At 47.6% G+C, this 56,617-nt stretch carries 58 protein-coding genes, 2 tRNA genes and 4 pseudogenes (1 of these 64 cut by a window edge); 32 read left to right on the top strand and 32 right to left on the bottom strand.

Going from position 1 to position 56,617, the window contains the following annotated elements; translation table 11 throughout:
- Positions 1–287: the end of a glycoside hydrolase family 30 protein gene (locus DWZ60_RS02695; protein WP_119221203.1), read on the top strand. Its footprint begins 1,183 nt before the window's first position; 287 of the gene's 1,470 nt are visible here — the last part of the coding sequence; the start codon falls outside the window, past its left edge; the stop codon is at positions 285–287.
- 75 nt (positions 288–362) lie between these two features.
- Here DWZ60_RS02695 and DWZ60_RS02690 read toward each other — a convergent pair whose 3' ends face one another.
- On the bottom strand, positions 363–1,772 hold the full coding sequence (locus DWZ60_RS02690) for an AI-2E family transporter (RefSeq protein WP_158576274.1): 1,410 nt from the start codon (positions 1,770–1,772) through the stop codon (positions 363–365).
- A gap of 141 nt (positions 1,773–1,913) precedes the next feature.
- Between DWZ60_RS02690 and DWZ60_RS02685 the strand changes: the two genes are divergently transcribed.
- Entirely contained in the window at positions 1,914–3,242 is a 1,329-nt protein-coding gene (locus tag DWZ60_RS02685; RefSeq protein WP_117509468.1) for a CCA tRNA nucleotidyltransferase, read from the top strand.
- A gap of 72 nt (positions 3,243–3,314) precedes the next feature.
- Here the strand turns inward: DWZ60_RS02685 and DWZ60_RS02680 are convergent, their stop codons facing one another.
- Together DWZ60_RS02680 and DWZ60_RS02675 are read right to left on the bottom strand one after the other, a co-directional pair.
- Entirely contained in the window at positions 3,315–4,256 is a 942-nt protein-coding gene (locus DWZ60_RS02680; protein WP_119221201.1) for a hypothetical protein, read from the bottom strand.
- Positions 4,253–5,179, bottom strand: a complete 927-nt coding sequence (locus DWZ60_RS02675; RefSeq protein ID WP_119206803.1) for a beta-N-acetylhexosaminidase — start codon at positions 5,177–5,179, stop codon at positions 4,253–4,255. Before DWZ60_RS02675 ends, DWZ60_RS02680 begins: the two co-directional genes overlap by 4 nt.
- A 248-nt stretch (positions 5,180–5,427) precedes the next feature.
- Between DWZ60_RS02675 and DWZ60_RS02670 the strand changes: the two genes are divergently transcribed.
- The 11 genes and pseudogenes from DWZ60_RS02670 to DWZ60_RS02620 all read left to right on the top strand — a co-directional run bounded on the left by DWZ60_RS02670 (position 5,428) and on the right by DWZ60_RS02620 (position 16,280).
- The gene (locus tag DWZ60_RS02670) at positions 5,428–6,405 is read left to right on the top strand and encodes a phosphotransferase (protein WP_117509466.1); all 978 of its coding nucleotides are present in this window, start codon (positions 5,428–5,430) and stop codon (positions 6,403–6,405) included.
- A 241-nt stretch (positions 6,406–6,646) separates the two neighbouring features.
- Positions 6,647–6,919 carry an HU family DNA-binding protein gene (locus DWZ60_RS02665; protein WP_022462103.1) on the top strand — a complete coding sequence of 91 codons (273 nt, stop codon included), beginning with the start codon at positions 6,647–6,649 and terminating at the stop codon, positions 6,917–6,919.
- Between the two features lie 10 nt (positions 6,920–6,929).
- Entirely contained in the window at positions 6,930–7,169 is a 240-nt protein-coding gene (locus DWZ60_RS02660; RefSeq protein ID WP_022462104.1) for an RNA-binding S4 domain-containing protein, read from the top strand.
- A gap of 87 nt (positions 7,170–7,256) precedes the next feature.
- Complete coding sequence (yabP, locus tag DWZ60_RS02655) at positions 7,257–7,535, top strand: sporulation protein YabP (RefSeq protein WP_330410109.1); 279 nt, start codon at positions 7,257–7,259, stop codon at positions 7,533–7,535.
- Between the two features lie 2 nt (positions 7,536–7,537).
- The gene (gene yabQ, locus DWZ60_RS02650; RefSeq protein WP_118697472.1) at positions 7,538–7,945 is read left to right on the top strand and encodes a spore cortex biosynthesis protein YabQ; all 408 of its coding nucleotides are present in this window, start codon (positions 7,538–7,540) and stop codon (positions 7,943–7,945) included.
- A 100-nt stretch (positions 7,946–8,045) separates the two neighbouring features.
- Complete coding sequence (locus DWZ60_RS02645; protein WP_022462107.1) at positions 8,046–8,375, top strand: FtsB family cell division protein; 330 nt, start codon at positions 8,046–8,048, stop codon at positions 8,373–8,375.
- 74 nt (positions 8,376–8,449) lie between these two features.
- A complete protein-coding gene (locus tag DWZ60_RS02640) occupies positions 8,450–9,898 on the top strand; it encodes a SpoIIE family protein phosphatase (RefSeq protein ID WP_117813687.1) in 1,449 nt (482 codons plus the stop codon).
- A 47-nt stretch (positions 9,899–9,945) separates the two neighbouring features.
- Complete coding sequence (tilS, locus tag DWZ60_RS02635) at positions 9,946–11,367, top strand: tRNA lysidine(34) synthetase TilS (RefSeq protein WP_055227252.1); 1,422 nt, start codon at positions 9,946–9,948, stop codon at positions 11,365–11,367.
- On the top strand, positions 11,364–11,900 hold the full coding sequence (gene hpt, locus DWZ60_RS02630; protein WP_022462110.1) for a hypoxanthine phosphoribosyltransferase: 537 nt from the start codon (positions 11,364–11,366) through the stop codon (positions 11,898–11,900). The genes tilS and hpt overlap by 4 nt, the downstream gene beginning before the upstream one ends.
- A 9-nt stretch (positions 11,901–11,909) precedes the next feature.
- Complete coding sequence (gene ftsH, locus DWZ60_RS02625) at positions 11,910–13,772, top strand: ATP-dependent zinc metalloprotease FtsH (RefSeq protein WP_055227250.1); 1,863 nt, start codon at positions 11,910–11,912, stop codon at positions 13,770–13,772.
- Between the two features lie 418 nt (positions 13,773–14,190).
- Positions 14,191–16,280 (top strand): annotated as a pseudogene (locus tag DWZ60_RS02620) (glycoside hydrolase family 13 protein).
- A gap of 399 nt (positions 16,281–16,679) precedes the next feature.
- On the opposite strand, the gene DWZ60_RS02615 reads toward DWZ60_RS02620, so the two are convergent.
- Positions 16,680–16,765 (bottom strand) — tRNA-Leu (locus DWZ60_RS02615).
- Between the two features lie 3 nt (positions 16,766–16,768).
- Positions 16,769–16,850 (bottom strand) — tRNA-Tyr (locus DWZ60_RS02610).
- A 180-nt stretch (positions 16,851–17,030) separates the two neighbouring features.
- Here DWZ60_RS02610 and DWZ60_RS02605 point away from each other — a divergent pair.
- The 17 genes and pseudogenes from DWZ60_RS02605 to guaA all read left to right on the top strand — a co-directional run bounded on the left by DWZ60_RS02605 (position 17,031) and on the right by guaA (position 31,925).
- Entirely contained in the window at positions 17,031–17,840 is an 810-nt protein-coding gene (locus tag DWZ60_RS02605; RefSeq protein WP_119221200.1) for an FAD binding domain-containing protein, read from the top strand.
- Positions 17,840–18,310 (top strand): (2Fe-2S)-binding protein, encoded by a 471-nt coding sequence (locus DWZ60_RS02600; RefSeq protein WP_022462114.1) that lies wholly within the window; start codon positions 17,840–17,842, stop codon positions 18,308–18,310. The genes DWZ60_RS02605 and DWZ60_RS02600 overlap by 1 nt, the downstream gene beginning before the upstream one ends.
- The gene (locus DWZ60_RS02595) at positions 18,307–20,646 is read left to right on the top strand and encodes a xanthine dehydrogenase family protein molybdopterin-binding subunit (RefSeq protein ID WP_118659191.1); all 2,340 of its coding nucleotides are present in this window, start codon (positions 18,307–18,309) and stop codon (positions 20,644–20,646) included. Before DWZ60_RS02600 ends, DWZ60_RS02595 begins: the two co-directional genes overlap by 4 nt.
- Complete coding sequence (locus DWZ60_RS02590) at positions 20,637–21,224, top strand: nucleotidyltransferase family protein (protein ID WP_118595112.1); 588 nt, start codon at positions 20,637–20,639, stop codon at positions 21,222–21,224. Before DWZ60_RS02595 ends, DWZ60_RS02590 begins: the two co-directional genes overlap by 10 nt.
- Before the next feature lie 127 nt (positions 21,225–21,351).
- Positions 21,352–21,933 carry a xanthine phosphoribosyltransferase gene (locus DWZ60_RS02585; protein WP_055218716.1) on the top strand — a complete coding sequence of 194 codons (582 nt, stop codon included), beginning with the start codon at positions 21,352–21,354 and terminating at the stop codon, positions 21,931–21,933.
- A gap of 12 nt (positions 21,934–21,945) precedes the next feature.
- Positions 21,946–22,197: a hypothetical protein gene (locus DWZ60_RS02580; protein ID WP_022462118.1), complete on the top strand. Its 252-nt coding sequence runs from the start codon at positions 21,946–21,948 to the stop codon at positions 22,195–22,197.
- A gap of 185 nt (positions 22,198–22,382) precedes the next feature.
- On the top strand, positions 22,383–22,679 hold the full coding sequence (locus DWZ60_RS19095) for a response regulator (RefSeq protein ID WP_118640087.1): 297 nt from the start codon (positions 22,383–22,385) through the stop codon (positions 22,677–22,679).
- Positions 22,649–23,062 (top strand): ATP-binding protein, encoded by a 414-nt coding sequence (locus DWZ60_RS02570; protein WP_118640003.1) that lies wholly within the window; start codon positions 22,649–22,651, stop codon positions 23,060–23,062. The genes DWZ60_RS19095 and DWZ60_RS02570 overlap by 31 nt, the downstream gene beginning before the upstream one ends.
- A 225-nt stretch (positions 23,063–23,287) precedes the next feature.
- Positions 23,288–24,385: a glycoside hydrolase family 172 protein gene (locus tag DWZ60_RS02565; RefSeq protein WP_055227238.1), complete on the top strand. Its 1,098-nt coding sequence runs from the start codon at positions 23,288–23,290 to the stop codon at positions 24,383–24,385.
- Between the two features lie 278 nt (positions 24,386–24,663).
- Positions 24,664–25,437 (top strand): annotated as a pseudogene (locus tag DWZ60_RS19090) (polyphosphate polymerase domain-containing protein).
- A 225-nt stretch (positions 25,438–25,662) separates the two neighbouring features.
- A complete protein-coding gene (locus DWZ60_RS21050) occupies positions 25,663–25,896 on the top strand; it encodes a hypothetical protein (protein ID WP_330410108.1) in 234 nt (77 codons plus the stop codon).
- On the top strand, positions 25,868–26,116 hold the full coding sequence (locus DWZ60_RS21045; RefSeq protein WP_330410107.1) for a hypothetical protein: 249 nt from the start codon (positions 25,868–25,870) through the stop codon (positions 26,114–26,116). The genes DWZ60_RS21050 and DWZ60_RS21045 overlap by 29 nt, the downstream gene beginning before the upstream one ends.
- Positions 26,116–28,149: a carbohydrate-binding domain-containing protein gene (locus DWZ60_RS02550; RefSeq protein WP_119221199.1), complete on the top strand. Its 2,034-nt coding sequence runs from the start codon at positions 26,116–26,118 to the stop codon at positions 28,147–28,149. The genes DWZ60_RS21045 and DWZ60_RS02550 overlap by 1 nt, the downstream gene beginning before the upstream one ends.
- Before the next feature lie 150 nt (positions 28,150–28,299).
- On the top strand, positions 28,300–28,800 hold the full coding sequence (locus DWZ60_RS02545; protein ID WP_022462124.1) for a GreA/GreB family elongation factor: 501 nt from the start codon (positions 28,300–28,302) through the stop codon (positions 28,798–28,800).
- A gap of 28 nt (positions 28,801–28,828) precedes the next feature.
- Positions 28,829–29,307 (top strand): annotated as a pseudogene (locus DWZ60_RS02540) (S-ribosylhomocysteine lyase).
- Between the two features lie 33 nt (positions 29,308–29,340).
- Positions 29,341–30,219: an aldose 1-epimerase family protein gene (locus tag DWZ60_RS02535; RefSeq protein ID WP_055218725.1), complete on the top strand. Its 879-nt coding sequence runs from the start codon at positions 29,341–29,343 to the stop codon at positions 30,217–30,219.
- Between the two features lie 161 nt (positions 30,220–30,380).
- A complete protein-coding gene (gene guaA, locus DWZ60_RS02530; RefSeq protein WP_055218727.1) occupies positions 30,381–31,925 on the top strand; it encodes a glutamine-hydrolyzing GMP synthase in 1,545 nt (514 codons plus the stop codon).
- 80 nt (positions 31,926–32,005) lie between these two features.
- On the opposite strand, the gene DWZ60_RS02525 is transcribed toward guaA, so the two are convergent.
- The 4 genes from DWZ60_RS02525 to DWZ60_RS02505 form a co-directional block, all read right to left on the bottom strand.
- Positions 32,006–33,190 (bottom strand): site-specific integrase, encoded by a 1,185-nt coding sequence (locus DWZ60_RS02525; RefSeq protein ID WP_118024894.1) that lies wholly within the window; start codon positions 33,188–33,190, stop codon positions 32,006–32,008.
- 36 nt (positions 33,191–33,226) lie between these two features.
- On the bottom strand, positions 33,227–33,421 hold the full coding sequence (locus DWZ60_RS02520; protein WP_011861908.1) for a DUF3173 domain-containing protein: 195 nt from the start codon (positions 33,419–33,421) through the stop codon (positions 33,227–33,229).
- A gap of 573 nt (positions 33,422–33,994) precedes the next feature.
- Entirely contained in the window at positions 33,995–34,234 is a 240-nt protein-coding gene (locus tag DWZ60_RS02510) for a helix-turn-helix domain-containing protein (protein ID WP_009009556.1), read from the bottom strand.
- Entirely contained in the window at positions 34,231–34,653 is a 423-nt protein-coding gene (locus DWZ60_RS02505) for an RNA polymerase sigma factor (RefSeq protein WP_009009557.1), read from the bottom strand. The genes DWZ60_RS02510 and DWZ60_RS02505 overlap by 4 nt, the downstream gene beginning before the upstream one ends.
- Positions 34,654–34,802: 149 nt before the next feature.
- Between DWZ60_RS02505 and DWZ60_RS17095 the strand changes: the two genes are divergently transcribed.
- Positions 34,803–35,156 (top strand): hypothetical protein, encoded by a 354-nt coding sequence (locus DWZ60_RS17095; RefSeq protein ID WP_147335461.1) that lies wholly within the window; start codon positions 34,803–34,805, stop codon positions 35,154–35,156.
- 67 nt (positions 35,157–35,223) lie between these two features.
- Here DWZ60_RS17095 and DWZ60_RS02500 read toward each other — a convergent pair whose 3' ends face one another.
- The 5 genes from DWZ60_RS02500 to DWZ60_RS17765 form a co-directional block, all read right to left on the bottom strand.
- Positions 35,224–37,566 carry an ABC transporter permease gene (locus tag DWZ60_RS02500; protein ID WP_118024892.1) on the bottom strand — a complete coding sequence of 781 codons (2,343 nt, stop codon included), beginning with the start codon at positions 37,564–37,566 and terminating at the stop codon, positions 35,224–35,226.
- Positions 37,550–38,245: an ABC transporter ATP-binding protein gene (locus DWZ60_RS02495; protein ID WP_055227219.1), complete on the bottom strand. Its 696-nt coding sequence runs from the start codon at positions 38,243–38,245 to the stop codon at positions 37,550–37,552. The genes DWZ60_RS02500 and DWZ60_RS02495 overlap by 17 nt, the downstream gene beginning before the upstream one ends.
- A gap of 62 nt (positions 38,246–38,307) precedes the next feature.
- On the bottom strand, positions 38,308–39,537 hold the full coding sequence (locus DWZ60_RS02490; protein ID WP_118024891.1) for a sensor histidine kinase: 1,230 nt from the start codon (positions 39,535–39,537) through the stop codon (positions 38,308–38,310).
- A gap of 2 nt (positions 39,538–39,539) precedes the next feature.
- A complete protein-coding gene (locus tag DWZ60_RS02485) occupies positions 39,540–40,232 on the bottom strand; it encodes a response regulator transcription factor (protein WP_055227215.1) in 693 nt (230 codons plus the stop codon).
- Positions 40,225–40,404, bottom strand: coding sequence for a helix-turn-helix domain-containing protein (locus DWZ60_RS17765; RefSeq protein ID WP_055227213.1), 180 nt, complete (start codon positions 40,402–40,404; stop codon positions 40,225–40,227). The genes DWZ60_RS02485 and DWZ60_RS17765 overlap by 8 nt, the downstream gene beginning before the upstream one ends.
- Positions 40,405–40,565: 161 nt before the next feature.
- Between DWZ60_RS17765 and DWZ60_RS02475 the strand changes: the two genes are divergently transcribed.
- On the top strand, positions 40,566–40,922 hold the full coding sequence (locus DWZ60_RS02475) for a helix-turn-helix transcriptional regulator (protein WP_118024890.1): 357 nt from the start codon (positions 40,566–40,568) through the stop codon (positions 40,920–40,922).
- An 80-nt stretch (positions 40,923–41,002) separates the two neighbouring features.
- Here DWZ60_RS02475 and DWZ60_RS02470 read toward each other — a convergent pair whose 3' ends face one another.
- From DWZ60_RS02470 to DWZ60_RS02385, 18 genes and pseudogenes are all read right to left on the bottom strand, one after another.
- Positions 41,003–41,911 carry a conjugal transfer protein gene (locus DWZ60_RS02470; RefSeq protein WP_055227209.1) on the bottom strand — a complete coding sequence of 303 codons (909 nt, stop codon included), beginning with the start codon at positions 41,909–41,911 and terminating at the stop codon, positions 41,003–41,005.
- A 16-nt stretch (positions 41,912–41,927) separates the two neighbouring features.
- Entirely contained in the window at positions 41,928–42,932 is a 1,005-nt protein-coding gene (locus tag DWZ60_RS02465) for a bifunctional lytic transglycosylase/C40 family peptidase (RefSeq protein ID WP_118024889.1), read from the bottom strand.
- Positions 42,929–45,295, bottom strand: coding sequence for a CD3337/EF1877 family mobilome membrane protein (locus DWZ60_RS02460; protein WP_118024888.1), 2,367 nt, complete (start codon positions 45,293–45,295; stop codon positions 42,929–42,931). Before DWZ60_RS02460 ends, DWZ60_RS02465 begins: the two co-directional genes overlap by 4 nt.
- Positions 45,295–47,745 (bottom strand): ATP-binding protein, encoded by a 2,451-nt coding sequence (locus DWZ60_RS02455; protein ID WP_118031586.1) that lies wholly within the window; start codon positions 47,743–47,745, stop codon positions 45,295–45,297. Before DWZ60_RS02455 ends, DWZ60_RS02460 begins: the two co-directional genes overlap by 1 nt.
- Positions 47,729–48,121, bottom strand: coding sequence for a conjugal transfer protein (locus tag DWZ60_RS02450; protein ID WP_118024886.1), 393 nt, complete (start codon positions 48,119–48,121; stop codon positions 47,729–47,731). The genes DWZ60_RS02455 and DWZ60_RS02450 overlap by 17 nt, the downstream gene beginning before the upstream one ends.
- A gap of 90 nt (positions 48,122–48,211) precedes the next feature.
- A complete protein-coding gene (locus tag DWZ60_RS02445) occupies positions 48,212–48,700 on the bottom strand; it encodes an antirestriction protein ArdA (RefSeq protein WP_181977591.1) in 489 nt (162 codons plus the stop codon).
- A gap of 25 nt (positions 48,701–48,725) precedes the next feature.
- Complete coding sequence (locus DWZ60_RS02440) at positions 48,726–49,220, bottom strand: antirestriction protein ArdA (RefSeq protein WP_118024884.1); 495 nt, start codon at positions 49,218–49,220, stop codon at positions 48,726–48,728.
- A gap of 71 nt (positions 49,221–49,291) precedes the next feature.
- A complete protein-coding gene (locus DWZ60_RS02435) occupies positions 49,292–49,717 on the bottom strand; it encodes a superinfection exclusion B family protein (protein ID WP_442857787.1) in 426 nt (141 codons plus the stop codon).
- Entirely contained in the window at positions 49,651–49,797 is a 147-nt protein-coding gene (locus tag DWZ60_RS17760) for a superinfection exclusion B family protein (protein WP_243038183.1), read from the bottom strand. Before DWZ60_RS17760 ends, DWZ60_RS02435 begins: the two co-directional genes overlap by 67 nt.
- Before the next feature lie 185 nt (positions 49,798–49,982).
- The gene (locus tag DWZ60_RS02430) at positions 49,983–50,204 is read right to left on the bottom strand and encodes a hypothetical protein (protein WP_002570387.1); all 222 of its coding nucleotides are present in this window, start codon (positions 50,202–50,204) and stop codon (positions 49,983–49,985) included.
- 51 nt (positions 50,205–50,255) lie between these two features.
- Positions 50,256–51,479, bottom strand: a complete 1,224-nt coding sequence (mobT, locus tag DWZ60_RS02425) for a MobT family relaxase (protein WP_118024982.1) — start codon at positions 51,477–51,479, stop codon at positions 50,256–50,258.
- 151 nt (positions 51,480–51,630) lie between these two features.
- Positions 51,631–53,026: pseudogene (locus DWZ60_RS02415) on the bottom strand (FtsK/SpoIIIE domain-containing protein).
- A gap of 38 nt (positions 53,027–53,064) precedes the next feature.
- Positions 53,065–53,442, bottom strand: coding sequence for a YdcP family protein (locus DWZ60_RS02410; protein WP_118024880.1), 378 nt, complete (start codon positions 53,440–53,442; stop codon positions 53,065–53,067).
- A 21-nt stretch (positions 53,443–53,463) separates the two neighbouring features.
- The gene (locus DWZ60_RS02405; protein ID WP_118024879.1) at positions 53,464–53,778 is read right to left on the bottom strand and encodes a YdcP family protein; all 315 of its coding nucleotides are present in this window, start codon (positions 53,776–53,778) and stop codon (positions 53,464–53,466) included.
- A 765-nt stretch (positions 53,779–54,543) separates the two neighbouring features.
- Positions 54,544–55,122, bottom strand: a complete 579-nt coding sequence (locus tag DWZ60_RS02400; RefSeq protein WP_117761149.1) for a helix-turn-helix domain-containing protein — start codon at positions 55,120–55,122, stop codon at positions 54,544–54,546.
- A gap of 107 nt (positions 55,123–55,229) precedes the next feature.
- Positions 55,230–55,832, bottom strand: a complete 603-nt coding sequence (locus tag DWZ60_RS02395) for a barstar family protein (RefSeq protein ID WP_117761151.1) — start codon at positions 55,830–55,832, stop codon at positions 55,230–55,232.
- Positions 55,833–55,995: 163 nt separating this feature from the next.
- Entirely contained in the window at positions 55,996–56,469 is a 474-nt protein-coding gene (locus DWZ60_RS02390; protein WP_012740003.1) for a dihydrofolate reductase, read from the bottom strand.
- A 19-nt stretch (positions 56,470–56,488) separates the two neighbouring features.
- On the bottom strand, positions 56,489–56,608 hold the full coding sequence (locus DWZ60_RS02385; protein WP_442857786.1) for a dihydrofolate reductase: 120 nt from the start codon (positions 56,606–56,608) through the stop codon (positions 56,489–56,491).
- Positions 56,609–56,617: the final 9 nt, after the last annotated feature.

Below are 56,617 nucleotides of genomic sequence, written 5' to 3'. Positions count from 1 at the left end.
CCTCAGGTCTGATTGTGGATGATGATTTCCATTACCGCAAACCGATCATGTACCACTACATCGGCCATATTTCCAAATATATTGCTCCGGGTGCAAAACGCATCGGCTGGAGCAAATACGGAGCAAACCTGGATGTAACGGCCGCAGTCAATCCAGACGGAAGCTACGTTGTGATCCTGCTGAACCGCACAAAAGAGGATTCCGGCAGCTTCCTGCGTGTCAACGGACATATCATGCGTGTCGATCTTCCGGCAGAGACACTCAGCACGGTTGTAATCGAGAAATAAAAAGCAAAAATAAAAAAATGCCTTCTGTGCAGAATGGAAACAGTCTGCACAGAAGGCATTTTTGTAAGATAAGATTTATTTTTGATCGGAATCGGAAGAATCTGAGTTTTTCTCTTCGGTCGAAGGCTTTGCCGGTGTATACGGCGCATCAACCGAAGACTCTTCCGTGGCCAGCTTTGTCAGCGCTTTGCGCAGCCGGTAGCCCGGGAAGTGGAAGACTTCGGCCTCGTCGATCTTCTTTTTCTGATATGGGATCGCCTGTCTCGTTTCCGGATCAATGTGGTCCATGTGGAAGTAAAATGCATCGTCATCCGGCAGGTGATGTTTTTCAAGACGACGGTTGGCGAAGTTGCGGCAGACCGTGCAGATAATGGCACAGACCGGAACGGCGATGATCATGCCAAAGACACCCCAGAAGCCGCCGCCGATCAGAATCGAGATGATGATAAGGAAGCTGGACACACCGGTCGTCTCGCCGAGGATTTTCGGTCCTAAGAAGTTTCCGTCAAACTGCTGCAGGAGAACGACGAAAATCAGGAAATACAGTGCCTGCAGAGGGTCGATCAGAAGGATCAGCAGAAGACACGGAACGGCGCCGAGGAACGGGCCGAAAAACGGAATGATATTCGTCACACCGATGATTACGCTGACCAGCAGTGCGTACGGGGTGCCGATCAGGCTCGTCACAAGATAGCAGATGGCACCGATGATGATCGAATCGATGACTTTTCCAACGAGGAATCCGCTGAATTCCTGGTTCACATACTGGCAGTCGCGGATCACGGCATTTCCGTGATCCAGACCGAGCAGCGCGTAGACTGCTTTTTTCAGCTTGGCAATGTAGCTTTCCTTGTTGTACAGCATGTAGATCGCAACGATCGCGCCAAGCAGAATGTTTTTGAAAAACGTAACCATGTTGACGAGCTGTCCGGAGAGGTTCAGAAGGAACGTACGGAGCATCGGCATCAGGTCATTGGTCAGCCAGTTGGAAAGCTTTGCGGAGAACATGGAGATGTACTGGTCTGCCGTCTGCTGCATCTCCGGGTAATTCGCCAGCACTTTTGTGGCAAAATCCTGAATGTTGTTTGCATAGTTGGAGAAGTTGGAGACAATGTTTGTGATACTTGAGAACAGCTCCGGGATCAGGGTCGCAATGAGTCCGTACAGCGCGAAAAGCATGGCGACGTACGTCAGAAGAATCAAAAGCGCCCGTACAAGCTTTTTGCAGCGTACCGACTGTGTTTTTCCGTGGCGGGCGAAGAGTCTGGCGATGATCCGCTGTTCTATGAAGTTAATGATCGGGCTGATCACATAGGCGAGAATCAGGGCTGCAATCAGGGGGGAGAGAATGTCGAGGACATTGTGAAAGGCGGTCCGCACAGAAGTCTGGTGGAAGAGCAGGTAGTAAAAAATCATGGACGCTGCAAGTACCAGAAAGGCAGTAACGCCGGCCCGGACATATTTTCGGTAACGATCCAGTTTCATAAAAATGTAAATCCCCTTTCGAATTTTATTAACCTCTATTATACACATGCAATCCCCAAAATACAACCGCAACCACACTTGCGGGAAAAAAAGGAAACTGCTATACTGGAAAAGCAGATTTAGAAAAAGGAGATAACAAATTTGAAGATAAAAATGCCGCCAAGCGTAAATATGGTAATCGATTCCCTGCATGCGAAAGGCTTCGAGGCGTACGCGGTCGGAGGCTGTGTGCGCGATACGATTCTTGCGCGGGAGCCGGACGACTGGGATATTACAACCTCTGCTTCCCCACAGCAGGTAAAAGAAATTTTTGACCGCACCGTGGATACGGGACTGGAGCACGGAACGGTAACAGTTCTGGCCGGAAGCGGCGCGCACGAGGTCACGACGTACCGCATCGACGGAGAGTATGAGGACGGCCGCCATCCGAAAGAAGTGGTCTTTACCTCCAGCCTCGCCGAGGATCTGCGCCGCCGTGATTTTACGATCAATGCGATGGCATACAACAACGAAGAGGGGCTTGTGGATCTGTTCGATGGAATCAGGGATTTACAGCGCAAAGTCATCCGCTGTGTCGGAAATCCGACCGAGCGGTTCAGTGAGGATGCACTGCGGATCCTGCGCGCCCTCCGCTTTTCCGCACAGCTCGGCTTCAAACTCGATCCGGTAACACTGGATGCCATCATAGCACTCGCGCCGACGCTTGAAAAAATCAGCGCCGAGCGGATCCGTGTGGAACTGAATAAACTGCTGATCTCGAAGCGGCCGGAGTACATGGAGGCCGTCTATGAGGCGGGTATTACAAAGATTGTGCTGCCGGAGTTTGATGAACTGATGAAAACGCCGCAGAACAATCCGCACCACTGCTATAATGTCGGTGAGCACACGATTGCCGCTCTGCAGCACGTTCCGGCAGATCCGATTCTGCGCTGGACGATGCTGCTCCACGACATTGCAAAACCGGCGTGCCGCACAACGGATGAGGCCGGCATCGATCATTTTAAAGGCCACGCACCGGCGGGGGAGAAAATGGCGAAAGCGATTCTGCGCCGTCTGAAATTCGACAACGAAACCATCCGCCAGGTCGCAGCATTGATCCGCTGGCATGACTGCCGCATGGCTCCGGAGAAACCGGTGATCCGCCGTATTCTGAACAAACTCGGCCCGGAGCTGTTCGAAAAACTGATGATCGTGCAGGAAGCCGATACGATGGCCAAAAGCCTGTACCAGCGGGAGAAAACCCTGGAACGGATCGAAAAGGTAAGGGAGTGCGTCAGAGAAATTCTCGATAACGGCGACTGCTTTACGTTGAAAATGCTGGCCGTTTCCGGCAAAGATCTGATGGAACTCGGTGTCCCGAAAGGCCCGAAAATCGGCGAATGCCTGAACGCGGCGCTGGAAGAAGTGATGAAAGATCCGGCGAAGAATACAAAAGAATACCTGACAGAGTACGTAAAAACACTGCTGTAAAGCCAAAACGGCAAACAAGAGAGCCGGGGACAGAACAATCCGTCCCCGGCGCTCTTTTGTTTTTTGCTGGTTTTATACGTTCAGATCGCGCAGCAGATCCGCATACCAGCAGAACACATGGGCAATGCGGTACAGTTCGCTCTCCTTGGAGACGGTGCGCCACAGCTCTTTATAGCTGTGCAGCCACCGTTCGAGATCTCCGGCGAGTGCAAAACAGTCTTCTTTCTCCGGCAGAGTGCCCTCGGAAAGAAGGGAAGCGCGCAGGAACGGCAGCAGGCGGTTCAGCACTTTCAGGCCGTCTGCGGCGAGCAGGTACGCATAGATCATCGGACGGTTCTCCGGGCGGACGGTGCCGGCTTTCTCGTACAGAACGGCGCAGAGCGCGTCGATTGAAGCATTTGCTGCATCCGCATCGCCTTCCGCGCAGGAGCGGAGCAGTTCGGCAGCCTCTTCTTTGTTCTGATGCAGTTCGAGTGCTTCCTGTACCATAACGGCAGTGCGCCACGGATACGCATCCTGATGGCAGAGAAGATCGAGCACGGAAACAAGTTTTCCGGAAGCATCACCAAATTCCAGCACGGAAATCTGGCGGTTGATTTCCTCCTCCGGCAGAATGTCTGCATTCCAGGAGAACGCCGCGCCGTAGATCATGCCGATGCGGGAGAAGTCCGGGTGATTGATGTGGCCGTAATCGCCCCAGTCAGTGTTCAGAAGTCCCATCGCATGGCATTCGTGGCCGTAGCGCGCCATTCTGGAAATGTTTTCATACGCCTCATGATACTTGTTGATGAGCTGGTTCCATCCCTGTACGCCCGGGCACACATACAGATGCTCGGCACCGGAATTGGCAAGGCGGGTCAGACGCTCCGATGAAACATTTGACGCATAATCCCAGTGGAGGCAGATCAGGTTCTTCGGCAGGAGATGATAAACTTCCGGCTCCTGGCTGATGACATCACTCCAGAACATCGGCGTGCGGCCGGATTCAGTGATATAGTTGGCAAGCTCTGTCACAAACTCGGTGTAGATGACGGTGGTTCCCTTTTCCTCGGCGAGTGCGCGGGAAGCCCTTTTCCAAGGTCAAACGTTTCATCCGCGCAGAGATTGAAATACTTCGAGGAGAAGAGCTGCATATATTCGGAAAGAATGTGTTTGGCAAGGGAGAGGCTCTCCGGGTTTGTGATATCGAGCGTATGGTGCGCCTGGCGGTCATAGAAGGAGAACGGAGCCGAAGCAGAGCCTTCCAGTTCGCACAGATGTGCATACGATTTCGTGCAGAGCAGCTTGTACAGATGGCCGAAGCTTGCAAGCGACGGAACGAGATCAATGCCAAGTCCCTTGCAGTAGCGGTCCAGCTCGAGGATGTCCTCTGCAGTGAGCGGCGTATCGTCGCGCCACATCTCGGTCAGATCGTCGAAGAGATAGCTGTGCTCGATGTAGAGCTGAAGCTGATTGATTTTATAGAAGCTCAAGGTGGCGGCAAGCTGTTTCAGATAGGAAAGCGTCGGAACACGTCCGCGGGTCGCATCGTGGTAGAAGCCGCGGTTTTCCATGGCCGGTTTGTCGGAGATCAGGACGGTTGGAAGAACAGCACCTGCCTGGCGGATCATCTGACGGAGTGTCTGCACGCCGTAGAGAACGCCGCTTTCCAGAGATCCGCAGATCGTGATGTTTTCCGGTGTGACAGCGAGGGTATAAGCCTCACGGGATAATTCCGGAGAGGCAGTCAGATAGATCAGGTGTGATCCCACCGGCTGATGACGGCGGCAGATGGCAGGACGGAATCCCGTCTGTGTCTCAATCTCCTGCTGCAGAAGCTGTGCTGCAGAAAAAAGCTCAGCCGGGCTCTCGGAATCGAGAAAAATGCGGCTGTCATAGTGAATTGTAAAGGTGCCCTCTCCGTAGGAAAGGGAAGATGGCTGTGGTAAGAAAATCATAAAAACCCTCCTTAAAATAAAATGATTTTAGAGAACCCCATAACAGGTGTTTTTCATCCTGTCAAGTTTGGAATATTTTACCATGCGGTGAAATTAAAAACAATAAAATAAGAGAAAAAGAAAACACTTTCAACATTGCTTTTGGGATGAAAGAAAAAACAGAAACCAGTATGCATGGCACAGGGCGGATACGCATACATTGAATCGTGACCCCAAAAACGATCACAACAGGGAAAGGAGTCAGGCTCTTGTATGATTATGGATTGAGTGTGCTGTCCCATTACGGTCTTACGGCTTCCGGCACAATGCGGGTGCGGGGCGCTTTATTGTGCCACACCGAACAGGGGGATAAGCTGATCAGCGAGTTCGGGACGGCGGCAGAAAAACTGGAGCAGCGGTATCTTCTACAGTGCCGCATCACGGAGTCGGGGCTCCTGCGGTGCGATCAGATTCTGCGGAACGAAGAGGGAGCGCTTGCAACGCGCGGGGACGACGGAGGAACGTACATTGTGCGGAACTGGTACCCGGGCCGGGAATGTGAGACGGGAAACAGTGAGGATCTTATCCGCGCCTCGGACGCGCTGGCGCGGCTACATACGGCAGCTCATCTGCCGGTGAAAATGGAATACCGGAGGGAATCCATCGTGGAGGAGTGCATCCGCCACAATGTGGAAATTCGAAAGATCCGAAAGTATTTGCAGACAAAAAAGAAGAAAAATGAGTTTGAAAAACTGCTGCTGGCAAGCGCCGGTCCGTATCTGGAACAGGGAGAGCGGGCGGCCGCGGAAATGAAAGCTTCTTCCTATGAAAAACTGCGGCAGCGGGCGGACGAAGAAGGCGCCGTCTGCCACGGGGAATTCAGCCAGCACAATATTCTGCTGGAAAACGGCAGAGGCGAAACGGCGGTCAATTTCGACAAGTGGAACTTCGATCTCCAGGTGGCAGATCTTGGCTATTTTATGCGGAAAATTCTGGAAAAACACGGCTGGAGCGAGCGCGCGGCAGAACGGATCTTAAACGCCTACAGCGCCAGACGGCCGCTCGATGAGGGGGAAATCGAGACACTCCGCCTCTATCTTTCCTATCCGTGGAAATACTGGAAACTGGCAAACCGCTACTACGGAAGCAGAAAATCGTGGATATCCGGGCGGAATACGGAGAAACTAAAAACACTCAATGCGCAGCAGGCAGACTGGTTGCGGTTTGTTAAGGGATCCTTCTTTTAACCGTGCGGTGGAAAAGAGTCTGTTTTGGGCAGAAATCGCCATAAAACCGCTGGTATGGGGGACTTTTTTCTTGACAAGAGAGACGCATTAGTATATAAATATATACAGCTACGCGAAAAAGCCGGTCAACGTAACAGACTGATCATCCGGAAGAAAAACAGCCGGCAGGGCAGGTCGTGTGTATCAGCGGGCCCGCGTACCATGTAAAAAACAAATGTAAGATACAGGAGGAGTAAAACTCATGAACAAAACAGAATTAGTTGCAGCTATGGCTGAGCAGACAAATTTATCCAAAAAAGATGCAGAGGCTGCTTTAAAAGCATTTATCGATGTAGTATCTGAAGAATTAAAGAAAGGTGAGAAAGTTCAGCTGGTAGGCTTTGGTACCTTCGAAGTATCCGAAAGAGCAGCAAGAGAAGGAAGAAATCCGCAGACTGGCGAGACCATGGAAATCAAAGCTTCCAAAACTCCGAAATTCAAAGCAGGAAAAGCTTTAAAGGACATGATGAACTAAGTAAAAATCTATGCGCTTAGATAAATTTTTAAAAGTATCAAGACTGATCAAGCGGCGTACCGTAGCCAATGAAGCCTGTGATGCAGGCCGTGTCCTCGTCAACGACAGACCGGCAAAAGCATCCGCACAGGTCAAGGCAGGAGATGTACTGGAAATTCAGTTCGGAAGTAAATCCGTCAGGGTAGAAGTGCTGAATGTGCAGGAAACCGTGAAAAAAGAAGAAGCACAGGAGCTTTACCGCTACTTATAAGAAGTGCGGCAGGATTCATGTGCAGCGAATAAAAAGAGAAAACCTTCATATAATGGGTGTATAGACCATTGTATGGAGGTTTTTTGTATGGGGGAGATGAACGAACAGGCGCACCGCCTTTTGCTGGAACAGCGGAAAACACTTTCTCTTGGCGGAGTGCAGGATGTGAAAAGCTTTGATGAGAACGAAGTTCTGCTCGTGACCGTCTGCGGTGTTCTTACCATCCGCGGAAAAGAGCTGCATGTGGGCCGCCTGGAGCTGGAAAAGGGAGAGGCGGATATCGAAGGCAGCATCGACAGCCTGGTCTATACGGAACATGGGCCGCTGCAGAAGAAGGGGTCTGCGCTTGCGCGGCTGTTCCGGTAAAAATGAGTGCGTATGTCACCCGGGAGCTGATTCTGTTCGCCTGTTCCATCTGGCAGGGGGCAGTCCTGGGGTTCTGGTACGATCTGATCAAGACAGTGCGGAAACTGATCCGCCACAGCCATGCGGCGGTATCTGCAGAGGACCTCTGCTACTGGATTGCGGCAGCGCTGTATCTGTTTGTACGGATTTACGGAGAGAACAGCGGCGTTCTCCGCGGGTATCTGTTTGGCGGCATCCTTGGGGGCGCTGCATTGTACCACGCATCGTTTGGACGCTTTCTTCCGGAACTTCTGGCAAAGGAAATCAAAAAAGCAGGGCGAATCCTCGCTTTTCCAGGAAAATGGCTGGTAAAAAGTATGAAAAAACGGAGAAAAAGGTTGAAATTTCATGGGAAGAACGGTAAGATGTAACTACACATGTAAGAACAAAAGAAACAAGTCTGCGGACGAAAAACAACAGATAGTTTGGCTGCAGACGGTTGGAAAATAGAAAGCAAGGGTAAAGAAAAGAATGAAAGAAAGGGAAGAAAAGAATTCTGGCCGAAAGAAAAAAGTCAGAAAGAAGAGCCGTACAACAGAGTTCTCAATTACCGTAGTCCTGTGCTGCCTGGTTGCAGTCCTTACCGTAAAGGGAATCAGCCTTCAGCAGAAGGTCAATGCAAATGCATCCCGTCTTTCCAGTCTGGACAGCCAGATTGAAGAGGAGAAGCAGCGCACCGATGATATTACCGCCTTGAAAGAATACATGCAGACCGATGAGTACATAGAAAAAACGGCAAGAGAAAAACTTGGCATGGTAAAGGATAATGAGATTTTATTTAAAGAATCCCAGTCGAAATAAACAAAACAGATAAAGAAAGGGCATGATTTCGCAGTCCCCTTTGAAGTCCAGAACAAAGAGAGGAGGAGCGGAACATGCCGGAGTGGATCATTGCCATGTTCCTGATCGGCGCATTGCTGTCAGCAGGGGACATGGCTAAAATTTTTTTGGAAGCCAGAAGAAGCCGCCGGGAAGCGGCCGTCTATGACAATCATCCGCAGAAACTGCAGATGGAGCACTACGCCGATTCGTTCCGCGTTCTGGCAGAGAGCTTTTACCAGATGCCGTCAAAAAGTGTGATGCCGGAGACGGGCCGGGTGGACAAGATTCTGGAAAAAGAACAGCAGGAAGTCTGTAGCCGCTGTGCGAAGGCGTCGTGGTGCTGGGAGCAGTACGGAAACCTGACGCGCGAGCGGTGCCAGGAACTTCTTCAGACAATCGCCGACGGGGATGAGGACGAGATCAGCCGTGCAAAAGGCGAATGGAACGCCTCCTGCCTGAACGGCTCCCGCTTTCTGGAACTGTTCTGGAACCGCTACCAGCAGGAACGCCAGACGGCGCTCTGGTCGGGGCGTGTGGCGGAGAGCCGCCGCGTGGTGGCAGAACAGTTAAGTGAAGTCGCCGGGATTATGGACCGCGCCGCGTGTGATCTGTACAGCCTCAACAGTCTGCCGGACGAGCTCTCGGAAAAAATCTGCCGCCAGATGAAGAAAAACGGGGCTTTCGTCCAGAAAATCTGGCTCCAGGAGCGGCCGAAAGAGCATTTACAGATCTATATGACGGTCAAAGCGGGCCGTCACTGCCGGATCACGCTTCGCCAGACGGCGGAACTGATCGGTTCCCTGTGCGGAATCCCGATGGTTGCGGTACGCGACGGGGCACAGGTCTTAAGCGGAGAATACCAGACGGTGCTGTTTCAGGAGGATGTGAAATTCCAGGTTCTCTACGGTGTGGGACGCATCACCAAGGAGCAGGAGAGTATCTCCGGGGACAATTACAGTGTGCTCTGCGAAAACGGCCAGTTTGTCCTCTGCCTGTCGGACGGCATGGGTTCCGGGATCGAGGCAAACAGGGAGAGCGAGACGGTGGTGGAGCTGTTTGAACAGTTCCTGCGCGCCGGATTCCCGCGGATCATGGCGGCACGGATGATCAATTCGATGCTTCTGCTGCAGCCAAAGGAAGGGATGTTTTCCACGTTTGATGTTGCTTCGATTAATCTCTACACAGGCGTCTGCAGCTTTTTGAAAGGAGGTGCATCGCCGACGTTCCTTAGGCGGGATACGTGGGTGGAGGTTGTGGAGTCGACCAGTCTTGCCGCAGGTCTCGTTTCCCAGACGGATTTTGATACCACAACGAAAAAGCTGTACGACGGTGATTACCTTGTGATGATGACGGACGGAGTGCTGGACGCGCTGCCCGGGGACAGGACGGAGCAGATGAAGCAGCTTCTTCTCGAAGTGAAAAACAGCGAGCCGCGGGAATTTGCCCGGGAGCTTTTGGAACGCGTGCTGCGCCTCGGCGGCTGCCGCGCACGGATGATATGACGGTTCTGGTCGCCAGAATCTGGAAAAAATAGGAGTAAAAACGAAGGATGCGAGAGAAAGTAAGAGCCTTTATGGAACAGTATCATATGGTAACGGCAGGCGAACGCGTGCTGCTCGGCCTTTCCGGCGGCGCGGATTCCGTCTGCCTGTTTCATCTGCTGCGGGAACTGCAGGAGCCGCTTGGCTTTTCGCTGCTGGCTGTCCACGTCAACCATAATCTGCGCGGCGCGGAAGCCGGGCGGGATGCGGCATTTGCAGAAAATCTGTGCCGGGAATATGATGTTCCGTTCTATCTCTATTCCTGTCCCGTGGAGAAGATCGCAAAAGAAAAGCATCTCTCGACGGAGGAGGCGGGACGCGCGGCGCGGCAGGAAGTTTTTGCAGCGTGCGCAAAGGAGCAGAGGGCAGTGAAAATTGCGCTCGCCCATCACCAGGATGACGTTGCGGAGACGATGCTGCATCACCTGGCACGGGGAACGTCGCTGGCCGGACTTGCCTCCTTACGCCCCGTGCGGGGGAATGTGATCCGTCCGCTTCTCTGCGTCGGACGAAAAGAGATCCGGCAGGAACTGGAAAGCCGTAAGTGTTCCTGGTGTGAGGACAGCACGAATGCAGAGGATGCTTACACGAGGAACGGAATCCGCCACCATGTGCTGCCGTATCTGACCGAAGAGGTCAATCCGCGTGCCGCCGCGCATATGGCACAGACATCGCTGGACCTGCTGGAAACGGAGGAATATCTGGAGCAGCAGACGGATCAGCTGATGGAGCGGTATGCATCCGCAGAGAAAAATGCGGTTGTGCTGCGTGATGCGGTGAGCAGCGAAGCGCCTCTTCTGCAGCGCTACGTGATCCGGCGCGTTCTGGAACAGCTGGCGGGAAAACGGAAGGATCTTACCAGGGAGCATCTGGAATCTGTGCGGGAACTTTTTGAAAAGCAGGTCGGAAAAAGTGTCTGCCTGCCGTATGGAATCACCGCCGTGCGCGGATACGAGACGCTCCGCCTGGAAAAGCAGGGAGTGCATTTAAAAGAAGAACGGAAAAGGAAAAGCGGCGAAGAAGTTCCAATTCCGGTTCCGGCCGGGTGGGAAGAGGAAAAAAGTCTCGCATTTGCAGAAAATCCAGTCACGATTGTGAAAAAAACATCGGTTTTTCCCGAAAGAATTGAAGAAAAAAAGTATACGAAATGCTTTGACTGTGATAAAATAAAAGACGGTCTTGTCCTCCGCACGAGAAGAAGCGGAGATTATCTGAGAGTAACCGCAAAAGGCGGGAAAAAGAAACTAAAAGATTATATGATTGATGCCAAGATACCGAAAGAGGAGCGGGATTCCATTCTGCTGCTCGCCGACGGACCGGAGATCTGGTGGGTCGTGGGGTATCGCAGAGGAGAGAGCGGCCGTGTCGGGGAAGACACGAAAGCAGTTCTGCAGATACAGATTGGCGTTGGTAAGGAGGAAAACAGATGAAAGAGACAATCAGAGTATTATTAAGCGAAGAAGAAGTAGACAGACGAATTAAAGAAGTAGCAGACCAGATCAACCGCGATTACGCAGGAAAAGAAGTGCACCTGATCTGCGTTTTAAAAGGCGGCGTATTCTTTATGTGCGAGCTGGCAAAACGCATCACAGTGCCGGTAAGCCTTGACTTTATGTCCGTATCAAGTTACGGCGATGACACCAAGTCCAGCGGAGTTGTCCGTATTGTAAAAGACCTGGATCAGCCGCTGGAAGGAAAAGACGTTCTGATCGTGGAGGATATCATCGATTCCGGAAGAACGCTTTACTATCTGATCGACATCCTGAAAAAGAGAAATCCGAAATCCGTACACCTGTGTACTCTGCTCGACAAGCCGGAGCGCAGAGTGCGCGATGTCAAAGTAGATTATACCTGCTTTAATATCCCGGACGAGTTCGTCGTAGGCTACGGTCTGGATTACGCACAGAAATATCGGAATCTTCCATACATCGGAGTAGTGGAGTTTCACGAAGACGAGGAGTAAAAAGAAAATATGAACAGACAGCGCAGTGGATTTGGACTCTACGCGGCGTTTATGGTGATTATCGTGCTTGCCATGTTCTATATCACCGGAAAAATCAGCGCAGGCAGCAGCCCAAGTCAGCAGAAATTTGAAACCGCCGTAAAAGACGGCAAAGTGACATCCGCGCAGATTGTCCAGAACAAAGAAGTGCCGACCGGCTCCGTCGTGGTACAGGAGCAGGGCGGTGACAGTTATACGGTCAATGTGACCGACGTAAACGCAGCTATCAGCCTTCTGGAGGATGCTGATGTAACGTACACCGTGCAGAATGTCCAGAGAGACAGCATTTTCATGACATCCGTCCTGCCGGCCCTGCTGCTCGGTATGATCCTTCTTTTCGGCATGTCGATGATGAACCGCTCCATGGGCGGCGGTGGAGGCGGCGGAAACAAAATGATGAATTTTGGAAAAAGCAACGCCCATATGTCCACCGACAAAGACAAAAAAGTCCTGTTCCGCGATGTTGCGGGCTTAAAAGAGGAAAAAGAAGACCTTGTTGAGGTGGTCGATTTCCTGAAAGCACCGGAGAAATATACACAGGTCGGCGCAAGAATCCCGAAAGGAGTTCTTCTTGTGGGCCCTCCTGGAACCGGTAAAACCCTTCTGGCGAAAGCTGTTGCAGGAGAGGCAGGCGTGCCGTTCTTCAGCATTTCCGGATCGGATTTCGTGGAAATGTTCGTCGGCGTCGGCGCTTCCCGTGTCCGCGACCTGTTTGAGGAAGGAAAAAAACATGCGCCGTGCATCATCTTCATCGATGAGATCGACGCCGTGGCAAGACGAAGAGGCACCGGCATGGGCGGCGGCCACGATGAGAGAGAGCAGACATTAAACCAGCTTCTCGTTGAGATGGATGGTTTCGGCGTCAATGAGGGCATCATCGTGATGGCAGCGACGAACCGTGTCGATATCCTGGATCCGGCGATTCTCCGTCCGGGCCGTTTTGACCGCCGCGTGGTTGTAGGACCGCCGGATGTCATGGGCCGTGAGGAAATCCTGAAAGTCCATGCAAAGAACAAACCGCTGGCCGAGGATGTGGATCTGAAACAGATCGCGCAGACGACCGCAGGCTTCACCGGCGCAGAGCTGGAGAACCTGCTGAACGAGGCAGCGATCATGGCGGCAAAGGACCGCAGAAGATTTGTGCGCCAGTCCGATATCAAGTCTGCTTTCATCAAAGTGGGCATCGGTGCGGAGAAGCGCAGTAAAGTCATTTCGGATAAAGAAAAACGGATCACCGCATACCATGAGACAGGCCATGCGATCCTGTTCCATATGCTGCCGGATATGGAGGCGGTTTACACGATCTCCATTATCCCGACAGGTCCTGGCGCAGCGGGCTACACGATGCCGCAGCCGGAGAATGACGATATGTTCCAGACGAGAGGCAAAATGATGCAGTACATCACCGTATGCCTCGGCGGCCGTGTGGCAGAGGAGTTGATCTTCGACGATATCACAACGGGCGCATCACAGGATATCAAACAGGCGACGGCTACCGCGCGTTCCATGATTACGAAGTACGGTATGTCTGAGAACCTTGGTCTTGTCGCTTACGATTCCGACTCGGATGAGGTCTTCATCGGCCGCGACTGGGGCCATACGAAGAGCTACAGCGAGAATGTAGCCGCAGCCATCGATGAGGAAGTCCGCCAGATGATCGAGAAATGCCACGATCAGGCGAAACAGATTATTCTGGAGCATTCCTATGTGCTGCATGAGTGTGCAAAGCAGCTGATGGAAAAAGAGAAGCTGAGCCGTGCTGAATTCGAAGCCATTTTTGAGCAGGAAGCACAGATGACAGGAACAGCACCGGAAGTTTCTGGAGAAATCTGATATCTTTTTATTTGCAATAGAAAACCTGCAGAGAACAAAAAAAGTTTTTTGCAGGTTTTTTTCTGTGATTTTACGGGCGTTTGTGCAAATTAAAACAGAAAATCCGAAACGCCGGAAAAATTCATCGTTATTTTGAATAAGAATCAAATGAAAAAAAATCGCGATTTGTGCAGACTTTTCGAGGGACGTATGGTACTATAATAACTGTAAAAACCCCCCAATACATTATATAGTTTTTGCTACACCCCATAAGAGAAATACCTTCTCCAAAAGAGCCAGCGTACCCCGCTGGCTCTTTTACTATATAAAAATCCAATAAACACAATCGTTACATGTGTTCAGAAAAAGGTTGTATTACATGGCGGTGTGGGGTAAAATATAAGGAATGAATGATTGAGAAAGACAGAGGCGTTAGTTCATGGATAAAACAAGAATGCAGCAGTATATGTCACAGATGCGGGCGATGTTCAACAAGCATGCGCTCTACAGCGATGAATCCCCGCAGTATCAGATTCCGTTTGAGCCGAACCCGGGCGACACGGTGAAGATCCGGTTCCGTACCCTGAAAAATAATGTAGATGCGGTTTATTTCATCAGCGGTTCCACCCGTGCACAGATGCAGGTCGGTTTGGTCCGGAACGGTTTTGATTATTACGAGATCGAGATTCCGGTCGGAAATGAGCCGATCCGCTATTTTTTTGAGATTCAGGCAGGCCGCGTGGTCTGTTATTACAACAAGCTCGGCGTGACAAGAGAGCTTCAGGAGATGTATTCGTTTGGTATTATTCCAGGTTTCCATACGCCGGACTGGGCGAAGGGCGCTGTCATGTATCAGATTTTTGTGGACCGCTTCTGCAACGGAGATCCGTCCAACGATGTGCTGACGGGAGAGTACAGCTACATCGGTGAGCAGGTCAACAAGGTGGATGACTGGAACCGCTTCCCGGAGCAGATGGATGTCCGCAATTTCTACGGCGGCGATCTGCAGGGCGTCATTGACAAGATGAATTATCTGCAGGATCTCGGTGTGCAGGTCATTTATCTGAATCCGGTGTTTGTTTCGCCGTCGAACCATAAGTATGATATTCAGGATTATGACTATATTGATCCGCATTTTGGAAAGATTGTCTCCGACGAAGGCGATCTGCTCTGGCCGGGCGACAAGGACAATACGCGGGCAACGCGGTATATTGACCGTGTGACGAACAAGGCGAACCTGGAGGCGAGCAATGAACTGTTTATCCACCTGGTGGAGGAGGCGCACAAGCGCGGCATGAAGGTGATTCTGGACGGCGTTTTCAACCACTGTGGTTCGTTTAACAAATGGCTGGACCGCGAGCGGATTTATGAGGCCGGAAAGGGCTATGAGCCGGGCGCGTATGTGGCGCAGGACAGTCCGTATCACACGTTTTTTAAGTTTTATAATGAGCATAACTGGCCGTACAATGAGTTTTATGACGGCTGGTGGGGCCATGATACGCTGCCGAAGCTGAACTACGAGGGTTCGGAGAAGCTGATGGAGGATATTATGCGCATCGGCGCGAAGTGGGTTTCTCCGCCGTTTAATGCGGACGGCTGGCGGCTGGATGTGGCCGCTGACTTAGGACACAGCCCGGAGTTTAACCACAAGTTCTGGAAGGAGTTCCGGCGCGTTGTGAAGGAGGCGAATCCGGAGGCGATTATTCTGGCGGAGCACTACGGCGATGCGATGAGCTGGCTGCAGGGCGACGAGTGGGATACAGTGATGAACTATGATGCGTTTATGGAGCCGGTTTCCTGGTTCCTCACGGGTATGGAGAAGCACAGTGATGAGTTTAACCAGGGGCTTCTCGGAAACAGTGAGAGTTTTATCGGGGCGATGACGTATCATATGCCGGCGTTTTATGCGCCTTCGCTGTATACGGCGATGAATGAGCTGGATAATCATGATCATTCGCGGTTCCTCACGAGAACGAATCATCGTGTGGGGCGTGTGGCGAATGTTGGGCCGTATGCGGCTGCGGAGAATACGAATAAGGCGGTGCTGCGCGAGGCGGTTGTGATTCAGATGACGTGGCCGGGGGCGCGACGCTGTATTATGGGGATGAGGCCGGCCAGGTCGGGTTTACGGATCCGGATAACCGGAGGACGTATCCCTGGGGACAGGCGGATCAGGAGCTGATCCGATTCTATAAAGAAATGATTGCGGTGCATCGGAGATTTCCGGTGCTGGCGATGGGATCGCTGAAATTTTTGTACCATGATTATAATGTGCTTTCTTATGGACGGTTTAATCAGGAGGAGCAGGTAATTGTGGTGATTAATAACCGGAATGAGAGGGTGCATGTGGAGATTCCGGTGTGGCTTACCGGGATTAACCGGAGTTCGGTGGCGAAGCTGACGCAGGTGTTTGCGACGGATGCGGTGGGATTTTCTTCGGAGGAGAAAGAAATCGAGGCACCGGCGGGCATACTGGAGATGGATTTGCTGCCGCTTTCGGGGGTTGTGCTGCATCGGTGTGAAGAGTAAGGATTTGGGGGACGCCTCGCCGCCGCACACCCGGTGGTCTTGCGTGATGCGCAGGGCAGCGGTGGAAAAGCGGTGGAAAAACGTAGAAAAAACGGAGGTCTTTCGACAGACACCGGCATTATTCGCCGGGAAATCTGATGATTTCCCAGCTCAGAATGCCTTGAAATCTGGTGTTGAGCACCAGATTTCAGTCTTTCGAAAGGCCTCCGTTTTTTCTGGTTTTTCCAACCCGCTTTTCCAATGTTGCCCTGCGCATCACGCAAGACCACCGGGCGCGCGGCGGCGAGGCTGGTAGTGGGAACGGGAGATGGGGCTGGATCCGCTGGGCGGATCAGTGTAAGATTGTTGGGGGAGAATGGAAAAAGAGCTCCGATTCGTATGAATCAGAGCTCTTAATCGTGCCGCAAACCGGGATCGAACCGGTACGGGTATCACTACCCACGGGATTTTAAGTCCCGGGCGTCTGCCAGTTCCGCCACTGCGGCATATGGACGGAGATGGATTCGAACCATCGAAGCAATTTGCAGCAGATTTACAGTCTGTCCCCTTTGGCCACTCGGGAATCCGTCCATGTATTTTGTTTTGTGTCAGAATGACTTCCGACATTGAATGATTATACTGGATGTGGAGGGAAAATGCAAGGGTTTTTTTGAAAAAAATAGAAAAAAGTTGAAAGGGGGGAGCAGGTCGGGTATAATATCAAATATATGGGCTTCTATATTGAGTAAAAATGGAGGATATAGGGTAAGTATGATTAAGATTAAGGATTATGTCCGGGTGGGGTCGCTGGAGGAGGCGTATGAGCTGAATCAGAAGAGAAGCGCCTGTATCCTGGGCGGGATGCTCTGGACGAAGATGGGGCAGAGGCAGGTGCAGACGGCGATTGATTTGTCCGGGCTGGGACTGGATCAGATTGAAGAGTCCGAGGAGGAGTTTTCGATTGGATGTATGGTGACGCTGCGGCAGCTGGAGGAGCATGAGGGGCTGAATGCTTATACCGACGGTGCGGCACGGGAGAGTGTGCGGAGTATTGTCGGGGTGCAGTTCCGGAATCTGGCTACGGTGGGAGGCAGTATTTTCGGCAGATTTGGATTTTCGGATGTGCTGACGCTGTTTCTGGCGCTGGATACGGAGGTGGAGCTGGTTTATGCGGGACGGATGCCGCTGGCGGAGTTTGCCTGTTCAAAGAGAGACAGGGATGTGCTGGTAAGGCTGATTGTGAAGAAGCATGAGGGTGTTACGGTTTATCAGAGTCATCGAAATTCCAGAACGGATTTCCCGGTGCTGACGTGTGCGGTGCGGGTGGAAGACGGAAAAGGATGTGCGGTGCTTGGGGCAAGACCGGCGAAGGCGGCACGTGTAGAGCTTCCGGCGGAGCTGGCGGAAAAGCTGGCGGCTGGAAAGGCATCTGCGGAGGAGCTGAAGGCGGCGGCTTCGGAGATTTCTGATCAGTTTACATATGGCAGTAATATGCGCGGAAGTGCAGAGTATCGTCATCATCTGGGACGGGTGCTGCTGCGCAGATGCATGGAAGAAATTCAGAAGAAGGAGGAGCAGTGATGAAGATTTCGATGATCTTAAATGGAAAGAAGACGGAAGCGGAGATCGATGCAGACATGCTCCTGATCGATTTTGTGAGAAGCCAGGGATGCTACAGTGTGAAGCGCGGCTGTGAGACGTCGAACTGCGGGCTGTGTACGGTTTTTCTGGAGGGAAAACCGGTGCTGTCGTGTTCGGTGCTTGCGGCGCGGGCGAATGGATGTAAGGTGGATACGCTGGAAGGCCTGCAGGAGGAAGCAGAAGAATTTGGTTCCTTTATTGCCGGACAGGGCGCCGAGCAGTGCGGGTTCTGCAATCCGGGGATGATTATGAATGCGATTGCGCTGTTCCGGGAAAATCCGGATCCGAGTGAGGAAGAAATTAAAGAATATCTGGCGGGAAATCTCTGCCGCTGTTCCGGATATGAAGGACAGCTTCGGGGAATTTTGAATTTCCTTGCCTGGAAAAAGCAGCAGGGAGGTGCGTCATGAGCAGAGAAAATCATATCTATGAACCGGACTGGTCGGGAAGAACCGATCAGCTCTGCAGTGTGAATAAGCCGGTGATCAAAAAGGATGCCCTCGCGCTGGTAACCGGAAAGTCAGTTTATGTAGATGATCTGGTGCCGAAGGATTGTCTGATTGTCAAGGTACTGCGGAGTCCGCATGCCAATGCAATCGTAAAATCCGTGAAAAAGACGGCAGCAGAGCGTGTTCCGGGCATTGAGGCGATTTATACCTGGGAGGATGTGCCGAAACAGCGTTTTACAATGGCAGGACAGACCTACCCGGAACCAAGCCCGTATGACCGTCTGATCCTCGATCAGCATGTGCGCTACGTGGGAGATCCGGTGGCGATTATTGCCGGAAAAGATGAAAAATGCGTGGACCGTGCGCGGAAGCTCCTGAAAGTAGAGTACGAAGTGCTTCCGGCCATTCTGGATTTTCATCAGTCCAAGGATAATGAACTGCTGGTGCATCCGGAGGAAAGCTGGAAATCGCTCTGTCCGGTCGGTGCGGACAATCAGAGAAATCTCTGTGCAAGTGCGGAAGATCACAACGGAGATGTGGAAGCCGTGCTCGCAGAGTGCGATGAGGTCGTAGAGCATACGTATCATGTACGCGCAGCCCAGCAGGCGATGATGGAGACGTTCCGGACATACTGCTTTATGGATACCTACGGACGGCTGAATGTGCTGAGCTCGACCCAGATCGTTTACCATGCGCGCCGCATTCTGTCCAATGCACTCGGCATTCCGAAATCGAAGATCCGTGTTTCCAAGCCGAGAATCGGCGGCGGATTCGGAGCGAAGCAGACGGTGGTTGCCGAAATTTTCCCGGCGTTTGTAACCTGGAAAACCGGAAAACCGTCGAAAATGATCTTTACGAGAGAAGAGTCCCAGACAGCATCCACACCGCGCCATGAGATGGAAGTAACGATCCGCCTCGGTGCGATGAAGGATGGAAGAATCCGTGCGATCGATCTGTATACACTTTCCAACACGGGTGCATACGGCGAGCATGGACCGACAACGGTCGGCCTTTCCGGCCACAAATCGATTCCGATGTATGGATCTCTTGAGGCTTACCGGTTTGCGTATGATGTTGTGTATTCCAACGTAATGTCAGCCGGTGCTTACCGCGGATACGGTGCGACGCAGGGTATCTTTGCCGTAGAATCTGCTGTCAGTGAGATGGCAGCGCGTCTTGGCATCGATCCGATCCGGATCCGGGAGCAGAACATGGTCCGTGAGGGACAGTTCATGCCGGCTTACTATGGCGAAACGGCAAACAGCTGTGCGCTTGACCAGTGCGTGGAGCGTGCGAAAGAGATGATCGGCTGGGATGAGAAATATCCGTGCCGTGATATGGGAGATGGAAAGGTGCGCAGCGTCGGCATTGCGATGGCGATGCAGGGCTCCTGTATTTCCAATCTCGATGTCGGATCGGCAACGATCAAAGTCAACGACGACGGCGGCTATACGATGCTGATCGCAGCGGCCGATATGGGAACCGGCTGCGATACGATTCTGTCCCAGATGGCGGCAGAGTGTCTGGAGTGTGATGTGGATGACATTACCGTTGTCGGCGCAGATACCGATACGTCCCCGTATGACTCCGGTTCCTATGCATCGAGTACGACGTATATTACCGGAAAAGCGGTGGAAAAAGCCTGCATGACGCTTCGGAAACGAATCTGTGCCCTGGCGGCAGAGCGGATGAACGTGCCGGAAGATGAGACAGAATTTACCGGTACCGGCGTCGTGCATGAAAAGAGTGGAAGCAGCATGACGATGGAAGAAATCGCAACAGCGGCCATGTGCAATAACGGCATCGCGCTGGAAGCGACGGAAAGCAACTGCTCTCCGGTATCGCCGCCGCCTTATATGGCTGGTGCGGTCGAGATCGAGCTGGATAAAGAGACCGGCGAGGTCAGGATTCTTGATTATGCCGCTGTTGTCGACTGCGGAACCGTCATCAACCCGAACCTTGCGCGCGTACAGGTCGAGGGCGGTCTGGTGCAGGGCATCGGCATGACGCTGTTTGAAAATATCCAGTACACGGACAAGGGTCAGATGATCAATAATTCGTTTATGCAGTATAAAGTGCCGACCCGCCTCGATATGGGCAGGCTGCGCGTCGAGTTTCGGAGCAGCTACGAGCCGACCGGTCCGTTCGGTGCAAAATCGATCGGCGAGATCGTTATCAACACACCGGCTCCGGCGCTGGCACATGCAATCTACAATGCGACGGGTCTGTGGTTCCGCGAACTGCCGATCACGAGCGAGCAGATTGCAATGGGAATTGCGGAAAAAGAATGCGAGTAACGATACTTTATCTGGCAGCCGGGAACAGCAGACGGTTCGGGGAAAATAAGTTGCTCTATCCGCTGGATGGAAAGGCGGTGTACCGCCATCTGCTGGACCGGCTGGCCCAAATTGCCGGAAGGCATGAGAACTGGGAACTGCTGGTTGTGACGCAGTATGAAAGGATTCTGGAGGAGCTTGCGCCGCTGGTAAAAGCCGGGCGTCTGCAGACGGTGTTTTCGCCGGACAGCGAAAAAGGAATTTCCTATACAATCCGCGCGGGAATCGAGGCGGCGGAGAAGCAAAATGCCGATGCCTGTGCGTGTTTTGCGGCGGATCAGCCGTACCTGAAGGAAGAGACGGCGGAGCGCTTTCTGGAATCCATGGAGATGCAGAAGGCTCCACTTGGCTGCGTTTTCTGCGGCGGCGAGAGCGGCAATCCGGTGTGGTTCTCAAAACCTTATTTTTCAGAACTAAAAGAACTTTCCGGCGACCGCGGCGGGAAAAAGGTGCTGAAACGGCACTGGGAATCGGTAATTCCGTTCCGGGTCGAAGCCGCGTGGGAATTAAAGGATCTGGATCGAAAAGAGGATCTCTGATGCAGAGACACCGGCGGCTGCCATGAATAAAATTTGAGACAGTGCGAAATTTGATGGATTTGGACTTGCATTTCCAGTGAGAAGTAAGTACAATGGGTATAATAAAAATTCGGGAGGCTTCAAAAAAATGCAGTTATTGGAAGACAGAATCCGCAAAGACGGAAAAGTACGCGAGGGAAATGTCCTGAAGGTGGACAGCTTTTTAAATCATCAGATGGACGTCAATCTGTTCCGGGAAATCGGAAAAGAGTTTCAGCGTCGTTTTGCGGGAGAGGAGATCACGAAAATTCTGACCATCGAGGCATCTGGAATCGGAATTGCCTGTGTTGTGGCTGAAATTTTTAATGTTCCGGTTGTGTTTGCAAAGAAAACACAGACCAAAAATATCGCCGGAGATGTTTATACCACAAAAGTAGAATCTTTCACCCATGGAAGAGTTTATGATATCATTGTTTCCAAAGAATTTCTGGGAAAAGGAGACAAAGTTCTCCTGATCGATGATTTCCTGGCAAACGGAAAAGCGCTGGAAGGACTGGCAACCCTGGTACAGGATTCCGGTGCAGAGCTCGTAGGAGCAGGCGTTGTCATCGAAAAAGGGTTCCAGATCGGAGGAAAACTGCTGCGTGACCGCGGCATTCATCTGGAATCTCTTGCCATCGTCGATGGTATGGATGATAAAACCGGGGAAATTACCTTCCGGAAACAGTAAGGAGGCGTCAAAATGGCAAATCTGATTGCAAGAATTGCCGTTCTTCTGGTTCTGGCGGCCGCAGGAATGGTGCTGGCCGACAGAAAAGAAAAAATTGATCTCAGTGTGTCACTGCTGCTGTTTCTGGCGGCAGTCAATGTGACCTCTTTTTTCAGCCTGAAAGATAACAGGATTGTAGTTGTCATGATTCTGACGGTATATTTTCTGTTGTACGCAGGCGCAAAAGAGCTGCTGCGGAGACGGGCAGAGAAAAAAAGAAAATGAATGCAAACCGAACATCCGGCTGCGAGCACCCATGCAAAAGTGCCGGTCGGATGTTTTTGAATTTTTCTGTAAATTCAAAAAGCCCTCCGGGCAGGATCGCACTGCGGCGGAGGGGGAATTATGTCGCTGAAGCGACCCGCCGCCGGCGGAGAATCCTGAAAATTACCAAAATAAGGAGAACCGATATGAGACTGCTGCTGGCAGAAGATGAAAAAGAGATGGCGCACGCGCTGGAAGCAGTGTTTACACATAACCATTATTCTGTAGATGTTGTTTATAATGGAATTGATGCTGCGGACTGGGCAGAGAGCGGAAACTATGACGGCATGATCCTGGATATTATGATGCCGGGAAAAAGCGGGCTGGAGGTCTTAAGCGAGTGGACGGAGAGCATTCATCACCAGATTGAGCGTCTGAACAGTCTTGTAACACAGCTTCTGACGCTTGCAAAATGGAGGAAGGTGGCGGAGAACTGGAGCTGAAAACATGGAATGCGTCAGAAACCATCATGGATGCCGTAACGTCCTTTGAAGCCTCTGCGGTTACGAAACAGATCGCGTTGCAGAGCGATATTGCAGAAGAAGTCCATATGGAAGGGGATGCCGCAAGAATCCACCAGCTCGTTTCTCTTCTTGTGGATAACGCCGTTAAATACACTCCGGAGGGTGGAAAAATCCACATTTTCTGGCGAAAAAACGGCAAAAAAGCAGAATTTTCGGTGCAGAATACCTGCGATACCCTGCCGGAAGGTGATCTCAACCGCCTCTTTGGCCTCTTCTACCGTGCGGATGCGTCGCGGGCCAGGGGAAAGAGGCGGCTATGGAATCGGCCTTTCCGTGGCTGCTGCAATTGTAAAGGCACATAAGGGAAAAATCACCGCAGAGCGGACACGAGATGGCATCTGTTTTAAAGCAGTCTTTCCGGCAAAAGGATGAAAGAAACAAAATTCCGGAAAAACGGAAAAATGACGGCAGGGCAGGAAAGGCAGACACACAAAAAAGCAGAAATCAAAAGCTTCCAAGAGAGAAAAAACAAAAGAAAACAAAAGAAAACAAAAGAAAACAAAAGAAAACAAAAGGAGGAATATATGATGTTTGATTGTGGTTTACAAAACATTTTCCAGCTGAAAAGCGGACAGTCCCGTTCTATTAACTGGGAAAACCGGAATGGAGAAAAAGGAAAAGGCGGCATGGCATCCAGCGATCTTGGTCCGTCCAGAAAAGGTTCCCCGTGTATCCCGAAAATAGAAGCAGGAGAGACCGTAACACTTGGTGAGATCCAGGGAGAAGGCATCATTCAGCACATCTGGATCACCGTCACAGACCGTACCAGTGAACGTAACCGTTATGTTCTGCGGGATCTTGTTCTGCGCATGTACTGGGATGACGAAGAAGATCCATCCGTGGAATGCCCGCTTGGCGATTTCTTCTGCTGCGGCTTCGGTGTTTCCTACCAGGTAAACTCAGTCCCGATTGCTGTCAATCCGACCCGTGGTTTCAACAGCTATTTCCCGATGCCGTTCCGTAAAAACGCCCGTATTACCATTGAAAATCAGTGTGATGAGCCGATTCCGGCCTTCTTTTATCAGATCGACTATTGCCTGACAACGGTTCCGGAAGATGCTGCCTATTTCCATGCCCAGTGGCGTCGTCAGCGCATAACGGAAAAGGCAAAAGACTACGTTGTCCTCGACAACATCAAAGGGAAAGGCCAGTACGTTGGAACGTATCTTGCACTTACCAGCCTCGAACGCTACTGGTACGGAGAAGGTGAGATGAAATTCTACATCGATGGAGACAAGGATTATCCAACCATCTGCGGAACCGGAACAGAAGATTACTTCGGTGGTGCCTGGAGCTTTGCAACACAGCAAAATGGCCAAACCGTTGAAAATCAGTACTGCACTCCGTATCTTGGATATCCTTACTACTCTACCCACGATACCTTCCTTCATAATGATTACCACAATGATGATCAGATGCCACAGCGCAGCTTCTACCGCTGGCACCTTCTTGATCCTATCCTTTTTGAGAAGGATCTTAAGGTAACCCTTCAGCAGATTGGCGTCAGTCATGGAGGTCTCTTTGAACGTCAGGATGATGTCGCTACCACAGCTTACTGGTACCAGACGCATCCTCATGTACCATTCGCGCCACTCATGTCCAGAAAAGAGCGCTGGCCAAGATGATTTTTGACGCTTTTCCTATTTTATATGTTTCATGACGTTGCATAGCGGCTGCAAGAGTCCGTTCCGAACAAATTCGCTTCCAACGAATTTGTCCGGAAAAGGGCTCTTTCTTTTTTTATATGGTATTCAAAAAGCGATCCGGATTACAGAGGTCCGTCTTTTCACAAACCTTTCACATTTTCCGTCCATTCTTTAAGGTTCCTTTAAAGTTTCCTCATTATACTTAAAAATGTAAAAAACATTTCCGGAAGTAAATCAAACGAAAGGATCAATCGATTATGATGCAAAGCCAACAGATTCCCATGACCTTCCAACGGTATGAAACAAAATACATGCTTTCCCCGATCATGGTCCGCAAGCTTCGCAAGAGCCTTCCGGGTCATCTGCAGATGGATGAATACGGCCTTGATACCATCTGCAGCCTCTATTACGATACCCCGGATCACCAGCTCATCCGCCGTTCGCTGGAAAAACCCGTCTACAAAGAAAAACTGCGACTCCGCAGTTATGGCCCGGCCAAAGAGACCAGCCCCATATACGTAGAACTAAAGAAAAAATAGGAAGGAATCGTCTACAAACGCCGCGAGCGCATGATATTATCAGAAGCGGTTCCCTATCTTGCGGGAAAATCAGAACCGGGCTTCGACAGCCAGATTCTCCACGAAATCACTTGGCTTCGCAACTACTACCGGGGGCTTGCTCCCGCTATGTACATCGCCTACGACCGCATCGCCTGCTTCGGCACGGAAGACAGGAACTTTCGTGTTACATTCGACACCAATATCCGATGGCGTACCGACAATCTGTGTCTTGACGGTCCAACGGAAGGAACCAGGCTTTTAGAACCAGGCTGGTATCTCATGGAGGTGAAATCACCAGGTGCTGTGCCCCTATGGTTCAGCAAAATTCTGGATGATCTTGCAATCTATCCGGCATCATTTTCTAAATACGGCTTTGCCTATCAGATCGAAAATCAGAAAGTATCAGAAGAAAAAGCTTTCATACCATTCACAGATATCCGGCAAACCGTATCAAAAACAGCATTCCGTTAGCTGAATCAGGTAAGTCCTCTGCGGCCATTGCGAAAAGCAAGAAGCAGTGGGTGGACTCACAGCTTGCGAAAAGCCTTTTTCAAACATAATCTGCTTCACAAAAAAAGAAAATGTAACTATTCAGAGCCATGCAAAATAGAAGCAACATCGCGATGTAGCGTAAGCGGAATCGAGATGGGGCTCTGAATAGACAAGAAAATAAAAAAATTCTGGGAGGAATTTGCTATGCTTAACGCAATATTCAGTTCCGTTTTTACAGAAACAACCGCCGCCTTCACCTTTGGTCAGTTCCTTGCCTGCACAGCAGTGTCTCTGATTCTGGGACTGTTGATCGCTGCTGTTTACAGGTACAAAAGCGAATGCACCAAAAGCTTTGCTGTCACGCTTGTTCTGATGCCTGTGATCGTACAGAGGGTGATCATGCTCGTCAATGGAAATCTTGGAACCGGAGTCCCTTGATTATACCAGTGTTTTTGACGATATCTTTGCCAGGTATCTGACCCGTTGCGAGCTTGTACAGGTAAAAACCACGAATATGGGAAGTCTTTTCAAGCTGGAGTATCGCATCGTATTCCGCGAGGAAGGCGAAGAGAAAAACATGATTGACCAGCTCCGCTGCAGAAACGGAAACCTTGAAATCCTGTGCAGTCGTGCGCAGACCGGAAGGGAGGAATTATAATGAATCGAAACAGAAAGAAAAAAAACAGAAAAAAAGAGACCGGCGCAGTCGTCAGCCTGCTTCTTGCATCATCGCTGGCCTTCGGCGGATGCGGCACAGCAGTGACATCTTCCAGCTCTGTAAATGCCGAATCTGCCCGTACAGAGTCAACCGGCGAAACATCTGCCGACAACGCGGATACCACATCAGAGAGCACAGATTCGGAAAATGCAATGGAAAGTGCTTCCGATATTAATTTTGACCTGGAACTGACCGAATCCACTATCGACACCGAATTCACAGACCGTGAGAAGAGCGGAAGCTATAAAGCATCAGAAGCCGTAAAAATTACACTTAATAAGACGACAGCTACCGTCTCCGGCAGCGGAGCCAAAGCAGACGGCAGCACAATTACCATCACGGAAGAAGGCGTTTACGTCGTAAGCGGAACACTTGAGGATGGCCAGATTATCGTAGACGCATCCGATTCCGACAAGGTTCAGATCGTACTCGATGGAGTCCATATCAACTGTGAGACAAATGCTGCCATCTACGTTCGCGAAGCGGACAAAGTTTTCATCACGCTTGCCGAAAACAGCAGCAACACGCTTGGCGGTGGAAACGAGTACACTCAGATTGACGACAACACGGTAGACGGCGTTATCTTCTCCAAATCAGATCTTGTCTGCAACGGGACAGGAAGTCTGACCATCGAGGCAGACTACAAGCACGGGATTGTATCCAAAGATGACCTTGTTATCACTGGTGGAACCTACAAAATCACTGCTGCAGACAACGGGATCACAGCCAAAGATCAGCTTAAAATTCTGAACGGAAGCTTTGACATTGATGCTGCAAACAGTGCGGTCAAAGCGAAGAATACGGATGACACAGAGCTTGGAAATATCTATATTGCCGGTGGAATTTTTACGATCAAGGCGGAACAGGACGGCTTCCATGCAACCGGCAGCATTGTTGTCGATGACGGAACCATCACCGTAAACTCCGGTGATGACGGTTTCCATGCGGATCTCGACACCGTCATTCATGGCGGAACGATCCTTGTTGAAAAAAGCTACGAAGGACTGGAAGGAAAACGCGTTGTGGTCAATGGTGGTGACATTACCATAAACGCCAGCGACGATGGCATCAATGCCGCAAATTCCGGCGACGATGGCGCCAACGCCATAAATCCTGGCGCCAATGCGGCCGGTTCCGGTGACGATGACAGCAATGCCGCAAGCTCAAACAACGATAGCAGTGCTGCCGTAAACTCCGGTGATGATAGCAGCATATCCGGTGCGGCAGACGGAAAGGAACCTCCGCAAATGCCGCCTGATACAGAAAACGGCAGCGATATGCAGCCATCGCAGGACTTCGATCCGGAGAACGCTCCGTCTGGCGGAAATGCGCCGCAGAACTTCGATCCGGGGAATGCTCCGTCTGACGGCGATGCTCCACAGAAGATGCAGGGAGGCCCCGGCGGCGGAGGCAACTCTGAGCTTTACATTAAAATTACCGGCGGAACCCTGACCGTATCCGCCGATGGTGATGGTCTTGATTCCAACGGCAGTCTTCTCGTGACCGGCGGAACTACGATCGTGTACGGGCCGACCAGCGATGGTGACAGTGCCCTCGATTACGACGGAAGTGCAATTGTGACCGGCGGAACCTTAGCTGCTATCGGCAGTGCCGGCATGACGGAAAGCTTCGACGAAGCTTCCACCCAGCCCGTTATCACCTATTACTGTACGGAAACCCAGTCCGCTGACACTGCCATCACACTGACAGACAGCGATGGAAGTGCCCTCTTCACGGTCACACCCGAAAAAGCCTACGCCAGCATCGTTTTGACCTGCCCAGAAATGAAACTGGGCGCAACGTATACTCTGGCTGCCGGTACCGACAACGAAGAGATCACCCTCACGGACATCATCACCACCGCCGGAACCCGGTCTGTTAAAACGATGAGCGATCCCGAAGGTGGAAAAATGCCAAATAACAGCGACAACAAAGGAACTCCGCCTTCAAAACCAAGCGACACGGCTGAGTGAACCGTTATAGTTCATTCAGCACCGGAACATTTGCTGTTCCGGTGCGTAAGAAAGTGATTCTACTCATGATTCTACCGTGGCTGTCTTCCTACTTCCAATTTGCCGTATTCTGTGCTAAAATAACCTCACAAGAAAAGAGGTAGAAAAATCATGTATGATAAACTGACCGAAAACGATATTAAAAAAATGCAGGAAGAAATCGACTACCGCAAACTGGTTGTCCGTCCAAAAGAACTCGAGGCTGTAAAAGAAGCCCGTGCCCAGGGCGATCTCAGCGAAAACTTTGAGTACAAAGCTGCCAAACAGGACAAAAACCGCAACGAAAGCCGCATCCGCTATCTGGAAAAAATGATCAAAACCGCTCACGTTATTTCAGATACCTCAAAGGACGACGAAGTCGGCATCAACAATACCGTCCAGGTTTACATCGAAGAAGATGATGAGACAGAAACCTACAAACTTGTCACCACCGTTCGTGGTAATTCTCTCAAAGGATACGTCAGTATCGACTCGCCATTAGGAAAAGCCATTCTGGGTCATAAAGTCGGCGACCGCGTCACTGTAAAAGTAAGCGATGCCTATAGTTATGATCTCATCATCAAATCCATCGAAAACACTGCGGATACCGATGATGAACTCCGCAGCTATTAAAGGACAGAAAGAAAGGAAAATACCAGTCATGGAAAAAATTGCAAGCTTTACGATCGACCATATCAAACTTAAACCAGGCATTTACGTTTCAAGAAAAGACCACGTAGGTGACAGCATCATCACCACCTCGACCTGAGAATGACCTCCCCAAATGATGAGCCCGTCATGAACACCGCCGAAGTCCACACCATCGAGCACCTCGGAGCCACCTTCCTCCGTAACCATGAGCAGTGGAAAGACAAAACTGTATACTTCGGCCCAATGGGCTGCCGCACCGGTTTCTACCTATTGCTGGCCGGAGATTACACCTCCAGAGACATCGTCCCGCTCGTCACCGAAATGTATGAATTCATCCGCGATTTCAAAGGCGAAGTTCCGGGCGCATCCCCGAAAGACTGCGGAAACTATCTGGACATGAACCTCTCCATGGCCAACTACCTCGGCAAAAAATACCTGGATGAAGTCCTGTACGGAATCGACGACTCCCGTCTCGTCTATCCAGAATAAACCATAAAAAATAACACAGGGGGAAAACAAAACATGAGAACCATGGAAAACGAAAATCTGCGCGTGCAGATCAGCGATCACGGCGCAGAACTTAGCAGCATCTACGATAAAGCGGCTGACCGTGAGGCAGTCTGGATCGGCGATCCGGCCTTCTGGAACCGCCACGCACCGGTCCTGTTCCCGTTCGTCGGAAAAGTAAACGGCGGCTTCTACACCCATAAAGGAGTCAAATACCCGATGGGCCAGCACGGTTTCGCCCGCGACAACGAATTCGAGTGCATCGAAAACACCGAAAACAAAACAGTACACCGCCTGGTATCGACCGAAGAAACAAAAAAAGTCTACCCGTTCGATTTTGCCTTCACCGTAACCCAGGAACTCTCCGGCAGAACCCTGACCATAACCTGGAACGTAGAAAACACCGGTGATGATGATATGTACTTCTCCGTCGGCGGACATCCTGCATTCATGATTCCGGAACAGTATGACATCGTCTTCAACAAAGGCCTGGAAAACCACACCGAGACCGAACTCGAATACGTCCTGATCGACCCGGAAACAGCAGGCGTCGATGTCGCACATCCGAGAAAACTGAAACTTCAGGACGGCAGAATCCCGTACACCAGAACCCTTTTCGACGAGGACGCCCTGATCTTCGACAACACCCAGGTCGAGCGCGTCGGCGTAGAAGTGGATGGAAAACCGTACGTCACTCTCACCTGCAAAGGCTTCCCGAGCGTCGGCGTATGGTCCAAGCCAAAAGCAGATGCCCCGTTCGTGTGCCTCGAGCCATGGATCGGCCGCTGCGACAACGTCGGCTTTGACGGCGAATTAAAAGACAAATACGGCGAACAGCACCTGAAAGCCGGTGAAACTTTCCAGGCAGGCTACACCATCACCATCGGAGAATAAGGACCCGAAAAAAAAGAAAAACCTCCGAAGTACAGCGAAAAGAACACGATTCCTGTACTTCGGGGGTTGAAATTTTACGGTTTCTTTACTATAATTAGCATCAAACCCAAAAAACGCATGTAGTTCATCATGCACAGAAGAAAAAACAGGAGGGAACGTTCTTGAAAAGAGAAACGGTTATCGTACTTGATTTTGGCGGTCAGTACAATCAGTTAATTGCAAGACGTGTACGTGAGTGCAACGTTTACTGTGAGATTTATTCTTACAAAACAGACATCGAAAAGATCAAAGAAATTCAGCCGAAAGGTATTATCTTCACCGGCGGCCCGAACAGCGCATATCTGCCGGATTCCCCGACTTATACAAAAGAAATTTTTGAACTTGGAATCCCGATCCTCGGCATCTGCTACGGATCACAGCTGATGATGCATCTGCTCGGCGGAAAAGTAGAAGTAGCACCGGTCAGAGAATATGGAAAAATTGAGGTAACTGTAGATACCAGTTCCGCACTGTTTGAGAACGTATCCGAAAAAACCATCTGCTGGATGAGCCACAACGACTACATCTCCAAAGCAGCTCCGGGATTCGAAATCATCGCCCATACGGATGACTGTCCGGTAGCAGCCGTTGCAAACGTAGAGAAAAACCTCTATGCAACTCAGTTTCATCCAGAAGTTCTGCACACCAAAGAAGGAAAGAAAATGCTTTCCAACTTTGTATACAATGTCTGCCGCTGCGCCGGCGACTGGCACATGGACTCCTTCGTAGAAGAATCCATCAAAGCTATCCGCGAAAAAGTAGGCGACGGAAAAGTCCTCTGCGCACTGTCCGGCGGAGTCGATTCCTCCGTAGCAGCTGTTATGCTTTCCAAAGCAGTCGGAAACCAGCTGACCTGCGTATTCGTAGATCACGGCCTGCTGCGTAAAAACGAGGGCGATGAAGTGGAAGCAGTCTTCGGACCGGACGGCCCATACGACCTGAATTTCATCCGCGTCAACGCACAGGAGCGTTTCTATGCAAAATTAAAAGGCGTAGAAGAGCCGGAGAGAAAACGTAAAATCATCGGCGAAGAGTTCATCCGCGTCTTCGAAGAAGAAGCAAAGAAAATTGGTGCTGTAGACTTCCTGGTACAGGGAACCATCTACCCAGACGTTGTAGAGAGCGGCGTCGGCGGAGAATCCACCGTCATCAAATCCCATCATAACGTCGGAGGACTGCCGGACTACGTAGATTTCAAAGAAATCATCGAGCCGCTGCGCAACCTCTTCAAAGACGAAGTAAGAAAAGCCGGCCTTGAGCTCGGCATCCCGGAATACCTTGTATTCCGTCAGCCATTCCCGGGCCCGGGACTTGGCATCCGTATCATCGGCGAAGTAACCGCCGAGAAAGTCAAAATGGTACAGGACGCCGACGCGATCTGGCGCGAAGAAATCGACAAAGCCGGAATCGCTCACGAAATCGGCCAGTACTTCGCAGCCCTGACCAACATGCGCTCCGTCGGAGTCATGGGAGATGAAAGAACCTACGATTACGCCATCGCCCTCCGCGCCGTCACCACCACCGATTTCATGACCGCCGAAAGCGCCGAAATCCCGTGGGATGTCATCGGAAGAACAACCAGTCGAATCGTAAACGAAGTCAAACACATCAACCGCGTCATGTACGATTGCACCGGAAAACCACCGGCAACGATCGAGTTTGAATAGTTGGAGCAGAGCTTCAAAGCCTTTATTTTCAAGGGTTTTGAGGCTCTTTCCTTTTAGAATTGCATTTTGATTGCATTTTTTTATTCAATGGCTCTGTGATAGATTGCTGTATGCTGATTGCTGGTGTAATCGGCAACACTGGTTGTTGCCGGAGTATAAGTGAGAACACCAGTTAATTTTTTGGCAACTTCCACGTTGGTGTTGGGATATAAATGTCCATAGGTTCCTAACGTAGTCTGTATCTTTTCATGCCCCAGACGTTCTTTAATCAATAAAGGATTTTCACCCATACTGATGAGCAGGGAAGCATGGGAATGTCTGAGTGCATGAATCTTGATACGGTGTACGCCTGCCAATCCAGCAAGTTTTTCTAATGCCCGTGGGAGGGTGTGCTTACTGGTGGGAATCCCATTGTAGCTTAGTACAAGGTCGCAGCCCTTTAAAACCTTTTGCTGTACTTCCTGCCATGCTTTCAATTCTTTGATGGTATCTGTGTCAATATAGATAGTGCGAATACTAGCTTGTGTCTTTGGCTCCACAAATTTGTATTCGTCCATTGTTTTATAGTACAGCGTTTTTGTTATACTTAAAAGTCCGGTTTCAAAGTTGATGTCCGACCATTGCAGGGCTGCGGCTTCTCCGATTCTCATTCCGGTCATAAACAGGAGCCAGTATGAAATGAAAAGGTAATGTTCGTAATAATCTCCCTTGTAGAGCAGGGAAATTACCTTTTGAAATTCATCCAGTGTCCAGAAATCCACTTTTGTTTTCTTGCTCTTGATGTTTCCTATCATTCGTGATGGATTTTTCTTTGCAAGACCGAGAACAACTGCTCTGTCAAAGGCAATAGAGAGCATACCCTGTACAATACGGATATAGTTTGGACTAAATTCTTTTGCGAGTTCAAGCTGCCAGTTCTGGACGTTAATGGGTTCTATCTCATCCACCGTCATTTTGTAAAAGTATGAAAAATGCTTCTGAATGGTAGAACGGCGGTTCAGATAGGTGCTTTCCTTTACTTGTGTTTTATACCAAGGAAGATAAGTTTCCTCAATAAACTGTTGAAAAGATAGCTGCTGTTTCTTTTCTGTTAATTCCTCTGTGGATGTCAGCATAAGTTTTGAATATGCTTCTCTGGCTTCTTTTTTTGTCTTGAATCCACTTTTGTATTTCTGAATCTGTTTTCCGGTAATCGGATGAAAACCTAAGTTTGCTCTAAAATAATAAGTTCCGTTTTCTGCTTTCTTAATAGGGTCTTTTGCCATGATTTCACTCCTTACATAAATGTGCAAGAAGTACAATCAGTTCGATTTATCAGTAAAAGTAATCCCTAGCAATTCTTCCACAGCTTCTCTGGGAACCCTGTCCAGTTTGCGTGACTGATAGTAGGTATGCCCTTTTGAAATCATAAGTTTTTTTGCTTCTCTTATGATGTCTGCTGCGAATGAAGTTCCATAACCCAGTTCTATTAAGTCTTTTTTTGTTACTGTAATCATGTTCCTCCTTTCCATAGACCAGATATGGAACCCTCAATATCTGTCTATATTATATCAGATTTTGTGGCAAAAGTAATATTAAGATTGTATTTCCTGCAAATAGTTATTTGATTTTGAATGAAAAATTCTAATTCAAAATGGTATCTAAGCAAGCCGAACAGCTTTCGCTAAAGCTCATGGGAATCTCACCCCTGCATGGTTCTCATCCAGCCGTACCCTTTGCCAGCGGTGCTACATCATCACACGGACTAAGGCTGTACGGAAGTATCATTATCACAATAGAAAGGTCATGGCGGCAGCTCTGCGGTAAGCTACTTATGGAACGCTGGCAGGAATCGCTATCCGGTATCATCCCTCCTTTGGTGGGTTACGGCGTGCCAGCCCAACGGCTCTCTTTCTATCGAAACGTATTCGGCTGCTTTATGCTGCGTTGATTAGACGCTTTCTTTTTCAAGGAACAATCCGGCTTTATCAGCCTGTTAAAATGCACTGGTGATAATGCACTTTAATAGACTGGCAAGCTCTGTCTGGGAAGCATGGGTTTGTCCACGCTTCCACAGGCGAGCGTTATTTCTAGTTTGGTTCCCTGATTTCAAAAGATAAAATCTTTGCAATCAGACGTGTTTCCATCCGGCGGCGTAGGGTTTCATCTACAACCATGTGGGTATTTCCATATTCGTCTTTCATGGGACGCATGGAACGGCTGGCAATAAAACCGCTGTAATGGCGTACAATCTGGTTGACTGCTTCAATATCGCCGTCCGTAGCTCTTACAATCACAGGAAACGGAATCATAGGGTGCTTTGCTGTCATGCTTCGTCCTCCATAAATTTTTTGATAAATTCCAGTCCGGCGTGTCTTCTTCTCTGGATGGTAGAACGGTTGACTTCCAGAATTTTTGAGATTTCCGTATCGTCAAATCCAAGAAAATAATATCGCAGGATAACGTCACGTTTCTTTCCGTCCAGACTTTCTAATGCTTCGGCTAACAGGCTGTTTTCAATGCGGACAGTAAATCCATCCATTTCAAAAGTATGGAAGTGGGATGGATAGGTGTCTTCGGAAGAAAACAGATTGACGGTGTAATCGTCCATATCACAGAACAGGGTTTCCCGTTTACACTGTCTGGACAACGCTTTGAGATAGTCTTTGCGTTCATCCTCCATAGCGACTTTACAGATATAATCAAACTGGTTCTCTATGGTTGTCTGAAATTCAGATGGCTTCATTATTGCTCACCCCCTTTCCAGCCTTGAAAGGGAGCGAGTTGATAGGAATTTCTGCTTCTTTCCCCCTTTTCGCTCTTAGTCCCGACAGGACAGGGGGCACAGTTGCATTTTTGAATAAAAAAATACACCCATTTTAAAATAAAAATGAGTGCATGAGAAATAACAGTAGAATAAATATGACTTGTCAGTTCATATTCAAAGTTGGACTTCCACAGTGGAGGAGCTATACTTTTTTTAATGAATGTAGCCTATGTACGTTATATAGCAGCAAAGAAATCCCCATAGCGGCAATCCTCCTAAATGCCGCTATTTATATTCTGCGTCATTGTTGGTTCAGTAATAGACAAAAAGAAGCGGCGGCTCTAAAAATCAAAGCCACCGCTTCAAAAGCACGTGAAAATCTGTCTGCGTTACGACGGCTTTTTTTCTTTTGCCGTCGTCCGGCAGATAACAAACAAATATTATGTTTTGATTTATTTTATCAATATCAACTTACTTTAAGATGAATTTTAGCTTACGGATTTGTAAGATAGAAAAAGAGGGGGCACTTTTGAAATTCCCCCTCTCAAAAGATTATTGTGCACTAATATTTTCGACGATAGACATTCGCTGTAACCGTTTTGCAGGTCCTTTAACTGCCAAAAGAGAAGTCAACAGTACAATAGCGATTATGAGTATAAGGGGAATAAACGGAACACTCCATGCTGTTCCCCAAATATTTGTTATAAGACTTACATAGATAACCCAGTGCATAGGAAGTCCAATGATACAACCCCAAATCACTCCGCTTATTGCGTAGGTTCCTGCTTCTGCGATTATCATTTTTATAAGTTGGCGATTGCTCATTCCAATCGCTCGCATACTTCCGTATTCTTTCATTTTTGCGGCAACTCCCAGATTGATTGTATTCATAATATGGAAAATGGTAATAGCAACGATAATAGATAGGAAGCCGTAAACAAGAACTGCAAAAGTATAATACAGATTTCTTTGCTGCTGCACTTGAGAAAGGCTGTCTGAAAATATTACGCCACCATTAGTAAATATGTTTTTAATTGCGTTTACATCTTCACTGGAAGCGTTGTTCTCAAATTGAATGTCGATAATAGTATAGCCAGTTTCTCCGGTCAGTGCGCTAAAGGTTGCTTCCGAACAGAAAAAGGTTTCCGTACCCTTTACACGGGCTAAGGGGCTATCAGACAAAATTCCTGCAACCGTAACAGTTTTTTTCGTATTATTGATAGATAAAGTTATCTTGTCGCCAACTTGTACATTAACATTTCCCGTCTGTACGAATAGCACTTGATTTTCTTGCTGCATAACTGTTTCTATGGAACCTGCTACCAAAGAGTCCGCCGCCCATTGAAATTGATTTTCCTCATAGGAAATAAGATTTGCATTGTAGCTTTTTCCACTATTTTCTGATGGAACATCATAAGCAAACATACGCCCGTATGCCCGCTTGACATCATCATTTTTCTTAATCTGTGCTAACATTTCGCTCTCAATCGAACAAGTATTAGTTTCACTTGCTATGGATAATTCCGGCGTATAAACCGGGGGCACAAAAGCATTTTGCATAAAATCAACAAGTGTACTGAACGTGAGAAACAATGTAATACAGATAGCAAATGCCCCTGTCATTAAAATGTAATTTCTTTTCTTTGCTTTTGCGTGATGAATACCCAATGCGGTTTCAATTTTAAATGTCTTTGTGTTAGCTGCTTTGTGAAATGTAGCTATTTGTCCAGCATTTCCTGATACAGCGGTAAGCGGAGAAACTTTTGCGGCTCTTCTTGCCGGAGAACGAGCAGCCAGTAAAACGGTCAGCAATCCTAACAAAATACTTGCAACTATACTTATCCAACTAATACCCCAAATCGGCATTGAAGAAAACCATTCTGGACTTATTACCCGCATGGCGGCAGACAAAATCCAAACAATCACAATGGAGAATATAATTCCAATGGGAATAGCCGTTTTACACCAATACAGCCCCTCTAAACGTACAAATCGCATTATTTGTCTTTTGGTTGCCCCCAGACACCGGAGCATACCAAAAAATTCTGTTCTCTCTGCGACATTGCTGTTTAGACTGCTTGAAATCATCAAAATGCAAGTCAGCATGACAATAAGGGAAAGAATAAAGGCTACTTGATAAATCTGATTTACACCTGATTTCCCCTCTATTTGCCCTTGTATGCTCAAAAGAGGTGTATTTCCGGTTATCTGTTCATCAGTCAGATGATTGGCTGCTTTTATATCATTGATTGCGTCCGGTATATTACATAAATGTGAAAACTGGGCGACATAACTTTCATTCGCGTTAGAAACAGCAAGCGTTCCTAAGCCCTCTGGTGTCATTACTACAATCGGCAAATTCTCAGCAATCAAGTGTGAAGTTTTTGTATCGTCTAAAAAGCCAACTATCTGATAATCTGCCATACTTCCGTTCGGATTATACAATTCAACTGTATCATTCAACAAAACAGAGGCAGTATCTTTAAGTGAAGAAGATATTGCAATCTCGTTTGGCGCGTCTGGATATTTTCCCTCTGCAATCCCGTTCAGAAATATATCGTCAAAAACCCCTTTATCTTGCGCGCTGATAGTAATAGGCTGTTCTTTAATAAAATATCCTGCTTCGGAAGAAACTGTATTATGCCACCCGGAAATTTTTACCTCTGGACGAGCTGAAATAAAGGAAGCTGTCTGCGAATCAATAGCATGAAACGCATAATGCCAGTTTCCGCTTTTCTCTATTTCGTGTTGCGTAACACCCTGTAAATACATATCGGCAAGACCAAACATGACAGCAACCAAAATAACCGCAAGAGTAATACAAATACGGGTCATTCTACTTTGCTTGCGGTGGATTTTGGTTGATATAGGGACAAGTTTAAGATAATGCTTCATTTGCTGTCCCCCCTAAGTCTGTAAGAATACCGTCGCTCACACGAAACACCCTGTCAACCGAAGATGTTAAATTATTATTGTGCGTTATCATCAAAATTGTTTGTTTAAAATGTCTTGACGCACTGATAAGCATATCAATAACGTCTTGACTATTTTTACTGTCGAGATTTCCCGTCGGTTCATCGGCTAAAATTAGTTTTGGCTGTGTTATCAAAGCTCTCCCAATCGCTACTCGTTGTTGCTGTCCTCCGGATAATTGTCTCGGTAAATGATAGCGGCGTTCTGCCAATCCAAGTAAATTGAGGATTTCGTTTACTTTTTTAGGGTCTGGCTTTTGATAATCTAACAGTAGAGGGAAAATAATATTTTGTTCTACATTCAGCTCAGACACAAGCTGGAAAGACTGAAAAATAAATCCTATGTTGCGTCGTCTGTAAATTGTCCGTTTTTCTTCTTTCATAGAAAACAGATTTTGCCCGTCAATAAAAATAGAACCCGAAGTCGGCGTATCTAAAGCACCGATGCAGTTAAGCAAAGTACTTTTTCCAGAACCAGATTCACCTACAACAGCAGCAAATTCCCCTTTTTCAAGTGAGAAAGACACATTTTTTAAAGCATTTACTTTTGCTTCGCCTTTCCCGTAAGTTTTACATAAATTTTCAACTTTTAAAATTTCCATAAATCATAGACCTCCTTTCTTAAAGGATAACAGGAACAGCTTACAATCCGGTGAATTCCACCTTACGATTTCGTAAGGAAAGAAACTGAAAAAGTAGTACCTTCATGTAAAACACTTTGAACAGAAATGAGCCCCTCTTGTCCCTCTATAATAGATTTTGCAAGAGGAAGTCCTAATCCAATTCCCGGAGTGTTGAGGGAATATTTACTGCGATAAAAGCGTTTGAAAATATGGTGTATATCTTCCGGGGCAATTCCACTTCCATTATCAGAAACTAAAATTCGTATCATAGTTGGTGCACTTTCCCAAGTAATCTTTACTATTCCTCCTATTTCTGTATGGTCTAACGCGTTCTTTACAAGGTTTCCAATCGCTTCACTTGTCCAATCCATATCACACATAATAACTTGATTAGATGTTCCATTTACAATAATCTGTTTTTTTTCTTGTGTAGCTCTTATTGTAAGTTCACTGATAGCGTTTTTAACTAATTCCTGTATAAGACAGGTACGCTTGTCAAAAAGAATATTTCCAGTATCTAAACGTGCGATTTTAAGCATAGACAAAATAAGCTGTTCTATTCGTTTTAAGGCGGTTCCGGTTTTTTGCGAAAATTTTTTTACTGTTTCAGTATTATCCGGTTCCGCTTCTATAATTTCTTGATACATCATCAAAGCTGCTAATGGAGTTTTCAGTTGATGTGAAATATCTGAAATTGTGCTTTTCAAAAATTCTTTTGTTTTATGTTCTGTTTCACTTTTGGCTTTAAGCATAGTTGCAAGCTGTTCAACAGATGCAAATAAATGAAAAAGGTCTCCCTCACTGTCTTGCGGTAAATGACAAGAATAGTCATTGTTAATATAGTTATCTATAATTTTTCCAGACTGTCGATATAGATTATTTCTAATTTGTAGGAAAGAAATAACCCCAATGACAAGAATTATCACTAGACAAATTCCCCCTCCTAATGCTATATGCAAAAAGTGATATTGAAACTGGGAAAAATGTGGCAACAAGCTACCAAACGTATTTGTGGTAATTCCCAAATTATCTAAAAATTCCATTCCCGCGGTACTTATATCTGTGGAAGAAATAGCATTGGCAATTACTTCTTTTGAAACCTCCTGTTCCAACAAGGCAGATACAATAGCTCTATCATGTTCCAGATACATAGACTTTGCTGTATTTAATTGATTTATAGAAAACCATGTAGAAACTCCCACAAGTAAAATACTGTATATAGCAATAAAAAGAGAAAAATGTTTTATTTGCTTGTCACGAAAAATATTCATACTTACACCTCTTTCCACTGATAACCAAAGCCGCGAATGGTTATTAAGCGCTGCGGGTGGGAAGCGTCAGTTTCCACTTTTTCGCGAAGCCGCCGGATATAAACCGATAAGGTGTTATCGTCAACAAAATTTCCTGTACCGTCCCATAAATCATTTAGAATAATATCTCTGGAAACAATGCGATTTGCATTTCGTACTAACAGACAAAGCAGACGGTATTCTGCGTTTGTCAGTTCTAGTATTTTATTGTTCAAAATTACGCGGCAACTTAAAAAGTCAATCGAAATGTCCCCACATTTCAATACACTTGCCTTGTCCTGCGGTGTTACTCCTGCACGTCGTAACAAGGCACGAATACGGGAACATAGTTCCCCCAACTTAAAGGGCTTTGTAACATAATCGTCCCCGCCGCAATCCAAGCCACGAATAATATTGACTTCTTCATCAGAAGCAGTCAAAAAGATAATCGGTATCTGTTTGTTATGTTTCCGCACATTTTCGCAAACCTCAAAGCCTGTTCCGTCCGGCAGTGTCACATCAAGAATAAGCAAATCGTATTTTTCGATTTGTGCTAATTGCTTTTCTGCTTCTTCAACAGTACGGGCAATATCAACGTAGAAACCATTTTTCTTTAGAGAGTAATGCAACCCGTCTATTAAGCTAATATCATCTTCTAAAAGTAATAAGTTACTCATGCTTAAACTCCTTTCTCCTTGCGTCAACAGGTTTTTCTGCATCCTTTGGTATCAACCACATATAACCGATTTTTGAAACTCCCGGTATTCTATCTTCCTTACAAAGAATCTGTACTCGTCGTTCAGAAATGCCCCATTTTTTAGCTGCTTCGGGGCAAGACATATATTCCATAACAGTCCCAGTCCTTTCTATAAACCATATTATCATAATTATAGTCGGACATACGAATAATAGCAAGTGCAAACATATGAATTATTATGGCTACAAATAGGAACTGTATAGACGTATTCAGTATGAAAGAGGAACAGTAGAATGTATATGGGTGAATAAATATGGCAAAAAGACCAACAGCTAAATATGACTTTAAGGCTTTCGGACAAGCTATCAAAGTAGCGAGAACCGAACGAAAAGAGAGCCGCAAGAAAGTAAGTGATGAAATGTATATCTCACCACGTTATCTTGCTAATATTGAGAATAAAGGGCAACAGCCGAGTTTACAAATTTTTTATGAGCTTGTAACACGTTATGATATATCCGTAGACCAATTCTTTTTTCCGAATAAATCCGCGGAAAAAGATACACAACGCAGACAACTTGATACATTGCTTGATAGTATGAGTGAGAAAGGAATACGGGTAGTCACCGCCACAGCAAAAGAGATAGCCGAAGTCGAAGCAGAGGACAGGTGAATGTCCAGAACAGAATTTTAAAATGAGAAGACACATTGTAATTTTTTGAGAAATACAATGTGTCTTCTGTTTTATATAGCTTATTTCACAATCTTCCAGTTTTCCCCGTTCTTTTCCAGTACAAGGTTAAACTGTGATACCTGTGTTGTCATGGTCTGGTTATCCAGATATTTTACTGCAAGGGAAGCTGTCACCTGATTTCCGTTTCGGTTATAAACCGGATTTACCAGTTCCGAGAAAATATACTCTTTTCCCACAGTTTTCAGCACACCCTCATTTACATAATAGGTCAGTTCCTTTGCGGTTGCCGTAGGGTACAGCTTGAAAAAGGTGGTGAGAAATTCGTTGATTTCCTCTGTGGTGATGGAATCCACCGTACCGTCACTTTGTACCGCTTTGGGAGTGTAACCGGATTTTACGGGAACACTGGTAATGGTTGGATTCTGGATAATCGTCAGGTTTCCAGAGCCGTCCACATAGACTGTCACCTGATAGGCGGAACGGACGGTTTTACTGGATTCCCCCTCTGTGATACGCTGTTCCACCGTATAGGTCACTTGATAATGCTGCTCTTTTTCTTCTGTGATTTCCCATATCTGAAAATCGGTCAGGGCAGACGATACGGGGATGTCCTTTCGGACAGTATCTACATTCAGGGCTTGCAGCTCTCCGGTGAGATACCCTTTTAAAGCGTTTGTCCGGTTGTCAATGGAAGCGGCGGACTGTTCCCATGAATAGTAGACTTCTGCGAAATTCTCCACAAAATTCTCTATCTTGTGAGTGTCGAGGATTTGTTCCTCAATCACTTTCGTTTCATGGACAGTGTGAATGTCTATCGCCGTGAAATTCTTATAGACGGCAAACAGGAAGCTCATTGCCAGCAGCACCCACAGGGCAATCACGGTTTTCTTATGGGTATTGACTTTGTAGACTTTCAGTTTCTTTTCTTTCTGCTTTTTCTGGTTTTCCTCTTTTCTAATCTGAATCATATCGGTTCATCCTTTCTTATTGTTTGATTCGTCCGGCTCCAGCAAGGTGCTGTTGCCAGTAGGAGCCTGTCAGGTCTGCGTAACCAATGGGATTTCCGGCATGGTACATCCGGTTATTTCCCACATACAGTCCCACATGGGTGATGTAGGTTCCGGCGTTGTAGGTAGAGTGGAAAAAGACCAAATCCCCTGCTTTTGCTTCGGACAGGGGGATGTGCTGCGTTACATTGTACTGTTCCTGTGCTGTCCGTGGCAGGGCGATTCCTGCCTTGCCATAGCACCACTGCACCAGTCCCGAACAGTCAAAGGAAGTGGAGGGAGAATCACCCCCGTACACATACGTCCATCCCTCATACTTTAAGGCTTCCTCCATGATAGCCTGCACCGTTTCATCATCAAACTGTGCCACGGTCAGGTATTGCGATACCAAGAGGACATAGAACATATTTCCGTAGGAATACCGCCAGCCTCCGTTTTTCTCTACCGCAACAGGGTTGGTGTAGGTGACTTTCTTTCCGCCGGATTTGTCCCTTGCGAAGCTCTCTGCCAGTTCAAAAGTGTATTTTTTCCCACGCCCTGCCACATAGTCTAGGAAGCCGCCGCCGTAGTTGTAGGACTGAATCACACTGTTTAAGTCACAGCCCTTTGTTTCTGCCGCTGCGAGCAGTTCCGAGAAATATTTGCAGCCCTGTTTGATGGATTCCTCTGTACTAAGGGAGTTTGGGGGAAGCCCCAGAGATTCCGAGGACTGCATAACGTCTTCCAGTGTGCCGCCGGATTCCACCTGAATGATGGCGAGCAGCACATTTAAGTATTCCTCTATGCCATATTCCCTTGCATACTTTTCCAGCATAGGTTTATGGGCGAGGACTTCCTGTGATACGCTCACGCCCCCAAAGATAAGATTTCCGCCGCTTCCTCCGTCTTCCTCATCCGAGAAGACAATCACCACCAAAAGGAGCAGGGAGAACATCATCACGAACACGCCGGAACAGGCAAAGAAAAGGTGTCTTAATTTCATGGTTTCTCCCCTTTCTTTTGTTTGGCAGCCGCTTTTACCGTTTTTGTCCACTCCTTTCTGGCGGTGGTACGCCGGATGGTAAAGTTTGATTCTTTTACCGCAGGGGCAGCCCGTTTTCTTTCCGATATCACAGGAGCCGTATCATTCTGGACAGGTCTTGCCGGACGGGGAGTAGCCTGTGTGATAGTGGGAGCCGTCTTTTGTCTTTCATTTGGCTGGGATAGGGAAGCAGATGGGACTATCTGGCGTTCTGTCCTTACAGGTGGCGTTTGTTCATGGTGGATGGAAGCAGCTTTTACCACCGGAACCGAAGCCTGTTCTGCCACAGTTTCCCCATAAGGAACCTGTCCCCGTTCCCTGATGGATAGGGAAGCAGGCTGCATGGCTGGTTTTACTGCATGATGTCGGAAATCTTCTGGCTGCTTTGCAGTAACAGGGCGTTCATGGACAGGAGCTGCCCCTTTGGGTGCTTCGGAAGCTTTCTGTTGCGGCTGTTTTGCCTGTTCCAGTTCCGCCCTGCGCTCTGCAATGGTATGTCTGCGGCTTTCTGCCTGTGCGTTTCGCTGTTCCGCTCTGGCAGTTCGGGTCTGGGTCACGCTGGAAGTAAAATCCCGTACTCCCTCTGATACCTGTGTTTTCCCGTGGTAAAGGGCGTACTTTGCATTGACGGGCAAATCCTTTGCCTGCTCCCGAAGCTGTCCGGCAGTATCGGCTATCTTATCTTTGGTATCTGCCGCCGCACCTACCGCAGAACCAGCCCGTTTCCATACGGATTCTTTTTCCGGTGCTGCCTGTCCGTCTGGTCTGCTGTGGTCTGCCTGTGTGCGTTTGGAAGAGCCGAAGTGGGAAGCATTTCTATGGTCTGAGCCAGCCTGTTTTCCTGCGTGGTATGCAGCCGTTCCAGTTCCAAAAGCCGCCACAGAACGTCCTAGCTTATGCTGTAAACGGTGCATATGGGCGTGCATGAGCATACGGGGTCTTCGCATGATACGGCTCCCCATGCTTTGGGAATCCCCACTCTGTAAGGAGAACATCCCCATCAAATCTCCCAGCTTGAAATAAATTCCGGCAAAGGTCACTATCTGCAAGAACGCCGTCAGGAAGAACGGATATTCCCCAGACAGGTTGTAGAGCATGGTGGAAATACTGAACGCTACCGTGATAATCAGGGTGATTCCGGCTCTGGTAAGGATAGTGTTGAACAGTTTCGTAATGGCACGTTTGAACATCCCCTCAAAAGAGGGAACCATGCTAAGGAGGAAGCTCACAGGCAGGAACATGGCGTAGATGATAAAAAGCACCTGTGAGAAAATCATTATCCCCGTGAGCAGGAATACAAAAACGGAGATACCGATATTGAACATGAACAGGAAGAAGACGGTTCCCAAACGATTGATGGTCTTTGTGATGGTAAGGTTCGTGTTTTCCCTGTCTTCGATTTCCTCCACTACGATTTCTTCTCTGTCCTGTCCGTTGTTTTCGTCTGGACTGGTTGAAAGCAGGTTTTCCACACGGTCTGCTCCAATGCTTTCCATATCTGAATTGCCATATTGCAACAGGAGCCACGGTTGCTTGACCTGAATGGAAAACAGGCAGTCCCGTATCAAATCCACGCTGTCTTTTCCCTGACTTTCCGAGTTAGGCAGCACAATCTTTGTACCAAGGGTCAGGCTGGCATTGCTGATGTCTGCGGAAAATTCATTGATTTTCCCGATATAATCAGGAGCATAAGCGATAAAGGCAGCGGACAGCACGAACACCACCACGAAATTGACAACGGCATGGATGGCTTTTGTGGTTTCCCGTTTGATAAGCCCTGTGTAGGCAACGTAAATCCCCACCACCAGAATGAGAATCAGCAGAAACCCGATATAAAATCCCTCCGAGGACAAGCCGCCTGTGGTAACGCCTGCAAGGGTCTGCATATTTTTCCCAATGGAATCCGCCGTAGAGGAAATGAAGTCCAGTGAGTAGGCTTCCTGAATCAGATACCCCGTGGCGTTGGAAAGATACAGGCTGATTGTCCAGATAAAATTTGTGATGGCATACAGCCCGTACATCACCTGTTTTCCGATACCGTCCAGCCAGTTCCACGGGAGCCAGTCCCATCCGCTGTCCACATAAAAATCAAGCTGGTAGTTGTCCAGAGGATATTTGCTGTATTCGTTGGCAGCGTCCACCGTATCATCCACCAGTCCGGCAGCGTGGGCGGCTGTGCCGAAGACTGCAAGCAGCAGGAGGATGAGCAGGAGTGCCAGAAGCACCCTGCCAATCACTTTTCCTGCCGTCTTCCAAGACAAGCCCTTTTTTGTGTGATGAGGAACTGGGAATTGCGGTCGGTTGGAAGTTCTATGTATCACCATCATTCCACCTCTTTTCTTACGGGCGGTCTGGTATCAAAGGCGTGGAACAGGTCTTCAAAGATAGGATGGAACTGTATCACGCCCACACGCCCGTACAAATCACTGATAAGGCACTGTCCGTTTTCCAAGTCACGGAGCCGCTTCTGGTTGTTTTCATCTTCGGAATCTACCCCGAAAAAGGCGAGGGTCTTCTTGATTTCGTTGATGTCCGTGGAACGGAACGCAAACTTCAAGCCCAGATTGTTTTTCAGCTTTTCATCCAGCAAATCGTCCGTGTTCTGGGTCACAAAGTAAACGCCTGCGTTCATGGCACGTCCGGCACGAACCAGCTTCATGGAAAGGGTCTTGCCCTGTGCCACCTGTAAGAAGCTCCATGCTTCATCCAAATCCACAATCTTAAACACGCTGCGGTCGGTGTGGATGAAGTCGAGGGCAAAGGTGCTGATTACAATGAGCATTGCCACGGAAAGCAGCTCCATTGTGGTGTATTCTTCAAACGAGGTTTCTTTATCTGGCAGCACCAAATCTGCCACCTGAATGATGTTGAGCTGCTTTTCAAAGCTGATGGACTGTGTGACATCTCCATCCGAAAAGAGCAGGTGTGCAAAGTCATAGTCCGTAAAGGATTCGATATGGTCGGCTATGCTGGTGCTGATGGTGGTTCCCTCCGCCCGAAGTTCCTCAATCACCTTGAAAAGCCCCCGTTCCTCACTGTTTGTCACCGCACGAATGGCTTTCCGAAGAACAGGGAACTTTTCCCCGTCACGGCTGGAAATGCCCGTTAAAAAGGTCAAGATGTCGATTGCCAGTGATTCAGAATCCTTTGGGTTTTCCATAATCACATACGGGTCGAGTAAGCCCCTGTTCTGTTCTTCCGAGGTCAGGTTTACGATATTGATTTCATGGGCGATTTCCGGCAGGGTTTCTTTCCAACGTCCCCGTTCCGCTTTCGGGTCAACAATGAGTGCCTGTGCCCCAAATAATACGGAATAATAGACAATCATGTTGTTGCTGAATGATTTTCCACCGCCGAGGGAGCCGACAAAAGCGGCAGCAAGGGCGTTGGTGACGGAGCCTTTTACCCCTTGACTGGCAAGGGCAGGCTTTAAGTACACGTTTCTTCCTGTATCAAGGCTGTACCCGATATAAATGCCCTCCGGTTCCCCCAACATCTGTGTTGCCCCGAAGCCAAGACCAGCAAGGAAGTCACTGGTGACATACTGGATATAATCGTTCAGATACCGTTTGCTGGCAGGGAGAAATTCCCCATGCAGCCCCAGCATATCCCCAAAGGGGCGAACCAGTTTCACGTTCAAATCGTCATAAAAATCTTTCACCTCATTGCAGCGGCGTTTCAGTTCTTCCAAGTCGGGAGCCGTCACACGAACCACATAGGACAGCTTATACATGGATTCCTTGCTCTGGTCTAAGGTGGATTCCAGCTCATTCACGCTGTCTAAAGCGTCCACCACGTTTGTACTGGTTTCGCTGTCATTCTGCCATGCGTGGTTGTCCAAATCTTTCAGCTCTTTTTTCTTGTTCCGCACCGTGGAGAGGGCTTTCCGGTTTGTCACAATCTCCACATTCATAGAGGTATCAATGGGAAAGGTGAATTGCTGCTGCTGATAGTAAAAGATTTCCGAGGATGGGAAGTCCAGTTCCCCAACAATGCTGTTGATGGTAAAGTAGGCAGCATAGACTGTCCCGTCTTCCTGTTCGATTTTCAGATACCGCTGGTTTTCCTCTATCAGACAACGGGTGGGTTTGATGAGGTCATAGTATTTCACCAGCGTTTCCTCCTGAAACCGTTTTTTCGGAAGATAATACTCATAATCTTCGTAGGCGGTTCCGGTCTGCCCGTATAAATGTTCAATCAGATAGCCGAAATCGTCCTTATCAAGCCGCCGTACTTTGAAACGGCGTGAGATTTTATTTTCCAGTAGTTTTTCCATCTTCTGAAACCGCCAGATTTCTTCATTGCTCATGGAAACAAAATCCCCCATGAGCTTGTGGTTGACTTCATGGAGGAAGTCGGAAACAGCAGTCTTTGCTTCCCTGCCAAACTGCTTCATGGTGACTTCCTGCTCATTGACAAGCAGCTTAAAGCCGATAAAAAAGCGGTAGTCCACCTGATTTTCCCCTATCATGGAAATCAGGGCTTCGGTCTGTGCGTCAATCTTTGCACAGGCAACGTCTTTTAACTTGCCTGTCACTTCCTGTTTGGAGCGTTCCTGTGCCGCCCGTATGCTGGATTCCGTGCTGATTTGCAGGGCGTGAATCTTCCCGTCCCTGTTCTGGGCGATAAGCTGCCGGAACGAATCGTGTACCTGATACTTCTGTTCAGGGCTTAAAAAGGAATAGTTGTAGGGAAGCAGCTCATAGTAAGCAAAGCACTCCCCGTCATGGTTGAACACAAGGTTATTTTCGATATACTTAATCGGATATGCCATAAATATCACTCCTTACTGCCGTGATGGGCTGTGCCGGATATTCCTTTTCCAGCTTCACGGGCTTTCCTGCATACGTTAGTTTCGGGCGTACCAGATATGCCAGTACGGATTTCAGGAAGCCGTAAGGCTTCTTCCCGTCAAAAGTCTTCTGGCACATGAACCAAGTGAGGGCAAAGGGTATGCCGAAATATTTTAAAAATGCCCCGTCAATGAACGAAAGAGGAGGAAGGTTCCCCAAGAGTATCACTGCAAGTACCGATACCACGAACCACGCCATCTGTGTGAACGTGATGGGGAATGGCAGCTTAAAATCATTGATGGAATAGAGTACCTTTTCCACCGACCAGATACTGGTATAGCTTCGTATTTTCTTCATGTTGTCCGTCCTTTCTAAAAGATGGGGCAGCAAAAGCCGCCCCTGAAATAAAAAAGCCGCCTGTACTTTCAAAAAGAGATACAGACGGGTCTATCGTATGATTTCATATACGCCGTGGTTCGTGACAATAAAGGTTCCATCCAATTCCATGTCACGCCCATAGGCAGCATAGTCGATATAGTTTTGTAAGTGTGCCGGAAGTTCCCCAAGCTGTCCGCTTTCTTCCAGATAGTAGCGAGCCACATCCGCCATATCATCACAGCCGGAATGGCAGATAATATCGTCTTCATGCTCACAGAGTTCTTCGATACTGCCAAAGTAGGATTGCAGCTCTGATAGTTCCTCCTGAATGTACTCCGGTAAGTCCTCCACCATTTCACACAGGCGGTTGACTTCCTCAATGGGGGTATATTCGTCAATCTCAAAGGGCAGCTCATAATCATGGATGGTGTATTCCTCATATTCATCATTCAAACCGATACGCTCTTTGACTTCCTCAAAGTCCACAGGCGGCGTGAACCATGCCCCCACCAGTTCGCCCTCATTGTATTTGCCTAAGTTGGCAATGTAAATCCGCATTTCTTCCAAGTTCCTCTACCTCCTTTTAGCGGTAATAAAAGATACCATTGTCTGTAAACAGGTAGTTTTCGCTGGTTTCCAGTTCCCGACCAATGGCAGCGTAGTCGATATGGTTCAACAGGTCTGGATGTACTTCTCCAAAGAGCTGTACCTCCTGCACCAGATAACGGGTGAGGGATTCCCCGTCCTGCACCGGATAGCAGCGTATCTGGTCTTTGTGGTCGATAAATTCTGTAAAGCTGGAAAACCACCGCTTTTGTATTACATCCATTTCATAATAGAGGGGCGTTCCCTGCATTTCCTGTACCATCCGGCAAAGGGCGTTGATTTCCCAGAGCCTTGTGTTGCCCTCCAATGGAAAGGGCAGCTCATAGTCTTCAATTTCGATTTCTTCCTCACTCTGAACCCCAAGACGTTCCCTGATTTCTTCAAAATCCACAGGGCAGGAAAACCATGCCCCAGGATATTCCTCAAAATCCTCATGGTAAAACCGTGTGGTGTTCAGGATGTAGATTCTCATTTCCTCAATCAGTATCACGTCCTTTCTTAGAAAAAAATGGCAACTAACTTTGTTTGTCAGTTGCCATTTTTCTAATAAAATATTCGCTTTAATTCTTCATCACTATTGATTTTTTTAATTACCCAAGGTTGTAAAAAATAATTGATTTGTGGGTCTAACATACTTACTAAATGAGTTTGTCCGGCAGGGGTTAATATTTGTAAATGTTGAAGTTCTATTACTAATCCATTGTTCATGGGTAATGGCAGGGTGTGAGTTGGTTCACGTAAAAACTCCCGAATGATTGTCATCTGTTCTGGTGTCATATTTTTCAAATATTTAATCTGAGCAGTTCCCAATCTCTTAGAAGCATACTTGTCATAAAAGAAATGAAAAATTTTAGATAGTAATAAAACGATTAGTAAAGCTGTGGAAATCACAAAAACAATGCCTATTGTAAAACCATATTTTCTCGAAAATTTATAATATAAAACTTTTGGGCTAACTTTTGAGGCAATAATAATAATGTACCACTGGCAATAGATAAAGCTCCTAAAATGTTCGGCGGTAATTTCAAAAAATCAATAAAATCTTTCATACATTTCCTCCACTTTCAATTACTATTAAAGAAATTATACCACCATTCTTAGTTTATCTCAATTATCATACACTATCATATTACATCTTCTTTCTTTTGGGGAGTTACGCTCCCCAAGCCCCTAGTGGACTTCCGCCATGAAGCAATCAAGGCTTGCTCCATAACGGAAGTGTAAAATGGGTTTCCTATGCTCCGATAATCTTATTGAACAGTTCCAGTAAGATGTCCTTTACACCGTCAGCATTGAAGACCAGACCGACCGCTACAAGGGACACCACCAGAAAGCCGATAAGTTTGGAAAATTCCCTCTTAAATCCGAGGTACAGTCCAATCACCACGATTGCCAGCAACACAAGGGACTGGGCGTTGGATAAAAACCAGTTGTAAAGATTCTGTCCGAAATTCATAAAAGCTCCTTTCTTTCCTGTAAGAGTTCTTAGCTTCCAAGATTGCCGCCGTTAAAGCACCACCTCCTTTGCAGCGGCGGCTTGCTGCTTCAGGATTTTTTCATGCTTCTCCGTCAGCCTTGCATGGGTGATGATGTCATGGACAATCTGGGTGTGGTTCATCTTATCCAGACGGAGAGCCAGCTTTAAGGTGGGTGCTACCTGATGGGAGAGCCAGTGCAGGGTGCGTTCAAAGGAATAGGGTTCCGGTTTGGTTGTCAGTTTCAGGCTTCCCCTGTGTTCCCCCATAAACCACGCCCATTCCTCACTGATACGCCAGTCAGAACGGGGCTTTGTATCGTCCCTGTCCACGAACCGGACATAGCGGTTGATGATTTGAAAGGCTGTCTGTTCTGGATTGTCATGTTCTAACAGGTCACGGATGGCGTAAAAGGCACGCTCATTTTTCAGCCGGATTTCAAAGCGGTTCTTTACCTCTGCGTCCGCAATGGGAATATCATGCTTCTTGTACTGCTCATAGTCCTTTTCGTAAATGCAGAAGTACACCTCACTTTGGAGGGAACCAATATACAGGGTGTTCCCCATACATTCTTTTTCCCCACGCCGTACCAGTTCGCCGCTGCGGTAGCTTTTGAAGCTGCGGAAGACCGAGATACATTCCTCATTCCGGCACTTCTCTGTCAGATGGGGAATGTTCAGGATTCCTGTTTTGTCATTGATGGCAAGGTCAAGCCGCTTCATTACGCCGTCCTCCATGAGAACATCCATAAAAAATTCATACCAGCTCCGTTCCTGTGCCAGCAGATAGCTTTCAAACTGGCGGCAGCCACGCCCTTTCAGTTCCAGCAGCACCCCCTTTTCCAGTTCCGGCGATACTAGAACGAAAATATCCCCCAGATAGTAATGCTCCGTGTAAGAGTAAAATCCGTAGTCTTCATGGATAAAGTAGGGGAGTTTTAGCCGAAGCACGTCTTCCACGATATGCTTCACATCCGTAGTGGGGAAGCGAATCCGAACATAGTCAAAGAGCATTTCAAGGGGATTGTCTGGATTGAAGCGTTCCAGAGCTTCCGTGATGGCTTCCTGTAATGCTTCGGATGGGTGAGCCTTGCCCGTTTCAATATCGCTCAGGTACGGACGGGTGATTCCGGCAGCTAAGGCAAGTTTCTGTTGTGAGATACCGTAAACTTCCCGTTTCTCTTTGATGTCCCGTACCCATGTTTCTTCATTCAGTGAAAATCCCTCCTGTCTAAAAAAGCGTATGTCAACTTTCAGAGCCTTGTTGACACACGCCGGATATGGGAAAATCCCTTGTGTACCGTGGGATTCTGCCCTGTTATTTGGTTGTTGCCTGTCGATTTGTACCCCTCTGTTAGATACGAGGGGTTCATGCTGGCGTGCCTTGCGGCACACCAGCCACAGCAGGTCAGTCCGTTTCTGCGGCTTTCGCTTCGCACGCCGCCTGCACTTCCTGCCTGCTGTCTATGAGTTTTTTTATTTCTTTGAGGAAATCGTGTCCTTTTGGCACAAGGGGCGTGTAAAATTCCGAGATAACGCTGGTTCCCACATCCACATAGCCACGCCCTTTTATCTGCTTTAGGAAGAAATCCTTTGTGGTTTCCCCGAACATCATCCCATAGCCCATTTCCGACATCCGTCCCAGAGCTACACGGAAATTGAACTGGTCACGGATTCCGTCCCCCAGATACTTTGCGTCCGGACGCTGGCAGGCGAGAATCAGGAAAAAGCCAGCCTGCCGCCCAAGCATAACGATTTGTTTACTTGTTGAGGACAGCGGCGTTTTCCTTTGTGCCAAGCATTTCCATAAATGCCACATATTCATCAAAGATAAGGAAATTTGCAGGAAGCCCAAGATAAGCGTAATTTTCCCCTGTCCGGTAATTTTCCATGAGCTTCATGTCTTCGCTGCGTTTCATCATTTCTTCATAGAAACGGTCAATACAGGCGAGCATATCTTCCTTTTTGTAGTACACATCCGGCATAACCGCCTGTAAATCCGCAAGGTCGGCGTTCTTTGGGTCTAACACGAACAGGGCGGCGTTGGTGCGGAGCAGGGCTTCAATGAGGGTCAGGATGAAATAAGTCTTTCCGCCGCCGGTTCCTCCGGCAATGAGCATATGGGGGAGCTTGTCATACTCCCACCAGACATTTTCCATGAGCCGGAGCCTGCCGTCCTTTGCCTGTACATCTTCAATGGAGATACGGTTCGCAATGGTGTCATAGAGCAGGGTGTACTCCACGTAGGAATCCTTTAATTCCTTATCCTTCAGCTCACAGTACAAGCCGCTTTCCAGCTTTTTCTCCAAGTTTAAGAGCTGTTCCTGATATTTCCCCAAGGTGATTTCCACACGGATATGGAGCAAGCCCTGTTTCATCCTGTAATAGATTTTGGGAAAGTAAGTGATGGTTTCTTTGGAACGGCTGGAAGACAAGTCCTTGAAAAAAGCGTCTTCTTTTCTCTGCTCTGATTCATACCACTTGTTTTCCAACACCATCCTTGCCAGCTTTTGGCGGTGGATGAGCTGCTTTACTCCATCCATGCGGTATCGCCAGAACAGAAGAACTGCTGTAAGGCACACCAGCCCTGCCACGCCCATACTGAATAACAGGTAAGGGAGATTTACGTCCTGTGCTATCTGGGAGAAGGACACTTCCTGCCAGTTGGTTCCGGCAATCTGCCGGATATGAAACAGCAGGACAACCAGCATGAATACAGGGGACAGAGCGGCAAGGGCAGTATGGAACACAAGGTCTTTATCCGTGGGACGGATACGTTTTCCACGGGGGAAAAGCTGCTTCATGGGAATAATCCTCCTTTCGCGTTCTTCTTATGTTCCTGTTATTTTACAGGGGGAGCGTCTTTCTTCGGCGGCTGCGGATTCATGGCAGCCCCTTTTTTCAGGACAATATCCTCCGCCTTGATGTACCAGTCCACCTCTGCCCCTTGAAAAGTAGCCGTTGCCACGGTGTCTGCCACCGGATTGATAAGTTCCACCTCTGCGTTGTAATCGAACTCCTTTAACGGCACGCTGGCAGGGATGGAAACCTGAATCATACGCCCCTGTCCTCTGGATTTTAAGTCATAGGTACGCTCCTTGATTTCTTCTGATACCGAGCCGTCTTCATTCTGGAGGTGAATCTCACGGCGGAGGGCAGAAAATTTCAATGCCCCGAAAGTTGCTTCCTTGTCAATCACGATTCCGTTTGCTAATCTCATAGTCTGATGTCCTCCTTTTCCTTACGCTTTTACCATATCGTCAGCGTGCAAAATGTAGTTGGTAAAGCCCCTTGTGCCGATTTTATAGCCCTCTGCGGTGATACGGGGATTGACGAGCTTCACACGTTCCTCAAAGTCAAAATGTTTCTCTCCGGCTTCGGCAGGGAGGATAACTACAATATCATCCGCTCTCTGTACGTCCGAATACAGATTGAAGCTGCGGGAGAATACCGTCATGCGTCCGTTGATTCTTCTCTGTTCTGTTTTGTCTTCTCCGGCGAACTCCAAGTTGCCGAATGTCTTTTCCACGTTGGGGATAACGAATTTTAATTCCATATAGATGTACCTGTCCTTTCTGAATGTTGCGTTTGATGGTTAGTTTTGGGTTCTGGTTTGAAAGTCGGAGGGGAACGCTCCGGCGGTGGTGATTTCTTCGTAGTATCACATCCTTTCTGGGGCTATTGAAGAAATTACAGGGTTGTGATATTATCTAGGTGTTAAAAATTAAATCGTCATGGTTAGGATTGTTAGCTTGTGTTTTTTCATGTAGCTCTGTCATGTACTCCCAACAACTTAAAAGTAGATTTCAGTGGAGATTTATAATATCAGGAGGTACGCTTATGACAATAATAACAACTGTAAAAAGCATTATGGTGGGCGACGGAATTTCTGGGAATTTTTGCTAAAGTGTGCAGGGGCAATGGAAAAAATTACGGCTGGCATGACATGAAGAATCCGGGAGGGTCAAATCTCCAATTCCCATCGGGGCTGTTTTCAGCCCCATTTAATTTTGAAACAAAAAATAGACGCCCATTGTTGAACGTCTATTTTGGGATGATATTGAGGTTTGCTGGTCTATCTTATAAAATCTGAATGTACTTCGATTGCATTTTTATTGCATTTTTAATCTGTTTTCATATAGATTTTAGTGGTTGATAGTTCCTGAAAATGCCTTAAAATCAATGATTTTTATTTATATGGCATACTGTCTGTCTGGAGTTTGAATAATGTACATGAGCCAAGAAATGCCGAATTTACGGCGTTCCTTGGCTCGTTTTTAGTTGAGTGACAATCAAATGACAATAATATTTGAAAACTGATTTAGAAGGAATAATTTCCGGGTAATCCATATCGATATATGCGGATGTTGTTAATCCAGCTAAGACAATTAGACTTTGAGGTATAGTTAAGGTTGTATCCGCCATTATAACGACCTGGAACTGAGATAATATTGTATCCTTTTTGTCTTAAATTTGTGATAATAAATCTTGGAACTCCTAATTGTTTTAAAGTAAGATTTCTGGTTGGATTTGTAGCCAACATGGTAATTACTTTGGTTTCGAGAATTTGTATTTCGGCTGCAGTCATATAGTGCCCTCCTTTGGTTGAGATTTGTTTAGGAGGAACATTTAAGAAAGATTTTACATAGGCATACAATTGATGTACATTCCCGTTAAAGAATTCATCTGCAATTGATTGAGGTGTATTGCAGTCACGTATTCGTTCTAAAATGGTGGAGAAAATTAGTTCTCGCTGAAATTGTTTATAGGTACGATTAAAAACGGCCTTGCAAATTCTAGTCAATTGCTTTGTCGAATAGCCTAGCGCTTTTGCTACTTCATGTTGTTTAGTTCTGTTATAAGCATAATAGATGATGTTCTTTGCGATTGTATTTTCCATTTGCATCCTCCGTATATATAGCATTATCTCATAGGGAAGAAAGATAGTCTTTGTCAAAAAGGGACATTTTATCTAATATTTGAAATCTGATGCCCCGTAAAGACAGATCAAAATATATGTTCATCGTATAGTTCCAAGTATTTGTTATTACTTTCGTGGTTTTCAATAATTGATATGATTGTATCGAAATATTTGTTTCCCAATGCCTTTCTGCTTTGTGTGGAATATATCCAAACAATGTGAAGCGGTTCAGCATATTCGTGAATGCCAAATCCACCCCACAGCAAGTCGCTAAAAGCATTCATATTACGACCTATTTTGAAGTCAATTTTAGAAGTTAATTTCTGTTCTATTTGGTCAAAAAAATCATTAAGCGTATGGATATCACGTCCATCAATGAATATCCACTTTTCAGCATTTGCATCAAGGATAGGATTTGTTATTTCAGTTACTATGAAAGTGCCTATTACTCTTGGACCTTCATATATATCCAAACACTTGTTGAGCCATAATATATTTGCATAATGTTTCGGTGAAATAAAAGTAATGGAAGCGGGGATAGATTTGTTCAAGGATACAGCACTATCAAAGCTAAGAACAGAGGTTGTCATACAGTTTTTTTTAATCATTGTGGTAGGACGAATGCCGGGAAAGATGGGGGTTATTCTACCAGTGTTTTTTAATATTCCTTTTGCATCTATATTGAGCATATAATTTCCGCCTTCCTATTTTTGGTGTAATCATACCATATCACCATATTTTCATTTTCAATATCTTGAATAACACTCAACAAGCAAGATTGATCAGTATCAAATTCAAATTGCAGTATATTGTATTTGTCTGGACGTTCTTGGAAGGTCCTGGTTACAATGGCTACTTCTTTCTTATGTATGTAGTCCTCGTATACTTAGTATTCTCGCCAAATGTTTCACCTATAATCAAATCGAAATCATTTACATCAAACTCTGGAAAAAATACATCTCCATCTTCGATATTCATATCTACTTCTGTAATGTACATTACATCAACAAAAGGGATAGCCTCTTTGTATACTCCATACCCTCCTGCTATATAAATATTTGAATTGTCAGAAAGTGCCAATGCTTCTGCCAAAGATGATACAGTAATTAGGTTTTCGCCTTCATATTTCATTGTCTTTGATACTATTATATTTTGGCGATTTGGAAGTGGATGACCAATTTCTTCATAAGATTTTCTTCCCATAACTACAATATTTCCGATTGTAAGTTCCTTAAAAAATTTTTGCTCACCTTTGATTTTCCAAGGAATCTCACCATTTCTACCAATAACATTATTTTTTGACCTTGCAACAATCAATCCAATCATTTTCTACCTCTAAAGTTTTTTATTTGTTTTTTCGTAAACAAGATTTTCTTCCCATAACTACAATATTTCCGATTGTAAGTTCCTTAAAAAATTTTTGCTCACCTTTGATTTTCCAAGGAATCTCACCATTTCTACCAATAACATTATT

The sequence above is a fragment of the Blautia sp. AF34-10 genome (genome assembly GCF_003477865.1).
Taxonomy (GTDB): domain Bacteria; phylum Bacillota; class Clostridia; order Lachnospirales; family Lachnospiraceae; genus Fusicatenibacter; species Fusicatenibacter saccharivorans.
The sequence above is the reverse complement of the archived record's forward strand: the minus strand, read 5'-3'. Positions and strand labels throughout refer to the sequence as shown.

What these genes read in the sequence shown, in the direction of transcription:
- DWZ60_RS02470 (WP_055227209.1), bottom strand. Translation starts at nt 41,911, where the DNA reads ATGATTCAGATTAGAAAAGAGGAAAACCAGAAAAAGCAGAAAGAAAAG.
- ftsH (WP_055227250.1), top strand. Translation starts at nt 11,910, where the DNA reads ATGAACAGACAGCGCAGTGGATTTGGACTCTACGCGGCGTTTATGGTG.
- DWZ60_RS02600 (WP_022462114.1), top strand. Translation starts at nt 17,840, where the DNA reads ATGAAGATTTCGATGATCTTAAATGGAAAGAAGACGGAAGCGGAGATC.
- DWZ60_RS02640 (WP_117813687.1), top strand. Translation starts at nt 8,450, where the DNA reads ATGCCGGAGTGGATCATTGCCATGTTCCTGATCGGCGCATTGCTGTCA.
- DWZ60_RS02660 (WP_022462104.1), top strand. Translation starts at nt 6,930, where the DNA reads ATGCGCTTAGATAAATTTTTAAAAGTATCAAGACTGATCAAGCGGCGT.
- DWZ60_RS02590 (WP_118595112.1), top strand. Translation starts at nt 20,637, where the DNA reads ATGCGAGTAACGATACTTTATCTGGCAGCCGGGAACAGCAGACGGTTC.
- DWZ60_RS02510 (WP_009009556.1), bottom strand. Translation starts at nt 34,234, where the DNA reads ATGACAGCAAAGCACCCTATGATTCCGTTTCCTGTGATTGTAAGAGCT.
- DWZ60_RS02565 (WP_055227238.1), top strand. Translation starts at nt 23,288, where the DNA reads ATGTTTGATTGTGGTTTACAAAACATTTTCCAGCTGAAAAGCGGACAG.
- yabQ (WP_118697472.1), top strand. Translation starts at nt 7,538, where the DNA reads ATGAGTGCGTATGTCACCCGGGAGCTGATTCTGTTCGCCTGTTCCATC.
- DWZ60_RS02525 (WP_118024894.1), bottom strand. Translation starts at nt 33,190, where the DNA reads ATGGCAAAAGACCCTATTAAGAAAGCAGAAAACGGAACTTATTATTTT.
- DWZ60_RS02495 (WP_055227219.1), bottom strand. Translation starts at nt 38,245, where the DNA reads ATGGAAATTTTAAAAGTTGAAAATTTATGTAAAACTTACGGGAAAGGC.
- DWZ60_RS02450 (WP_118024886.1), bottom strand. Translation starts at nt 48,121, where the DNA reads ATGAAGAAAATACGAAGCTATACCAGTATCTGGTCGGTGGAAAAGGTA.
- DWZ60_RS19095 (WP_118640087.1), top strand. Translation starts at nt 22,383, where the DNA reads ATGAGACTGCTGCTGGCAGAAGATGAAAAAGAGATGGCGCACGCGCTG.
- DWZ60_RS21050 (WP_330410108.1), top strand. Translation starts at nt 25,663, where the DNA reads ATGCTTAACGCAATATTCAGTTCCGTTTTTACAGAAACAACCGCCGCC.
- DWZ60_RS02665 (WP_022462103.1), top strand. Translation starts at nt 6,647, where the DNA reads ATGAACAAAACAGAATTAGTTGCAGCTATGGCTGAGCAGACAAATTTA.
- DWZ60_RS02490 (WP_118024891.1), bottom strand. Translation starts at nt 39,537, where the DNA reads ATGAATATTTTTCGTGACAAGCAAATAAAACATTTTTCTCTTTTTATT.
- DWZ60_RS02580 (WP_022462118.1), top strand. Translation starts at nt 21,946, where the DNA reads ATGGCAAATCTGATTGCAAGAATTGCCGTTCTTCTGGTTCTGGCGGCC.
- DWZ60_RS02460 (WP_118024888.1), bottom strand. Translation starts at nt 45,295, where the DNA reads ATGGTGATACATAGAACTTCCAACCGACCGCAATTCCCAGTTCCTCAT.
- DWZ60_RS21045 (WP_330410107.1), top strand. Translation starts at nt 25,868, where the DNA reads ATGGAAATCTTGGAACCGGAGTCCCTTGATTATACCAGTGTTTTTGAC.
- yabP (WP_330410109.1), top strand. Translation starts at nt 7,257, where the DNA reads ATGGGGGAGATGAACGAACAGGCGCACCGCCTTTTGCTGGAACAGCGG.
- DWZ60_RS02545 (WP_022462124.1), top strand. Translation starts at nt 28,300, where the DNA reads ATGTATGATAAACTGACCGAAAACGATATTAAAAAAATGCAGGAAGAA.
- DWZ60_RS02400 (WP_117761149.1), bottom strand. Translation starts at nt 55,122, where the DNA reads ATGGAAAATACAATCGCAAAGAACATCATCTATTATGCTTATAACAGA.
- DWZ60_RS17765 (WP_055227213.1), bottom strand. Translation starts at nt 40,404, where the DNA reads ATGGAATATATGTCTTGCCCCGAAGCAGCTAAAAAATGGGGCATTTCT.
- DWZ60_RS02605 (WP_119221200.1), top strand. Translation starts at nt 17,031, where the DNA reads ATGATTAAGATTAAGGATTATGTCCGGGTGGGGTCGCTGGAGGAGGCG.
- DWZ60_RS02455 (WP_118031586.1), bottom strand. Translation starts at nt 47,745, where the DNA reads ATGGCATATCCGATTAAGTATATCGAAAATAACCTTGTGTTCAACCAT.
- DWZ60_RS02395 (WP_117761151.1), bottom strand. Translation starts at nt 55,832, where the DNA reads ATGCTCAATATAGATGCAAAAGGAATATTAAAAAACACTGGTAGAATA.
- DWZ60_RS02390 (WP_012740003.1), bottom strand. Translation starts at nt 56,469, where the DNA reads ATGATTGGATTGATTGTTGCAAGGTCAAAAAATAATGTTATTGGTAGA.
- DWZ60_RS02550 (WP_119221199.1), top strand. Translation starts at nt 26,116, where the DNA reads ATGAATCGAAACAGAAAGAAAAAAAACAGAAAAAAAGAGACCGGCGCA.
- DWZ60_RS02595 (WP_118659191.1), top strand. Translation starts at nt 18,307, where the DNA reads ATGAGCAGAGAAAATCATATCTATGAACCGGACTGGTCGGGAAGAACC.
- DWZ60_RS02500 (WP_118024892.1), bottom strand. Translation starts at nt 37,566, where the DNA reads ATGAAGCATTATCTTAAACTTGTCCCTATATCAACCAAAATCCACCGC.
- DWZ60_RS02570 (WP_118640003.1), top strand. Translation starts at nt 22,649, where the DNA reads ATGGAGGAAGGTGGCGGAGAACTGGAGCTGAAAACATGGAATGCGTCA.
- DWZ60_RS02445 (WP_181977591.1), bottom strand. Translation starts at nt 48,700, where the DNA reads ATGCGGATTTACATTGCCAACTTAGGCAAATACAATGAGGGCGAACTG.
- DWZ60_RS02675 (WP_119206803.1), bottom strand. Translation starts at nt 5,179, where the DNA reads ATGATTTTCTTACCACAGCCATCTTCCCTTTCCTACGGAGAGGGCACC.
- DWZ60_RS02690 (WP_158576274.1), bottom strand. Translation starts at nt 1,772, where the DNA reads ATGAAACTGGATCGTTACCGAAAATATGTCCGGGCCGGCGTTACTGCC.
- DWZ60_RS02645 (WP_022462107.1), top strand. Translation starts at nt 8,046, where the DNA reads ATGAAAGAAAGGGAAGAAAAGAATTCTGGCCGAAAGAAAAAAGTCAGA.
- DWZ60_RS02440 (WP_118024884.1), bottom strand. Translation starts at nt 49,220, where the DNA reads ATGAGAATCTACATCCTGAACACCACACGGTTTTACCATGAGGATTTT.
- DWZ60_RS17095 (WP_147335461.1), top strand. Translation starts at nt 34,803, where the DNA reads ATGAGAAATAACAGTAGAATAAATATGACTTGTCAGTTCATATTCAAA.
- DWZ60_RS02410 (WP_118024880.1), bottom strand. Translation starts at nt 53,442, where the DNA reads ATGAGATTAGCAAACGGAATCGTGATTGACAAGGAAGCAACTTTCGGG.
- DWZ60_RS02520 (WP_011861908.1), bottom strand. Translation starts at nt 33,421, where the DNA reads ATGATTACAGTAACAAAAAAAGACTTAATAGAACTGGGTTATGGAACT.
- DWZ60_RS17760 (WP_243038183.1), bottom strand. Translation starts at nt 49,797, where the DNA reads ATGAAAGATTTTATTGATTTTTTGAAATTACCGCCGAACATTTTAGGA.
- DWZ60_RS02430 (WP_002570387.1), bottom strand. Translation starts at nt 50,204, where the DNA reads ATGAATTTCGGACAGAATCTTTACAACTGGTTTTTATCCAACGCCCAG.
- hpt (WP_022462110.1), top strand. Translation starts at nt 11,364, where the DNA reads ATGAAAGAGACAATCAGAGTATTATTAAGCGAAGAAGAAGTAGACAGA.
- DWZ60_RS02585 (WP_055218716.1), top strand. Translation starts at nt 21,352, where the DNA reads ATGCAGTTATTGGAAGACAGAATCCGCAAAGACGGAAAAGTACGCGAG.
- DWZ60_RS02475 (WP_118024890.1), top strand. Translation starts at nt 40,566, where the DNA reads ATGGCAAAAAGACCAACAGCTAAATATGACTTTAAGGCTTTCGGACAA.
- DWZ60_RS02405 (WP_118024879.1), bottom strand. Translation starts at nt 53,778, where the DNA reads ATGGAATTAAAATTCGTTATCCCCAACGTGGAAAAGACATTCGGCAAC.
- DWZ60_RS02485 (WP_055227215.1), bottom strand. Translation starts at nt 40,232, where the DNA reads ATGAGTAACTTATTACTTTTAGAAGATGATATTAGCTTAATAGACGGG.
- DWZ60_RS02535 (WP_055218725.1), top strand. Translation starts at nt 29,341, where the DNA reads ATGAGAACCATGGAAAACGAAAATCTGCGCGTGCAGATCAGCGATCAC.
- DWZ60_RS02465 (WP_118024889.1), bottom strand. Translation starts at nt 42,932, where the DNA reads ATGAAATTAAGACACCTTTTCTTTGCCTGTTCCGGCGTGTTCGTGATG.
- tilS (WP_055227252.1), top strand. Translation starts at nt 9,946, where the DNA reads ATGCGAGAGAAAGTAAGAGCCTTTATGGAACAGTATCATATGGTAACG.